The 57671-nt window shown below is 62.8% G+C and carries 52 protein-coding genes, 1 tRNA gene, 1 pseudogene and 1 riboswitch (1 of these 55 running past the window's edge); of the genes and pseudogenes, 29 read left to right on the top strand and 25 right to left on the bottom strand.

Annotated elements, in window-relative coordinates; genetic code table 11:
• Positions 1–80, top strand: the final stretch of a protein-coding gene (locus tag ASG57_RS20440; protein WP_024337250.1) for a PsiF family protein. It extends 202 nt beyond the left edge of the window; only the last 80 of its 282 coding nucleotides appear in the window; its start codon lies off the left edge, out of view; its stop codon occupies positions 78–80.
• A gap of 95 nt (positions 81–175) precedes the next feature.
• Positions 176–1261 (top strand): AbrB family transcriptional regulator, encoded by a 1086-nt coding sequence (locus ASG57_RS20435; RefSeq protein ID WP_024337249.1) that lies wholly within the window; start codon positions 176–178, stop codon positions 1259–1261.
• A gap of 3 nt (positions 1262–1264) precedes the next feature.
• On the opposite strand, the gene ASG57_RS20430 is transcribed toward ASG57_RS20435, so the two are convergent.
• Positions 1265–1804, bottom strand: coding sequence for a disulfide bond formation protein B (locus ASG57_RS20430; RefSeq protein ID WP_057197236.1), 540 nt, complete (start codon positions 1802–1804; stop codon positions 1265–1267).
• Between the two features lie 155 nt (positions 1805–1959).
• Here ASG57_RS20430 and ASG57_RS20425 point away from each other — a divergent pair.
• A tRNA-Leu gene (locus tag ASG57_RS20425) sits at positions 1960–2044 on the top strand.
• Between the two features lie 225 nt (positions 2045–2269).
• On the opposite strand, the gene ASG57_RS20420 is transcribed toward ASG57_RS20425, so the two are convergent.
• The gene (locus ASG57_RS20420; RefSeq protein ID WP_024337233.1) at positions 2270–2647 is read right to left on the bottom strand and encodes a VOC family protein; all 378 of its coding nucleotides are present in this window, start codon (positions 2645–2647) and stop codon (positions 2270–2272) included.
• A gap of 146 nt (positions 2648–2793) precedes the next feature.
• Between ASG57_RS20420 and ASG57_RS20415 the strand changes: the two genes are divergently transcribed.
• The 4 genes from ASG57_RS20415 (at position 2794) to ASG57_RS20400 (ending at position 6920) form a co-directional block, all read left to right on the top strand.
• Positions 2794–3666 carry an alpha/beta fold hydrolase gene (locus tag ASG57_RS20415; protein WP_057197234.1) on the top strand — a complete coding sequence of 291 codons (873 nt, stop codon included), beginning with the start codon at positions 2794–2796 and terminating at the stop codon, positions 3664–3666.
• Between the two features lie 234 nt (positions 3667–3900).
• Positions 3901–4134, top strand: a complete 234-nt coding sequence (locus tag ASG57_RS20410) for a hypothetical protein (protein WP_057197464.1) — start codon at positions 3901–3903, stop codon at positions 4132–4134.
• Positions 4135–4302: 168 nt separating this feature from the next.
• A complete protein-coding gene (locus tag ASG57_RS20405) occupies positions 4303–4986 on the top strand; it encodes a response regulator (protein WP_024337230.1) in 684 nt (227 codons plus the stop codon).
• Positions 4983–6920 (top strand): sensor histidine kinase, encoded by a 1938-nt coding sequence (locus ASG57_RS20400; RefSeq protein WP_024337229.1) that lies wholly within the window; start codon positions 4983–4985, stop codon positions 6918–6920. The genes ASG57_RS20405 and ASG57_RS20400 overlap by 4 nt, the downstream gene beginning before the upstream one ends.
• A gap of 136 nt (positions 6921–7056) precedes the next feature.
• Here the strand turns inward: ASG57_RS20400 and ASG57_RS20395 are convergent, their stop codons facing one another.
• Positions 7057–7347 (bottom strand): hypothetical protein, encoded by a 291-nt coding sequence (locus tag ASG57_RS20395; RefSeq protein ID WP_024337228.1) that lies wholly within the window; start codon positions 7345–7347, stop codon positions 7057–7059.
• Positions 7348–7581: 234 nt separating this feature from the next.
• On the opposite strand from ASG57_RS20395, the gene ASG57_RS20390 reads away from it, so the two are divergent.
• Positions 7582–7806, top strand: a complete 225-nt coding sequence (locus ASG57_RS20390; RefSeq protein WP_024337227.1) for a hypothetical protein — start codon at positions 7582–7584, stop codon at positions 7804–7806.
• A 151-nt stretch (positions 7807–7957) separates the two neighbouring features.
• Here ASG57_RS20390 and ASG57_RS20385 read toward each other — a convergent pair whose 3' ends face one another.
• Together ASG57_RS20385 and mddA are read right to left on the bottom strand one after the other, a co-directional pair.
• Complete coding sequence (locus tag ASG57_RS20385) at positions 7958–8380, bottom strand: GFA family protein (protein WP_024337226.1); 423 nt, start codon at positions 8378–8380, stop codon at positions 7958–7960.
• Positions 8381–8453: 73 nt separating this feature from the next.
• Positions 8454–9242: a methanethiol S-methyltransferase gene (gene mddA / locus ASG57_RS20380; RefSeq protein ID WP_024337225.1), complete on the bottom strand. Its 789-nt coding sequence runs from the start codon at positions 9240–9242 to the stop codon at positions 8454–8456.
• Positions 9243–9375: 133 nt separating this feature from the next.
• Between mddA and ASG57_RS20375 the strand changes: the two genes are divergently transcribed.
• A complete protein-coding gene (locus tag ASG57_RS20375; protein ID WP_057197233.1) occupies positions 9376–10923 on the top strand; it encodes a winged helix-turn-helix domain-containing tetratricopeptide repeat protein in 1548 nt (515 codons plus the stop codon).
• A gap of 37 nt (positions 10924–10960) precedes the next feature.
• Here the strand turns inward: ASG57_RS20375 and irr are convergent, their stop codons facing one another.
• Positions 10961–11446: a Fur family transcriptional regulator Irr gene (gene irr / locus ASG57_RS20370; protein WP_024337223.1), complete on the bottom strand. Its 486-nt coding sequence runs from the start codon at positions 11444–11446 to the stop codon at positions 10961–10963.
• Between the two features lie 179 nt (positions 11447–11625).
• Between irr and ASG57_RS20365 the strand changes: the two genes are divergently transcribed.
• The 5 genes from ASG57_RS20365 (at position 11626) to ASG57_RS20345 (ending at position 17419) form a co-directional block, all read left to right on the top strand.
• The gene (locus ASG57_RS20365) at positions 11626–11937 is read left to right on the top strand and encodes a hypothetical protein (RefSeq protein WP_024337222.1); all 312 of its coding nucleotides are present in this window, start codon (positions 11626–11628) and stop codon (positions 11935–11937) included.
• Positions 11938–12238: 301 nt separating this feature from the next.
• Complete coding sequence (locus ASG57_RS20360; RefSeq protein WP_024337221.1) at positions 12239–13789, top strand: ABC transporter substrate-binding protein; 1551 nt, start codon at positions 12239–12241, stop codon at positions 13787–13789.
• 203 nt (positions 13790–13992) lie between these two features.
• Complete coding sequence (locus ASG57_RS20355) at positions 13993–14964, top strand: ABC transporter permease (protein WP_024337220.1); 972 nt, start codon at positions 13993–13995, stop codon at positions 14962–14964.
• Positions 14961–15800: an ABC transporter permease gene (locus tag ASG57_RS20350; RefSeq protein WP_024337219.1), complete on the top strand. Its 840-nt coding sequence runs from the start codon at positions 14961–14963 to the stop codon at positions 15798–15800. Before ASG57_RS20355 ends, ASG57_RS20350 begins: the two co-directional genes overlap by 4 nt.
• On the top strand, positions 15800–17419 hold the full coding sequence (locus ASG57_RS20345) for an ABC transporter ATP-binding protein (RefSeq protein ID WP_024337218.1): 1620 nt from the start codon (positions 15800–15802) through the stop codon (positions 17417–17419). Before ASG57_RS20350 ends, ASG57_RS20345 begins: the two co-directional genes overlap by 1 nt.
• A gap of 165 nt (positions 17420–17584) precedes the next feature.
• Here the strand turns inward: ASG57_RS20345 and ASG57_RS20340 are convergent, their stop codons facing one another.
• A complete protein-coding gene (locus ASG57_RS20340) occupies positions 17585–17869 on the bottom strand; it encodes a hypothetical protein (RefSeq protein ID WP_024337217.1) in 285 nt (94 codons plus the stop codon).
• Between the two features lie 184 nt (positions 17870–18053).
• On the opposite strand from ASG57_RS20340, the gene ASG57_RS20335 reads away from it, so the two are divergent.
• The 5 genes from ASG57_RS20335 to ASG57_RS20315 all read left to right on the top strand — a co-directional run bounded on the left by ASG57_RS20335 (position 18054) and on the right by ASG57_RS20315 (position 24517).
• A complete protein-coding gene (locus ASG57_RS20335) occupies positions 18054–18374 on the top strand; it encodes a helix-turn-helix domain-containing protein (RefSeq protein WP_024337216.1) in 321 nt (106 codons plus the stop codon).
• 224 nt (positions 18375–18598) lie between these two features.
• Positions 18599–19324 (top strand): outer membrane protein, encoded by a 726-nt coding sequence (locus tag ASG57_RS20330; RefSeq protein ID WP_057197462.1) that lies wholly within the window; start codon positions 18599–18601, stop codon positions 19322–19324.
• A gap of 161 nt (positions 19325–19485) precedes the next feature.
• On the top strand, positions 19486–21642 hold the full coding sequence (locus ASG57_RS20325) for a methyl-accepting chemotaxis protein (protein WP_024337214.1): 2157 nt from the start codon (positions 19486–19488) through the stop codon (positions 21640–21642).
• A 235-nt stretch (positions 21643–21877) separates the two neighbouring features.
• Positions 21878–22939, top strand: coding sequence for an MBL fold metallo-hydrolase (locus ASG57_RS20320; protein ID WP_024337213.1), 1062 nt, complete (start codon positions 21878–21880; stop codon positions 22937–22939).
• A gap of 165 nt (positions 22940–23104) precedes the next feature.
• Positions 23105–24517, top strand: coding sequence for an FAD-binding oxidoreductase (locus ASG57_RS20315; RefSeq protein ID WP_024337212.1), 1413 nt, complete (start codon positions 23105–23107; stop codon positions 24515–24517).
• A 91-nt stretch (positions 24518–24608) separates the two neighbouring features.
• On the opposite strand, the gene ASG57_RS20310 is transcribed toward ASG57_RS20315, so the two are convergent.
• The gene (locus ASG57_RS20310; RefSeq protein ID WP_057197231.1) at positions 24609–24800 is read right to left on the bottom strand and encodes a hypothetical protein; all 192 of its coding nucleotides are present in this window, start codon (positions 24798–24800) and stop codon (positions 24609–24611) included.
• Positions 24801–24986: 186 nt separating this feature from the next.
• Here ASG57_RS20310 and ASG57_RS20305 point away from each other — a divergent pair, with 186 nt between their 5' ends.
• Positions 24987–27008 carry a YgiQ family radical SAM protein gene (locus ASG57_RS20305; protein ID WP_057197225.1) on the top strand — a complete coding sequence of 674 codons (2022 nt, stop codon included), beginning with the start codon at positions 24987–24989 and terminating at the stop codon, positions 27006–27008.
• 15 nt (positions 27009–27023) lie between these two features.
• Here ASG57_RS20305 and ASG57_RS20300 read toward each other — a convergent pair whose 3' ends face one another.
• Entirely contained in the window at positions 27024–27317 is a 294-nt protein-coding gene (locus ASG57_RS20300) for a hypothetical protein (protein ID WP_024337210.1), read from the bottom strand.
• 520 nt (positions 27318–27837) lie between these two features.
• Positions 27838–28251: a hypothetical protein gene (locus tag ASG57_RS20295; protein ID WP_024337209.1), complete on the bottom strand. Its 414-nt coding sequence runs from the start codon at positions 28249–28251 to the stop codon at positions 27838–27840.
• A gap of 107 nt (positions 28252–28358) precedes the next feature.
• Here ASG57_RS20295 and ASG57_RS20290 point away from each other — a divergent pair, with 107 nt between their 5' ends.
• The 3 genes from ASG57_RS20290 (at position 28359) to ASG57_RS20280 (ending at position 30674) form a co-directional block, all read left to right on the top strand.
• Entirely contained in the window at positions 28359–29294 is a 936-nt protein-coding gene (locus ASG57_RS20290) for a LysR family transcriptional regulator (protein ID WP_057197222.1), read from the top strand.
• Between the two features lie 213 nt (positions 29295–29507).
• Entirely contained in the window at positions 29508–29966 is a 459-nt protein-coding gene (locus ASG57_RS20285; protein WP_024337207.1) for an Rrf2 family transcriptional regulator, read from the top strand.
• A gap of 24 nt (positions 29967–29990) precedes the next feature.
• On the top strand, positions 29991–30674 hold the full coding sequence (locus ASG57_RS20280; RefSeq protein ID WP_028145792.1) for a class I SAM-dependent methyltransferase: 684 nt from the start codon (positions 29991–29993) through the stop codon (positions 30672–30674).
• A gap of 101 nt (positions 30675–30775) precedes the next feature.
• Here ASG57_RS20280 and ASG57_RS39260 read toward each other — a convergent pair whose 3' ends face one another.
• Positions 30776–31072 carry a GNAT family N-acetyltransferase gene (locus ASG57_RS39260; protein WP_244490939.1) on the bottom strand — a complete coding sequence of 99 codons (297 nt, stop codon included), beginning with the start codon at positions 31070–31072 and terminating at the stop codon, positions 30776–30778.
• A 747-nt stretch (positions 31073–31819) separates the two neighbouring features.
• On the opposite strand from ASG57_RS39260, the gene ASG57_RS20270 reads away from it, so the two are divergent.
• Positions 31820–32086, top strand: coding sequence for a PepSY domain-containing protein (locus ASG57_RS20270; protein WP_230646869.1), 267 nt, complete (start codon positions 31820–31822; stop codon positions 32084–32086).
• Positions 32087–32241: 155 nt separating this feature from the next.
• On the opposite strand, the gene ASG57_RS20265 is transcribed toward ASG57_RS20270, so the two are convergent.
• Entirely contained in the window at positions 32242–32817 is a 576-nt protein-coding gene (locus ASG57_RS20265; protein ID WP_057197460.1) for a peroxidase-related enzyme, read from the bottom strand.
• Positions 32818–33182: 365 nt separating this feature from the next.
• Here ASG57_RS20265 and tyrS point away from each other — a divergent pair, with 365 nt between their 5' ends.
• A complete protein-coding gene (tyrS, locus tag ASG57_RS20260) occupies positions 33183–34445 on the top strand; it encodes a tyrosine--tRNA ligase (RefSeq protein ID WP_057197218.1) in 1263 nt (420 codons plus the stop codon).
• A gap of 789 nt (positions 34446–35234) precedes the next feature.
• Here tyrS and tnpC read toward each other — a convergent pair.
• From tnpC to ASG57_RS20235, 5 genes are all read right to left on the bottom strand, one after another.
• Entirely contained in the window at positions 35235–36779 is a 1545-nt protein-coding gene (gene tnpC, locus ASG57_RS36930; protein WP_171010576.1) for an IS66 family transposase, read from the bottom strand.
• A 134-nt stretch (positions 36780–36913) separates the two neighbouring features.
• Positions 36914–37270 (bottom strand): IS66 family insertion sequence element accessory protein TnpB, encoded by a 357-nt coding sequence (gene tnpB / locus ASG57_RS20250; RefSeq protein ID WP_011090953.1) that lies wholly within the window; start codon positions 37268–37270, stop codon positions 36914–36916.
• Positions 37267–37665, bottom strand: a complete 399-nt coding sequence (locus ASG57_RS20245) for a transposase (protein ID WP_081988673.1) — start codon at positions 37663–37665, stop codon at positions 37267–37269. Before ASG57_RS20245 ends, tnpB begins: the two co-directional genes overlap by 4 nt.
• Positions 37666–37737: 72 nt before the next feature.
• On the bottom strand, positions 37738–39585 hold the full coding sequence (locus tag ASG57_RS20240) for a tetratricopeptide repeat protein (RefSeq protein ID WP_082529020.1): 1848 nt from the start codon (positions 39583–39585) through the stop codon (positions 37738–37740).
• A gap of 512 nt (positions 39586–40097) precedes the next feature.
• Positions 40098–40709 (bottom strand): hypothetical protein, encoded by a 612-nt coding sequence (locus ASG57_RS20235; RefSeq protein WP_156402757.1) that lies wholly within the window; start codon positions 40707–40709, stop codon positions 40098–40100.
• Between the two features lie 148 nt (positions 40710–40857).
• Here ASG57_RS20235 and ASG57_RS20230 point away from each other — a divergent pair, with 148 nt between their 5' ends.
• Positions 40858–41061 (top strand): hypothetical protein, encoded by a 204-nt coding sequence (locus ASG57_RS20230; RefSeq protein ID WP_057197212.1) that lies wholly within the window; start codon positions 40858–40860, stop codon positions 41059–41061.
• 1489 nt (positions 41062–42550) lie between these two features.
• Here ASG57_RS20230 and ASG57_RS20220 read toward each other — a convergent pair.
• On the bottom strand, positions 42551–43726 hold the full coding sequence (locus ASG57_RS20220; protein ID WP_057197208.1) for a PepSY-associated TM helix domain-containing protein: 1176 nt from the start codon (positions 43724–43726) through the stop codon (positions 42551–42553).
• A 75-nt stretch (positions 43727–43801) separates the two neighbouring features.
• Complete coding sequence (locus ASG57_RS20215) at positions 43802–46192, bottom strand: TonB-dependent siderophore receptor (RefSeq protein WP_057197206.1); 2391 nt, start codon at positions 46190–46192, stop codon at positions 43802–43804.
• A 174-nt stretch (positions 46193–46366) separates the two neighbouring features.
• Positions 46367–46564, top strand: a riboswitch (cobalamin riboswitch).
• A gap of 336 nt (positions 46565–46900) precedes the next feature.
• On the opposite strand from ASG57_RS20215, the gene ASG57_RS20210 reads away from it, so the two are divergent.
• Complete coding sequence (locus ASG57_RS20210) at positions 46901–48952, top strand: TonB-dependent receptor (protein WP_349510061.1); 2052 nt, start codon at positions 46901–46903, stop codon at positions 48950–48952.
• A 2-nt stretch (positions 48953–48954) separates the two neighbouring features.
• The gene (locus tag ASG57_RS20205; protein WP_057197202.1) at positions 48955–50400 is read left to right on the top strand and encodes a PepSY domain-containing protein; all 1446 of its coding nucleotides are present in this window, start codon (positions 48955–48957) and stop codon (positions 50398–50400) included.
• Between the two features lie 212 nt (positions 50401–50612).
• Here ASG57_RS20205 and ASG57_RS20200 read toward each other — a convergent pair.
• Both ASG57_RS20200 and ASG57_RS20195 read right to left on the bottom strand, forming a co-directional pair.
• Positions 50613–50900 (bottom strand): annotated as a pseudogene (locus tag ASG57_RS20200) (DUF736 domain-containing protein); the annotation flags it as partial.
• Between the two features lie 253 nt (positions 50901–51153).
• Positions 51154–51450 (bottom strand): DUF736 domain-containing protein, encoded by a 297-nt coding sequence (locus ASG57_RS20195; RefSeq protein ID WP_057197199.1) that lies wholly within the window; start codon positions 51448–51450, stop codon positions 51154–51156.
• Positions 51451–51462: 12 nt separating this feature from the next.
• Between ASG57_RS20195 and ASG57_RS20190 the strand changes: the two genes are divergently transcribed.
• Positions 51463–51690, top strand: coding sequence for a hypothetical protein (locus ASG57_RS20190; protein ID WP_057197197.1), 228 nt, complete (start codon positions 51463–51465; stop codon positions 51688–51690).
• A gap of 243 nt (positions 51691–51933) precedes the next feature.
• On the opposite strand, the gene ASG57_RS20185 is transcribed toward ASG57_RS20190, so the two are convergent.
• From ASG57_RS20185 to ASG57_RS20170, 4 genes are read right to left on the bottom strand one after another with little or no spacing between them, the layout of a single operon-like run.
• Positions 51934–52410, bottom strand: coding sequence for a hypothetical protein (locus ASG57_RS20185; RefSeq protein WP_156402756.1), 477 nt, complete (start codon positions 52408–52410; stop codon positions 51934–51936).
• Positions 52379–54271 carry a site-specific integrase gene (locus ASG57_RS20180; protein ID WP_200948573.1) on the bottom strand — a complete coding sequence of 631 codons (1893 nt, stop codon included), beginning with the start codon at positions 54269–54271 and terminating at the stop codon, positions 52379–52381. The genes ASG57_RS20185 and ASG57_RS20180 overlap by 32 nt, the downstream gene beginning before the upstream one ends.
• Positions 54268–56094, bottom strand: a complete 1827-nt coding sequence (locus tag ASG57_RS20175) for a site-specific integrase (protein WP_057197191.1) — start codon at positions 56092–56094, stop codon at positions 54268–54270. Before ASG57_RS20175 ends, ASG57_RS20180 begins: the two co-directional genes overlap by 4 nt.
• Positions 56081–57241 (bottom strand): tyrosine-type recombinase/integrase, encoded by a 1161-nt coding sequence (locus ASG57_RS20170; RefSeq protein WP_057197188.1) that lies wholly within the window; start codon positions 57239–57241, stop codon positions 56081–56083. Before ASG57_RS20170 ends, ASG57_RS20175 begins: the two co-directional genes overlap by 14 nt.
• Positions 57242–57671: the final 430 nt, after the last annotated feature.

Here is a 57671-nt window from a genome sequence, read left to right as displayed (position 1 = left end):
AGAAATTCCGCCGCGAGTGCAAGAAGGAGGCGAAGGCCCGCACTGTCGCTCCAGCCGCTCCTGCGGCAGACAAGAAGTAAGACCGGATCCTTCGCGAGCACCTGTGAGAGGCTCGCGCATTGCGGCATGACGAGCCTGCAATTGTGCGCCTCCCGCCGATAGGCGATAAGGTGGCGTGAAGCAAATCACCGCCTCGCTGACGTTCGGATGGCCGAGCCGTGCCGTGATCCTGAGCACGCTGGAGACGCTCGTCATCGGCACCGCCGGCGGCCTGGTGTTTCTCGCCGCCAACCTTCCGGGCGGCCTGATCTCGGGTTCGATGATCGCGGTCGGGATGGCTGCAATCGCCGGCCGCCAGCTGACGCTGCCGCCGATCCTGACCCAGACCGTGCTGGTGCTGCTCGGCATCTCGCTGGGCTCGGTCGTCTCGCGCCATCTGCTGCAGCAGGTCGGCGCCTATCCCCTCACCATCGGGCTGCTTGCGCTCGCCACTTTCTGCTCGACGTTCGGCTCGAGCTATTACCTCCAGCGCATCCATGGCTGGGACCGCACCTCGGCTTTCCTGGCCGGCAGCCCCGGCGCGCTGTCGCAGATCACCATCCTGGCGGTCGAGCGCGGCGCCGACCTGCCGGGCATCGCGGTGGTGCAGACCATGCGCGTCATCATCCTGACCGCCGCGCTGCCGATGGTGCTGGCGATTGCGGACGTCGCGCCCTCTGCCTCACCATTGCTGACGACGACCATCGCGTCGCCGCTCGACCTGCTCGAACTGGCCGCCGCGTCGCTGGCCGCAGCGCTCGTCTTGCGGCTGATCAAATTTCCGGCGAGCTGGATGTTCGGCGCGATGATCGCCTCCAGCGTGCTGCATGGTGCCGGATGGGTCGAGGGCGGCCTGCCGGACTGGGTGCGCGGCGTGGCGCTGATCGGGATCGGCGCCCTGATCGGCAGCCGTTTCGCGCGAATGCGGGTCAAGACGCTCGCCGGCCACCTCGGCGCGGCACTGGGCTCGTTCGCCGTGGCCATCGTCGTCTCCGCCATCTTCGTCGGCATCGTGGCGTTGACCACGCAGGTGAAGCTCTCCGACGTCGTCGTCGCCTTCGCGCCTGGCGCGATGGATGCGATGCTGGCTTTGGCGCTGACGCTGCACATCGACCCGATTTTCGTCGGCGCCCATCACCTGTCGCGCTTCGTGTTCGTGACGATCGCAACGCCGGGCATCGTGCATCTGTTCGGACGCACGCAGGACGACGTGGACGATTGAGTCCTACCGCTTCGCCGTGCGCACAAATCCCCAGGCGGCGATCGCAGCCATCAGCAGCGAGATCAGCACGTTGTAGCCGGCGAGCGAGAGACCCAGGAAGCGCCACTGCACCTCGTCGCAGCGCACCACCTTCACGGTGTCGAGCTTCGAGAGCAGATCAGCCGCGCTGCCGAGATTGACGACGGGACCGGAGCAGTCGGTCGGCCCCTTCCAGAACCCCCATTCGACGCCGGAATGATAGGCGCCCAGCCCTGCATTGGCGAGCGTCGCCAGGGCCAAAATCGCGAGCCCCCCCAGCAGCAGCGGTCGCGGCGCGCCGCTCCTCGCCGCCAGCACCGTGAGCGCACCGAGCGGAATCGCGAGGTAATAGGCATAGCGCTGCTCCAGGCAGAGTGGGCAGGGCAGTATCTCCAAGACGAGCTGGAAGAACCAGGCACCTGCGAGCGCGGCTGCGGCGATCAGCGTGACAAGCAGCGAGGCGGTCAGCGCGGGACCGGCGCTGGCCGGCTTGAATGCAGGTATTGCGGCACTCTGGGTCGTCACGGCAGCCTCTCTCGCATCTCTCGCGCTCCCAGCCTCTAGCCCCGGTCCCCGCGGCTGTCGAGAACGTCCGGCATCACTTTGGCGCGGGTTGACCCCGCTTGGTCCATGGCTATAGTCCGCCCGCTTCGCGACGCTCCCTCATGGGCCGACCGAGGGCCCCTGTGGCGGAACTGGTAGACGCGCTCGACTCAAAATCGAGTTCCGCAAGGAGTGCTGGTTCGATTCCGGCCAGGGGCACCACGCTTCGCCCTTCGGATTTCGCGTGGCGCGGCCATGCCAAACCGACCGGCAAAGCATGTCCCTCCGGCGAAGCCTCTTGGCGCAGCCGGACTGTCTGCGCAAAACTCAAATAGCGAGACACGCCGTTACAGTCTCACGACGCATGCCGCCCAAGGCTTTGCTTCTCCTGACCAGAAGTCGCCCGCATGCGCACGGGATGGTCGGCATGAATGCTTCCCCTCGCGACTATTTTGCCGAGTAGGTCACTGCCTCGATCTTGTGACCATCCGGATCTCGGACAAACGCCCCATAATAGTTCGGGTCGTAATTCGGCCGCAGCCCGGGAGCGCCATCGTCGCTGCCACCGTGCTTCAATGCTGTTGCGTAAAAGCGATCGACCATCGAGCGGTTCTCGACGGCAAAGGCGATATGAGTGCCGTTGCCCACGGTCGCGGGTCGTCCATCGATCGGAACCTGCACGCTGAAGTGAAACGTGCCGCTCCCATAGCCCAGCCCACCCTGATCCTCCGCCATCGGCATGATGCCAACGATGGGCAATACGGCATCGTAGAAGCGCTTGGCGCGCTGAACATCGTTCGTCCCTACTGAGACATGGTGGATCATAAGGACCTCCGTTCGATGCTGCTTCGTAACAGTAGGTCTCCAGTCGTTGTTCCGTCAGGGCCTCCCTTCGCCTTGCCGCTTCCGGGCGATGCAGATCGCCCGGAACCTCGCCGCGGAAGTCGCTTTATCTGCGAAGGAAGCAATGCATGGATACACGCGTCAGACATTGCAGGGTTCAGGTCGGACCAGTGGACACCTTCTACCGGGAAGCCGGACCGGAACGCTCGCCGGTCGTTCTGCTGCCGCACGGCTATCCCTGTTCATCCCATGAATTCCGCAATCTGATGCCGCGGCTGGCGGATAAATTGCGGCTGATTGCTCCCGACTATCCCGGGTTCGGTTATAGCGGGACACCTGATGACCTCGATTACAGCTTCGACGGCTATGCGGCGTGGCTGGACCAGTTCGTGACGCAGCTGAAGCTCGAGCGATTCGTGATCTACCTTCATGATTTCGGCTCACCGATCGGGGCCAGGCTGGCGATCATGCGGCCTGAGAGGGTGGTGGCCCAGATCATCCAGAACGGTGACATACCTTACGAAGATGCGCTTGGTCCGAAATACGCGGACATCGAGAAATCCTGGTCGCTGCCCGATCAAGAGTTGCGTGCGGCGATGAGGGAGGCTGTTACCGAAGGAAACTTTCGCGACGAATTCCTGAATGATGTGCGTGCAGAATTGGCGGGACTCATCCCGCCGGATCTTTGGCAATTGCACTGGTCGTTGGTGACCGAACGGAGGAAAGACGCGATCTCAGACCTTCTGTTTGACCTCAAGGCGAACCGTCAATGGTTTCCCGAGCATCGCCGTTATCTCCAACAGCACAAGCCGCCCACATTGATCCTGTGGGGGCCGCAAGATCATTACATGCCCGAAGAGTCCGGCCGCGCCTATTTGCGCGACCTGCCTGATGCCGAATTGCATCTCCTGGACGGGGGGCATTGGCTGCTGGAAACCAACCTCGATGAAGTTGTCTCGTTGATGAGGTCGTTCCTCGAGCGGATTCAACCTGACTGGTAGCGACAGCTATCTGCCTTTGTCCCCAAAGCTGCCTGTCCGCTTCCAACCCACATCGGAGTGAATTTCCTCGTCCTTCTCCAAAGCCGCATGGCGAAGAGCGGGCTCTAACAGTGACGGCGAGTGCGCCCGGCGCCGGCACCGAGGCGAGCTCCCCCAGTCACCCCGGGGCGTTCGACTTCGCCAAGATCTTCCCTATATCGTGGGCAATGATCGGTGATGCAGCGGACAGCTTCGATGGCCAGGAGACGCACGACAGATACGGACGCCGACGACCTGCCGCGCTATTTCGTCTGGGTCCGCGGCCTCGAGGGCCCTGAGCCGCAGAAATGGATGGCGATGGATTTTGGCGTCGGCGACTGGAAGCGGCCCCTCGTGCTCGCCTATCTGGAGCTGCCGGCGGACGAACGACAGCTGTCATTGTCGATGCTTGCCCGGCGATATCCGCCGCCACGTGTCGATCTTCCCTAGCAGAATCGGCGGCGGCTCGACCACCCGTCGAGTCTCCCCGCAACATCAGCCCGGGACATGGCAGTCCCATGTCATCCCCGCCCCCATGATTATGGGTGTCACCGCATCCACGCTGCGGATAGACTTGCCTCGCGCCGCGGGGGACACGCGGGTCGCGGGACGATGATCATGACCGAACAGGGCGAGACGGGTGAGGCCATCACCATCCTCCTCGTCGAGGACGATGCGCCGACCTGCTGGCGGCTCCAGGATGCGCTGGTCAAGGCCGGTTACGAGGTGCGGAGCGCCGGCACGCTCGCGGAGGCGCGGCAGGCCTTGGGCGGCGGCGCACCGCGCGTGCTGCTGACCGACCTGCGGCTGCCCGACGGCCACGGCATCGAACTGATCCGCGAGATGAGGCAGCGCTTTCCCGACAGCGAGATCATGGTGATCTCCGCGCTGGGCGACGAGGAGAGCGTGATTTCCGCGATCACGGTCGGCGCCACCGGCTATCTGCTCAAGGATGCCTTTCCTACCGACATCGCCACTACCGTGCGCGACCTGGTCGCGGGACATTCGCCGATCTCGGCTTCGATCGCCCGGTTCATCGTGCGGAGAACACAGGGCGCCGCACAGAACTCGGCAGAGCAACCGCCCGGACCTGCGCTCAACACGGCGAGGCTGACCCCGCGCGAGATCGACATCCTGTGGGGCATCGCGAAGGGCTTCAGCTATGCCGAGATCGCGAGCCATCTCGGCCTGTCCAAGCAGACCGTGCCCGGCCACATCAAGAACATCTATCGCAAGCTCGAGGTGCACACGCGCAGCGAAGCGGTGTTCGAGGCGGTGCAGCAGGGCCTGATCAAGCTGTGAGCGAGCTCGCCGCCAAGGCACCCATGAAGGCACCGGCCAAGTCCGCACGGCGCCGGCTTTTGGCCTCGCGACTCGTGCCCTATCTGCTGTTCCAGGCGCTGATCGTGGTCGCCACCGTTATGGGCTTGCGCCTGCTGCAGCCGAGCGACCCCGAGGATTCTGCGCTCAGCGGATTCTCGCTGAGGGAGGACGGCTTGATCCGCCCCGTGACGCTGCCGCATTTCACATCCTCGCGCTATTCCGTGGCGGACCCGCCATTCTACGCCAGCACCTTTACCTACCGAAGCGCCGATGCGGCTGCGGGCTGGTCGGTGTACCTGCCGCGCTTCAGCAACGCGGTGGAGGTCGCCGTCAACGGCGTCGTCGTGCTCGACTCCCGGCGCGACGCCAACGCCAACCGGCCCGACCGCAACACGCCGCAGATCGCAGCGATCCCGGCTTCGCTGCTGCACGAAGGCGCAAACGAGATCACGGTGCGGCTGTTCGTGTGGGGACCGCTGAAGGGCTTTCTCGACACTGTCTATGTCGGCCCGGACGCCGCTTTGCGCCCGGCCTTCGAGACCCGCACGCTGCTGTTCGTCACGCTCCCGGTGGTATTCTCCGCCTGGCAGGCGATCCTGGCCGTCATCCTCGCGATCATGTGGCTGATGCGGCGCCACGAGCCGGTCTATGGCGTGCTGGCTGCAGCGATGGTGCTTGGCGTGGTGCAGGCGTTCGCGCCGCCGCCGGTGCCGCCCGTCACCGTCTCCCGGCTGGCCGCGGTGCTGCTGGCGTCGGCACCGATCGAGAGTGCGCTGATCGTCATGTTCGCCGTGCTGTTCTTCGGCTGGCGCTGGCCGCGCTACGGCACGCTGCTGTTCGTGCCCGGCATCCTGGTGTTCGCGGTCGGGCTGCTGGGGGGCCCGCCGCTGCCGCGCATTCTCTTCCTGGTGCTCGGGATTCCCACGGTCGGGCTCTGCCTGTTCCTGATGGCCTGCATCACGGCAACCGCGGTGGTGCGGCGGCAGGATGCTGCGAGCTTCACGATCGGCTGCGCCGTGACCATCGTGCTGGTCTGCTGGATCCAGGACATACTCACGGTGCTTGAGATCGCGACCAACGATCGCATCTTCGTCTCGCGTTTGTCCTATTCGGCGATGCTGGTCGCGATCGGCGCGGGGCTGACCTGGCGCTTTGCCCGCGCGTTGAACCAGGTCGACAGCTTTGCCGGCCAGCTCGTGACACGCGTGCGCGAAGCCGAGGAGCGGCTGAAGGCGAGCTTTGCCCGCGAGGAGGAGCGCGCCCGCGCTGCGGCGCTCGCCAACGAGCGCACCCGTCTGATGCGAGACCTGCACGACGGCCTCGGCGGCCAGCTGGTGAGCATCGTCGCGCTGTCCGAGCGCGGCAATGAGGGCGCGACCATCGCGGACGCCGCCCGCGCGGCACTGAAGGACCTGCGCCTCGTCATCGATTCCATGGACGACATTGGCGGCGACCTGATGCTCGCGCTCGGCTCCTGGCGCGAGCGCGCGACAGCCCAGTTGCGACCGCACGACATCGCGCTAGACTGGCGCGTGGCGACGCCGCAGGGCCTGCCGCTGCATCCCGAACTCAGGCCGTGGCATGTCATCCAGATCATCCGTATCCTCGACGAGGCTGTGACCAACGCGGTCAAGCACGCGCAGGCCCGCCACGTCGCGGTCACCATCGAGACACGTGACGGCAGCGACAGACCTTATGGCGTGATCAGCGTGGCGGACGACGGCCGCGGCTTCGCGCTGGCCGGCAATAGCACGGCCGCGGGCACCGGCCAGACCGCGCGCGGCCTGCGCAACATGAGAAGCCGCGCGGCGCGCTGCGGCGCAATGCTCGATCTGAGCTCGGATGCCTCAGGCACGCGCGTGCAACTGCAATTGCCGCAGCGCTTTCCCGACAGCGACATGGCTGCGGGCTGAAAAGCCCCCTCCCCGAACGTGTGGGGCGCACGGAGAGAGGGGACGGGCCGGGTGATTTGCCTGCGGAGGACAGGGGTGTTCGGCCGCAGGTCCCGTTGGCCCGAAACAATGCAATCAAATCGATCGAATGAAGATATCAGCGCCGGCCGACGCGATTGACCGGGCCGCCGCGATTCATCGGCGTACCTGCGCGCACGCCGACGCCGGGCGCACCGACGCCGGGGGTCGCGACCGCAGCCCGCGCAACCGGAGCTCCCGGCGCGACCACCACCGCCGCAGTCGGCCGCACCACGCAGCCCTTGGGCACCCCAACGGTCTTGCAATAAACCACCGCCTGCGCCGGGCTCGTGCCCAGCGAGACCATCGCCGCGCCCGCCAGGGCCATGATCGTCAGCCCGGCGCTCAGCGCTCCAGCTCTCTTCGACATTCAGCTCTCCTGCTCCCGTTCGGCGTCCCGGTGCAATCACCGGGTCTCGCAGCCGAGGTATAGCCTGAATGGCAAAAGACGGCGCGAGGATACATGCCATGAAGATGGGGGTGCCGCGGCCGGGAGGCCGAGCCGACGCCATGAACATGGCATGGACCCGCGCCGGAGCTTCGCGAGATGGTCCGGCCCGATTGATCCCGGTCGGGACCAACGACGATTCCAAAGAGGTGCTTCATGAAGATTTCGGTTCTTGCCGCGCTGCTGCTCACTGCCACCGCCCTGCCCGCTGCTGCGCAATCCGGTCCATCGGCCCAGGAGCAAATGGCCTGCCGCGGTGACGCCAGCAAATTCTGCGCCGAGCACATCGGCAAGCCGCCGCAGATGAACGCCTGCCTCCGCGAGAACAAGTCGAAGCTCTCGGATTCCTGCCGCAAGGTCGTTGAAGCGCGCGGAGGCTAGTCCTTCATCACACCGTTGGAGAAGGCGGCGAGGGCGGCGCCCCGCCGCCCTCGCGAGAGCAAGCCCAGGCCCGAGCTTCGGCCTGGGCTACGGGATGGGCCCCGCAGACTGCTTGTTGGATCGGCGGTGAGGGCCACCTCATGCTCCGCCGCTATTCCTGCACCATCTCGCCGCTGCCGCCGAATTCGGCTGGGAAATCCTTCAGCTTCGGCAGGCCGTCGTGCATCGGCAGCACGGTCTCGGAATAGTTGACGTGGACGCCGGGCGTGAATGCGAGCGTCGGGATGGTTGCGGCGAAGACGTCGACCAGACCGAGCGGCGGATGGTTGGTCATGAGATGGCCGCCGCACTTCCTGCAATATTTGCGTTGGCTGAGCGGCGTCTTGACGAAGGTCTCGACATTCTGAGCACCCTCGGTGATGCGCACCGCCTCCGGCTTCCAGAGGCTGAAGGCGTTGACCGGGCCGCCCGACCAGGAGCGGCAGGAACGGCAGTGGCAATAGCCCATCGCCTCCGGCGCGCCCGCGACTTCGACCGTGACCGCGCCGCAGAAGCAGTTTCCGACATGTTTCATCGGGCCGTCTCCGTCTCTCGAACGAAAGTTGTCGCGCGTCCTCCTTTCGGCGGACGCGCAGAACGAGGCGAGGCTATACTGACCGGCGCCACGGAATAAGCATGGAGACCCGCTGCCTGTACTGCCGGTACTCGTCACCGAAGAGAGCGACGAGATCATTCTCCTCCAGCGCGATGCCGACGAAAATGTAGAGCGTGGTCACGGCCGCGAACAGCAGATGCCCCGCGGTCATGGTCGGCGCCGCCCAGAACGCAACGATAAAGCCGAGATAGATCGGATGGCGGACGAACTTGTAGAGCAGCGGCGTCTTGAAACGCGGCGGTGCCGTCTCCTTGCCGACGAGTTGGTTGGTCACCTGATGCAAGCCGAACAGTTCAAAGTGGTTGATCATGAAGGTCGAGGTGAACACCAGCACCCAGCCGCCGAGGGACAGCGTGACCAGTGTCACGGCAAGATCCGGATCTTCGACGTTCCATACGACGGACGGCAGCGGGCGCCACTGCCAGAACAGGAGGAGCAGTGACAGGCTCGCGAACAGCACGTACGTGCTTCGCTCGACCGGCTTGGGGACGAACTGCGTCCACCAAGCCTTGAACTGCTGGCGCGCCATCAGGCTATGTTGAACCGCGAACAGCGACATCAGCAGCAGGTTGACGATGACCGCGCGAACGACAGGCGCTTCGGCTCCGCTGTCGATCGTCTTGGGCACCATCACCCCCATGACGAAGCCGATGGCGTAGAGAATGGTGACGAAAAACACGAGATAGGCCGCAATTCCGTACAGAAAGGCGAGGAACTTGAAAATGCGAGAGCCCGCAACATCCGGGCCGATGGAATGAACCTGGTGATCAATTTGGGTCATGAAACGCTCCGTTGTGCCGAGACATCGACACGATTTGGTCTTCGCACCATGCCCGATCGTCCGTCCCCAGACTTTCGCAGACGGTTTATTTTCGCCTGAGGCGACTTTGATTTTTGCTTGAGACGACTGAAACGTGCGATTTCACTTTGAAAACAACGTTCTTGACGGCGATCTGCGGGAGCTCACCCGCGATGGAGCAGCCGTGCCGCTGCAGCCGCAGGTGTTCGATCTGTTGCTCTACCTCGTCACGGAGCGCGACCGCGTCGTCAGCAAGGATGACCTAATCGGTCGGATCTGGAGCGACCGCATCGTCTCGGATTCAGCGCTGAACAGCCGGATCAACGCAGCGCGAAAGGCGCTGGGCGACGACGGCTCGACCCAGCGGCTGATCAAGACCATTGCGCGCAAGGGATTCCGGTTCGTCGGCGAGGTCCGGGAAGAAGCGGCGGCATCCTGTGCGCAGGCGGAAGCCGAGGGAACGCCCCCGCGCGTGGTCGACCGCCCGGCCGTCGCGGTACTCGCCTTCGAGAACCTGAGCGGCGATCCCGCGCAGGACTATTTCGGTGACGGGATCAGCGAGGACATCCTCACCGCGCTGTCGAAACAGCGCTGGTTCATGGTGATCGCCCGGAACTCGTCCTTCACCTACAAGGGGCGCGCGGTCGACATCAGGCAGATCGCCGAGGAACTCGGCGTCCGCTACGTCGTCGAAGGCAGCGTACGCAAGGCGGACAATCGGGTGCGCATCACAGCGCAACTCAACGACGCCGTATCGGGACGCCATCTCTGGGCCGAGCGCTACGACCGCGAGCTCGTCGATGTATTCGCCGTGCAGGACGAGATCACCAATGCGATCGCCGCGGCCATCGAGCCGCAGATCCACGCGGCGGAGAATGTTCGGAGCCGTCGCAAGCCGCCTTTGAGTTTGGACGCCTGGGACCTCTTGATGCGCGCGTTGTCGCATTACTGGCGCGTGACCCGGCAAGATCACGACGCCGCACGGGCACTGCTCGAGCGCGCGCTGACGATCGATCCGAACTATGGCCAGGCGCTGTCGCTGCTCGCCGTTAACGACATGTTCGGCGTGCATCTCGGCTGGGTTGAGCTGGCCGTGGTCGCCCCGGCCGCGGAAGCTGCCGCGCTCGCGGCGCTGCGCTGCGATCATGAGGATTCCTGGGCGCATGCCGCGCTCGGCAGCGTCTGCTTCTCGACCCGCAGGCTTGCGGATGCGCTGTCGGAGTTCGAGCAGGCGCTGGCGCTCAATCCGAACTTCTCGCTGGCGGAGGGCTACTACGCGCTGGCGCTGTGCTATGCTGGACGACCGAAGGATTCGTTCGAGGCCGCGCAACGGGCGATCCGGCTGTCGCCGCGCGATCCGTCCTTGGCGGTCTATCACGGCATCGCCGCCTATGCGCGTTTCACCGAACGTCGCTATGAGGAGGCCATCGCGCTGGCCCGCGAGGCGATCCGCCACCGCGGCGATCTCACCGGCGCCTACCGCGTGCTCGCTGTCTGCGCGGGAATGACGAGTGACGGAGCGCTTGCGGAGATGGCACTGGGCGAGCTCCGCCGTACTCAGCCCGGTATCTCGCTGCACTGGATCTCTACACAGCTGCCGTGGGCCAACGACGCGGATCGCGAGCACTATCTGGAGGGATTTCGCCGGGCCGGATTGCGGTGAGCGCCGCAGTGCTCTTACCTCCCCCGGAGGACCGGCGCTATGTACGCTTCCGGCGCAAATGGACAATAACGTCGAGCCGCGCGATCTCGTGGCCGGGAAGCGCCTCGGGCAGCTTGGTGAAGGCGAGGCCGTCGGCAACGTCGACCAGCACATCCTCGCCTTCGAGATAGAAGTGCGGATGGACGGACGTGTCGGTGTCGAAGAACGACTTGAGACCGTCGGCCGCGATGCGGCGGAGCAGGCCGGCTTCGGTAAACTGGTTCAGCGTGTTATAGACAGTGGCGAGCGACAGGTACGTATTCGCCGCCATCGCCTCCTCGTAGAGACTCTCGGCCGTGACGTGGCGATGGCCGCCCAGGAACAGCAACTGGCCGAGCGCCAGGCGCTGGCGCGTCGGGCGCAGACCGGCATTGCCCAGCAATTGCAGGCAGTGTTGCAGGCCCGCCTTTGCCGTCACATCGAGGCCAGCGATATCAGGTCCGTGATCGTCATCGGCTGGGATAGTCGTGGCCTGAATGTCCATCGATCGTCTCGCGGCTCAAGGAAGGGCGCGCGCAGCAGCGCGCACCAGTTGCCACTCGATCGCAAAAGCAGTGGCTGGGCTTTGATCCGGATCAAATCGGGAGGGGAGCCGTCTCTGACCTAGCGCAAGGCGATCCGTCCCATTCCCGGCCAGAAGGGTCCGATATCAATGAGGCTCACATGTCCAAGCCGATTCCCGACAAGGCAGAGATCGCGCTCGAATACCCTGACAAGTTCTATGTCGGCACCTTCGAGCATTCGTCCCGCTTCGAGGCACGGCTCGACGGCAGCGGCGTCACAGTGGTGCTTCAGCATCCGGGCGCGACGGACGAACGCAAATCGGTGCATCTCCACATCAATTTCGGCCTGCTCGCCGGCATCCTGCGTGACCTCGCAGGCAGCGTCGCTGGCATACCCAAGGACGACATCGCGCACCGCGAGCAGCTGGCCGAGGCGCTCGATGAGCTGCGGCGGGCGCTCGGCACCAATTAGCGACCTGATGCTTTTGGTCGCAGGCGCAGGCTTGTGCACCGCCTCGCCTTGCTCTCAACGCGACTGAACCTGTCCGATCGCTCGAAATGGGCCGATCCGACGTGGCCGAGTGCGCACGGGTAAACAGGACGCGCTGTACATTTTTTGTGCTGATGCTGTCGAGACTTTCATCTTGCGGCGCCGAACGAGACTGTGGGAGCCTCAATCCCGGATGGGGACTGGGATGGGCCGGCCGTAGCTTTCGCGCGCGAGAACGCCTGCGGGAGCGTTCGAGGTTGGCCTCGCTTGAGAAAGATACGACATGCCGAAAAGAGTGTTGCTTGGTCTTCTCCTGGCTTGCGGCCTCACGGCCCCGACACTGGCGCAGGAGCCCAAAGCGGGGGGCGTCATCAATGCCGTGATCCAGCCCGAACCGCCTGGCCTGATGCTTGCGATGATCCAGAACGGTCCGACCCAGATGGTGTCGGGCAACATTTTCGAGGGGCTGCTGCGCTACAGTCCCAAGCTCGAGCCGCAGCCGGAGCTCGCGGAAAGCTGGAGCGTCAGCGAGGACGCCAAGACCTACACCTTCAAGCTCAAGAAGGGCGTGACCTGGCATGACGGCAAGCCCTTCACCGCCGCCGACGTATTGTTTTCGATGGAGATGCTGAAGCAGACGCATGCGCGGGCCCGCACCAACCTCGCGCAGGTCGACAGGGTCGAGGCGCCTGATGACTACACCGTCGTGTTCACGCTGAAGCAGCCGTTCGGCCCCTTCCTCGGCATCTTCGAGGTCGGCTCGATGCCGATCGTGCCCAAGCATCTCTATGAGGGCACCGACTTCAAGACCAACGCATACAACAATGCGCCCGTCGGCACCGGTCCGTTCATGTTCAAGGAGTGGCAGAAGGGCTCGTTCATACGCCTCGTCAAGAACCCGAACTACCACGAGAAGGGCAAACCCTATCTCGACGAGATCTATTGGCAGATCATTCCCGACGCCGCGGCGCGCTCGGTGGCGTTCGAAACGGGCAAGGTGGACGTGCTGCCCGGCGGGTCGGTCGAGAATTTCGACGTGCCGCGGCTGTCCAAGCTGAAGGACACCTGCGTCACCGGGGCCGGCTGGGAATTCTTCTCGCCGTTGGCCTGGCTGTGGCTGAACAACCGCCAGGGTCCGCTCGCGGACAAGCGGGTCCGCCAGGCGATCATGTACGCGATCGACCGCGACTTCGCCAAGGACGTGATCTGGAACGGGCTCGGCAAGGTCGCGACCGGCCCGTCCGCCTCGACCATCAAGTACTACACCGACGACGTGAAGAAGTATCCCTACGATCCAGCCAAGGCCAAGGCGCTGCTGAAGGAAGCCGGCTACAAGGGCGAGAAGATCCGCCTCATGCCGCTCGCCTATGGCGAAACCTGGCAGCGCTGGGGTGAAGCGGTGAAGCAGAACCTCCAGGACGTCGGCATGAACATCGAGACGATCGCCACCGACGTTGCGGGCGGCAACCAGAAGATCGGCGACTGGGATTACGACATCGCCTTCACCTATCTCTACCAGTACGGCGATCCCGCGCTCGGCGTTGGCCGCAACTACATTTCCAGCAACATCGCCAAGGGCCAGGTCTTCAATAATGTCGAGGGCTACTCCAACCCGGAGATCGACAAGCTGTTCGCCGAGGGCGCCGTCGCCACCCCGGATTCGAAGCGCAAGGAGATCTACGAGAAGGCGCAGAAGATCCTGGTCGAGGACGTGCCGGTGGCCTGGATGCTCGAGCTGCAATTCCCCACGATTACGCGGTGCAAGGTCAAGAACCTGATCACCACGGGAATTGGAGTCAATGACGGCTTCAAGGACGCATGGCTCGACAAGTGAGGGCGGTGCCCACCTCTCCCGCAAGGAGAGGCGTCGGCCGCTATCGGCGGCCGTTCTCATCGCCAGATGCGATACGGGCGAGAGTTTACGCTCTCTCGTGGAACCTGATCCCCCTCAACCGCGCCTTCGGCGCGACCTCTCCCCGTTGGGGAGAGGTATGGCGTGCGGCACGGCCGCCTCAACCGACTAGCTTGCGAACCTAAATGCTTACCTTCGTTGCTCAGCGTGTCGTCAAGGGCGTGATCGTCCTGCTCGCGATCGTCGTTCTCAATTTTTTCCTGATCCGGCTGGCGCCCGGCGATCCCGCGGTCGTGATGGCGGGCGAGGCCGGCGCCAGCGATCAGGTCTTCGTCAAACAGCTCAGGGAGAAGTTCGGCCTCGACAAGCCGCTGCCCGAGCAGCTCTTCATCTACGTCAAGGGCGTCGTGTCCCTGGACCTCGGCTTCTCCTTCCGCCAGCAGGCACCGGTTGCAAAGCTGATCGGCGAACGGCTGCCCGCGACGCTGCTGCTGACGCTGACCGCATTCGCGATTTCGCTCATGCTCGGCATCCTGTTCGGCACTTTCGCCGCACGCTTTGCCGGGACCTTCCTCGACACGGCCATCACCGTGTTCGCCCTGATCTTCTACGCCATGCCGATCTTCTGGGTGGCGCTGATGGGCATCCTGTTGTTCTCGGTCACGTTCGATTGGCTGCCGAGCTTCGGCTACGACACGGTCGGCGGGAATTATACGGGTCTTGCCCATGTGGTCGACGTCGCAAGACACCTGGTCATGCCGGGCATGACGCTGGGCCTGTTCTTCATGGCGACCTACACCCGCATGACGCGCGCCTCGATGCTGGAGGTGAAACGCCTCGACTTCGTCAAGACGGCGCGTGCCAAGGGTCTCGCCGACTCCGTGATCCAGCGCCGCCACGTGCTGCGGAACGCGCTGCTTCCCGTCGTGACGCTCGCCGGCGTGCATTCCGGCACGCTGATCGGAGGCGCGGTTATCACCGAGACCGTATTCGCCTGGCCGGGCATCGGGCGGCTGATGTACGACGCCCTGCTGCAGCGCGACTACAACCTGCTGCTCGGAGTCTTCGTGATCTGCTCCGCCATGGTCCTGATCTTCAACCTCATCACCGACCTGGTCTATCGACTGGTCGATCCACGCATCGAATTCGCCTCATGAAACAGTTCTGGAAATCGATACTGAAGAGTCCGAGTGGCGTCATCGGGCTCGTCATCCTGCTGTTGGCGATCTCGGTCGCGGTGTTCGGGCCGATGTTGTTCCCGAACTCGCCCTGGCGCATGGTGCAGCGGCCCTTCCTGCCGCCGTTCACGCTCTCGACGGTGCCGCTCGGCACCGACGCGCTCGGCCGTGACGTGTTCGCGGGCATGATCTTCGGCGCACGGGTATCGCTGCTGGTCGGGCTCGTCTCGACGCTGGTCGCACTGGTCGTCGGCGTGCCGATCGGCGCCATGGCCGGCTATTTCGGCGGCAAGGTCGATGACGCCTTGATGCGCTTCACCGAATTCTTCCAGACCATTCCGAGCTTCGCGCTCGCGATCGTGCTCGTCGCGATCCTGCAGCCCTCGATCTACTCGATCGTTGCCTCGATCGCCCTGGTGAGCTGGCCGCCGGTCGCCCGGCTCGTCAGGGGCGAGGTGCTGTCGCTGCGCACCCGCGAATATGTCCAGGCCGCTGTGGTGACCGGCCAGAGCAACAGCTGGATCATCCTCCGCGAAATCCTGCCGAACGCGTTGTCGCCCGTGATCGTGCTGGCTTCGCTGATGGTGGCGACCGCGATCCTCCTGGAATCCTCCCTGTCGTTCCTCGGCCTCGGCGATCCCAACTTGATTTCCTGGGGTTACATGGTCGGCGCCGGCCGCACCGTGATCCGTCAGGCCTGGTGGATCACGGTGTTTCCCGGCGTCGCCATCCTGATCTCGGTGCTCGGGCTCAATCTGATCGGTGAAGGCCTCAACGATGCGCTGAATCCCCGCCTGTCCCGGGAGGGCCGCTGATGACGACCGCCCCACCCGCCGTCTCCATCAAGAACCTGCGGATCGCGCTGCCCAAAGGCGCCGAGCGCCCCTTCGCCGTCGACGGTGTCTCGCTGGATCTCCGGCCAGGCAAGATCGTCTGTGTGGTCGGCGAGTCCGGATCCGGCAAGTCGATGTGCGCGCATGCGCTGATGGGCCTGTTGCCGGACACGGTGTCGGTCACCTCCGGCGAGATCCATTTTGAAGGCCGCGACCTGCTCAAGCTCGACGATGACGGCTGGCGCGACCTGCGCGGCCGCCGCCTGGCGATGATTTTCCAGGAGCCGATGACTGCGCTCAATCCGTTGATGCGCATCGGCGACCAGATGGCGGAGATGTTCGAGGCGCATGGCCTGCTGACACCCAGGGAAAGGCGAGCCAAGGCCCTGTCGCTGGCGCGCGAGGTCGGCCTGCCCGATCCTGAGAGAATCGTGCGCGCCTATCCGCACCAGCTCTCGGGCGGCCAGCGCCAGCGCGCCATGATCGCGATGGCGCTCGCGCTGGAGCCCGCGGTGCTGGTCGCGGACGAGCCGACCACCGCGCTCGACGTCACCACACAGGCTCAGATTCTCAAGCTGATTCGAAATCTCCAGCGCAATCGCAACATGGCGGTGATGTTCATCACACACGATTTCGGCGTGGTCGCCGACATCGCCGACCAGGTCGTGGTGCTCCGCCACGGCAAGGTCGTCGAGGAAGGTCCCGCCTCTGCCGTCTTCGAGGAGCCGCAGCATGACTACACCAAGGCGCTGCTCGCCGCCGTCCCGTCGATAGATCCGCCCGTTCGCAGCCCCCTGGACGAAATGGCCAAGGCCGTTGAAGTGATCGGGCTAGACAAGACCTATGTCACCTCGGGCGGCTGGTTTCGGGAAGACCGCCGCGTCGATGCCGCGCGCGCTGTCAATTTCAACATTCTCAAGGGCGAGACGCTCGGCCTGGTCGGCGAATCCGGCTCCGGCAAGTCGTCGGTGGCGCGCCTCGTGATGCGGCTTATCGAGGCCGACCGCGGCACGGTGCGGATCGGCGACACCGATCTCACCTCTCTCTCCGGCAAGGCGCTCCGGGCCGAGCGCCATCGCATCCAGATGATCTTCCAGGACCCGTTCGCCTCGCTCAATCCGCGCCGCAAGATAGGCCACATCATCGCCGCCGGCCCGATCGCGGCCGGAACGGATCCGAAGGTCGCGTTCGAGCGCGCCCGCGATCTCCTCAGGATGGTCGGCTTGGACGCCGGTGCGCTCGAGCGCTACCCGCATGAATTCTCCGGCGGCCAGCGCCAGCGAATCGGCATTGCGCGCGCACTCGCACTCGAACCCGAGGTCATCGTGGCCGACGAAGCCGTCTCCGCGCTCGACGTGTCAGTGCAGGCGCAGGTATTGAAGCTGCTCGAAGATCTCAAGGCGCGCCTCGGCCTCTCGATGCTGTTCATCACCCACGATCTGCGCGTCGCAGCCCAGATCTGCGACCGCATCGCGGTGATGCAACGCGGCGCCATCGTCGAGCTGAAGCCGACCGCGCAGTTGTTCGCCGCGCCCGAGCACGCCTACACGCGCGAGCTGCTTGCGGCGGTACCGGGTCGGAAGCAAGCGTCCGCCGCCTGAGCCCGGCTCGCCATCTAAGGAGCAAACACATCCGCGTTACGCCTGCTACGGACATGAGGTGGTGAGCAGCTTTGCAGCCCAGCGCGCGAGGCCGAACGACCGGCCGGATGGCGCTGCATGATCGGTCAATAGACCGTCCGAGGCGTCTGAACGGAGGACACCGGACTATCGCGTGGTGTTGCTCCATGTGGGGACCGAGTTGGTCACGCCGACCGATGGCCAATTGTATGATCCGATCGAGGGCGCCGTGACTGTGCCGACCGTCTGTCCGGACGACCCGTAGGACGACCTCGGCTGCGCGACCGGCGCTCCGGCACCGCTATAGGTCGGCGCCCCCACGCCAGTGGTGTAAGTCCGGCTCGGCCGGGCCTTCTTCGCTTCAGCCGCGAACGGCGCGACAAGCAGCCCGGACGTAACGAGCGCCGCAATGGCGAGGTTGATGGCTTTCATTGTTGATCCTTTCGCCCGGCTGGCATCCGTCAATCACAACTGTTTAGGTACGGGGAAATTTCCATAGGCCTCCATTCATAACTCCGTGTCCGGACGAAGGTGCCCATGGATAGCCGGCCGCCTTCGGATGGACCCGAATCAGCGCTAGTGGATTGCGTTCAGTGACCTCCTGGACGTAAGCAACATGACCGGCGCCGAACTGAAGCAGCTTCGCAACGATCTCTCCGACGCCCTGGAGCGAAAGCTCACTGCGGCCGACATGGCCAAGCTTTGCGGATTGCCTGAGAGAGGCGGCGCCGACACGATCCGACGCTGGGAGGTCAGCGGCCCAACACCCGAGGCGACAAAGATATTGCGCGTCCTCGCGATGGCGAGCGAGCGCTATCCGATCCTGGAGAAGTTCGACGTCTTCGATCGTCATGACGTGCGCGAGGAAGACCGGCCGGCGAAGCGCGCCGCGTTCCGCGAGCAGATGCGCGATGAGGCGCGGCGGCGGCTTGGTTAACAAGAGTCGCGCACAAGTTACCTGAGGTGCGCGAGGTTAAGCCTTCCTTCACCGCTTCTTAGGGTGACGTTAAGCACGAAACTCATTTACAGCCCAATAAGTTAGGTTGGGTGCCGCTGTGCCACGCATGTGACAGCATTTTCGTCAAAAGCGAGCTATCTGCAAAACCAGTGACGGCGCGGAAAGCGCGCCTGCCGGGACCTGACGTGTTGGAGTTCAAGACCATGAAGAAGATTCTGTTTGCGACCGTAGCGCTGCTCGCGGTGGGCGCGGCTGCGCCTGCCGTCGGCGCCGATCTCGGCAACCGCAACTACTACAAGACGCCCGCGCCGGCCTACGCTGCGCCGATCTACAATTGGACGGGTTTCTACATCGGTGCGCATCTCGGCGGCGCGTTCTCCAGCGACAACAATTTCAACGGCCTCTCCACTGGAAACAACGGCAACGGCCGCTTCCTCGGCGGCGTGCAGGTGGGCGCGGACTGGCAGCTCAACCCGTACTTCGTGGTCGGCCTCGAAGGCCAGTATTCCTGGCTGTCCGGCAGCGTCGGCGCAGTGTTCCCCGGCGGCGTCGCCTATACCAACGACCAGCGCGGCCTCGGCTCGATCACCGGCCGCGTCGGCTACACATGGGGTCCGGGCCTGCTCTACGTGAAGGGCGGCTACGCCTATTCGGACAACAACGAGAAGGTGACCGTCGGCGGCGTGCCCACCGCCTTCGTCATCACGGGCGATCACCGCAACGGCTATACCGTCGGCGCCGGCCTCGAATACATGTTCGCCCAGAACTGGTCGGCCAAGGCCGAGTACCAGTACTACAATTTCGGCGACGCGAGCTTCACCGGCGGTCCGCTCGCGGGCACCGGCAGCTTCACCACCGACGACCATACCTTCAAGGCGGGCGTCAACTACCGCTTCAATTGGGCAAGCCCGGCGGTCGCGCGCTACTGATCGGTTACCAAGATCTTACCGCGATGAAGGGCCGGCGCCGTTGCCGGCCCTTCTTTTTTCGCCATGCGGAACACAAGGCAGCCAGTTGCGCCAATTCCGATTCTTTAACCGGTCGTACTGATACTGCCGCCACAACCAGAAGAACATTGGGGGAATTTTCGATGGCGATCCGTCTGGGCCTTGGCCGCTTCCTTGGCCGTTTCCGTACTCGTTTCAAAATGCCGAGATGGGGCGTGCGTGGCAGCCTGTTCGCGGCGTTCGCGGTAATCGCGGGCATGGGTCTCGTGATCGCAGCCGGCGCCGGCCTGGCGCTGCAGAATCTCGGCGGACGCATGACGGAACTTAGCGGGCGGGACATTCCGCGTCTTGCCGCCAGCCTGCAATTGTCGGCACTGAGCGCGAGCCTTGCGGCGCAGGGACCGGCGCTGCTTGCTGCGCAGAACGACGAGGCCCTGAATGAACGCACCAAGAAACTCAGGGAATTGCAGGAGCAGACGCAACAGAAGCTCAACGAGATCATCGAGCTCGGCGGAGACAAGAGCGTTGTTTCCGGGCTCAGCGAAACGATGAAGAGCATCAACGATGCTGCCCAGAGCCTGGCGAAGGCCGCTCGCGAGCGCCTCGACATCGCCGCCCTCCATGAGAAGCAATATGACGCGCTTCGCTCCGCGCAGGGCGCTTTCGTCGGCGCGGCAAACCCGGCGATGCTGGACGCGCAGACTCGGGTCAACGCCATTCTCGGCTCTGCGGACCTGTCCGCCGCCGACGCAACCGATGCCGCGCAGACGGTCGGTCAGCTCGGCAACGTCGTCGCCAGCGGCAACCTTGCCGCCGCGAACATGAGCGCGGCGCTGTCGGCGAGCACGAGCGACAAGCTCGACGACATCCAGAAGGAATTCAAGACGGCACAGGGACGCCTGCGCTCCAACCTCGATCTGCTGCCCGACAATCAGGGCAACAAGATGCTGCGCGAGACGGCGGAAAAGCTGCTCGCGCTCGGCACCGGCAAGACCGGCGTGTTCAATCTGCGCGAGAAGGAACTCGACTCCATCGACTATGGCCAGACCATCCTGGACGAGACGCGCAAGCTCAATGTCGGCCTCGGCATCAGCGTGCAGCAGCTCGTCGACGGCGTGCAGAAGGAGACCAACACCTCGACCTCACAGGCGCGGCAGGAGATCTCGCTCGCGACGTCAGTCATGCTGGCGCTGGGCGCGCTGATGCTGGTCGGCTCGGCGCTGTTCGTCTGGCTCTATGTCGGCCGCAACATCCTGCGCCGGATCGGCGCATTGCAGCACTCGATGCAGCTGCTCGCGAACGGCGATCTCGAAACCGAGATCTACAGCTCGAAGAACCACAATGACGAAATCTCGGCGATGGCGAACACGCTGCAAGTGTTCCGGGAGAGCATGATCGAGGCTCGTGCACTGACGAGCGAGCAAGACAAGGACCGGATCGCCAAGGCCGAGCGGGCCGCGCGCATGGAAGCGAAGATCGCGGAATTCGAAAGCACGGTGCGCTCCGCCCTCGACAATCTGGCGCAGTCGGCCAATTCGATGCAATCGACCGCACAGAGCATGTCGAGCACCGCCGACCAGTCCAACGCGCTGGTGAACGCGGTCGCCTCCGCTGCGGAGGAAACGTCGGTCAACGTGCAGACCGTGTCGGCCGGCACCGAGCAGCTGTCCTCCTCGATCCAGGAGATCAGCCGCCAGGTCGTGACCTCCGCCGAGATCGCCAAGAAGGCCGTCGATGAAGCGGGAGCGACCGACGCCACGGTGCAGAGCCTCGCGGACAGCGCGAGCCGCATCAGCGTCGTCGTCGACCTGATCCAGACCATCGCCTCACAGACGAACCTGCTGGCGCTCAACGCTACGATCGAGGCTGCGCGCGCAGGCGAGGCCGGCCGCGGCTTCGCCGTGGTCGCCTCCGAAGTGAAGAGCCTGGCGAGCCAGACTGCGAAGGCGACGGACGAGATCCGCACGCAGATCGCCAGCATGCAGGAGGTCACCACCTCCGCGGTCGGCGCCATCCAGGGTATCGGCCGGATCATCGGCGAGATCAACGACGTCACCACGACGATCGCGGCCGCTGTCGAGGAGCAGGGCGCCGCCACGCGCGAGATCGCCCGCAACATCCAGCATGCGGCCGGCGGCACCAGCGAGGTCTCCAGCAACATCGTCGGCGTATCCACCGCCTCCGCCGAGGCGGGCGCCGCGGCTGGCGAAGTGCTGAGCGCCTCGGACGCGCTCCGGCGCGAGGCCGATATGCTGCGCGGGGAGATCGACGCGTTCCTCAACGACATCCGGGCGGCCTGATCGTCATTCGGGGGCACCTCGAAGAGGCGAACCCGGAGTCTCGGACCACAATCCCGGGATTCTCGGGTGCGCAACCGCCCACCATGGTTCGCGCTTTGGAGCGTCCCGGAATGACTGCCTTTTTGGCGCTTCAACCGAGACGCGGAAAAACACTGCCGGTATGACGGCCATGCGGCGCCCGCCAGCCATCCTTTTTCGGCTGGCGCCCCGCTCGCGCTGGGTTTAAGCGAATAGGATGAGTTCAAAAACCGACACCGCACAATCCTCGGCCGAGGCCCTGCGCTACCCCTGGGAACAGCACCCCGGCCCCGAACAGATCGTGGAGATCAGGCCCGGCGTGTTGTGGGCGCGGCTGAAGCTGCCGTTCCGCCTCAACCACGTGAACATATACCTGCTCGCCGACGGCGACGGCTATGCGATGATCGACGCCGGCTTCGGCAACGAGGAAACGATCGAAGCCTGGACGAAGCTGTTTGATGGTCCGTTGAAGGGCGTCGACATCACGCGGTTGATTGTCACCCACTCCCACCCCGACCACGTCGGCCTCGCGGGATGGATCGTCGAGCGTTTCAACTGCCCGCTGGTGATGTCGCAGGTCGAATATCTGCAGTCGGTCTATCACCAGAACCGCGGCACCGACGAGCGGCGCGAGGCCCAGCGGCTGTTCTTCCGCCGCCATGGCATGGACGAGTCGCTCACCGAAAAGCTGCTCGGTCGCGGCCAGGACTATCTCAAGCGGGTCTCCGTGCTGCCGCCATCCTACCGACGCATCTCCCACGGCGAGGATGTCGTGATCGGCACGCGCCGCTTCAGGGTAATCACCGGCGGCGGCCACGCGCTCGACCAGGTGATGCTGTATTGCGCCGACGACAAGCTGTTCCTCTCTGCCGACCAGGTGCTGAGCAAGATCTCGCCGAATGTCAGCGTCTGGGCGGTGGAGCCCGAGCAGAACTCGCTCGGCGAGTATCTGGCCTCGCTCGCCAGCCTCACGACGACGCTTCCCTACGACGTGCTGGTGCTGCCCGGCCACGGCGTGCCGTTCTACGGCTTGAAGACCCGCATCAAGCAGCTCGCCGACCATCACGAGGAGCGCTGCCGGCTGATCGCCGAAGCCTGCCGCGAGATGCCGCAGACCTCGCGCGCGCTGGTGCCTGTGGTGTTCAACAAGCACGTGCTGGACGAGCACCAGATGGGCTTTGCCGCCGGCGAGCTCGTCGCCCACGTCAACTACATGATCGTCGAGGGCCGGCTGACGGCCGAGATGCAAGACGGCGTGCTGCGATTTCGGACGACGTAAGCTTGCTTTCGCCGTTCAACCCGAGGGCCGGCCTGGGCTGAGCCGCTAAGGGTCTTCCGCCTTGAGCGAGACCCTCCGTCTGCTTTACTCTCTCTTGTACCTTACATACAGCCCGGTACAAATCCTCGCGCGACGAGCGCAGCCGGATCTTGACGGAGGTCTCGCATGGACATGGTGACGCCGGCCGGGCAGGCCGACCAATTGCTCGGCGCCCTGCGCGACAGACTTGGTGCGGCCGCGGTACTGATGGGCAGTGAAGTGCCCGCCCGCAATTGCAACGATTGGAGCGCGAGCCTGCCGCAGACGCCGCTGGCGGTGATCCGCCCGCTCGATGCGCAAGGTGTGGCGGATGCGATCGCGGCCTGCCGGCAGGCGCGCCTTCCCTTCGTGCCCCAGGGCGGACTGACCGGGCTGTGCCGCGGCGCTTCCCCCGAGGCGGGCTGGGTTGCGATCTCGCTGGAGCGCATGACCGGCATCGAGGAGATCGATCGCGCGTCGATGACGATGACGGTGAAGGCAGGCACGCCGCTGGAGACGATCCAGAAGGCTGCCGACGAGGCCGGCTTCTTCTTTCCGCTCGACCTGGGCTCGCGCGGCTCCTGCGCGATCGGCGGCAATCTCTCCACCAATGCCGGCGGCAACCGCGTGATCCGCTACGGCATGACGCGCGAGCTGGTGCTCGGTCTCGAAGTGGTGCTGCCGGACGGCACCATCATCACTGGCCTCAACAAGCTGATGAAGAACAATGCCGGCTATGACCTGAAACATCTGTTCATCGGCTCGGAAGGCACGCTCGGCATCATCACCCGCGTGGTGCTCAGGCTGTTTCCGAAGCCACGCTCGACCATGGCCGCGCTCTGTGCACTGACGGACTATGCGGCGGTGATCGCGCTGCTCGACGCCGCGCGCAGCGGGCTCGGCCCGCTGCTCTCGGCTTTCGAGGTGATGTGGCCGGACTATTGGGACGTGATCACGAATCGCGCGGGGGTGAAGCCGCCGGTCGCGGCGGGCCACGGCCTCTACGTGCTGGTCGAGGCGCAAGGCACCGATGAGAGCGTCGATGCGCCGCGCTTCCAGGCCTGGCTCGAAGAGCTGATGGAGCGCGGGCTGCTGGCGGATGCCGCCGTCGCGCAATCGCTGGCGCAAACGCAGGCCTTCTGGCGCGTGCGCGACATCTGCGCCGAATTTGGCCAGGTGCTGGGGCCGCACATCGCCTACGACATCGGCCTTGCAGTGGCGCGCATGGACGAGTTCGTCACGCGCTGCAAGGCGGCGCTTGCCTCCGGCATCAAGGGTTGCGAGAGCGTCTATTACGGTCACATCGGCGACGGCAATCTGCATCTCGTCTCCTGGGTCGGCGGCCTCTCGGTCGCGCAGCAGCCGAAGGAGGAGATGGACGCGATCATCTACGGTCTCGTCCGCGACATGGGCGGCAGCGTCTCCGCCGAGCACGGCATCGGCACCTTGAAGAAGCAGTGGCTGGGCCACGCCAGGAGCGAGGCCGAGATCGCGCTGATGCGGACGCTGAAGGCGGCGCTCGATCCCGACCACCTGCTCAATCCAGGCAAGGTGATCTAGGAAAGCACATGCCCTCGCTCAGGCTCGATCCGCCGAAGTCGCTGGTTCAGGCGTGGTCTATGCGAGAGCGCTGAAGATGGATTGAGCGCCGTCACCGCTCATCCTTCGCTCCCGGTCCGTCCAGAAAGTCCAGCGCGGTGTTGATCTGCTCGAGCTGGCGCTCGATCTTGTCGCGATCCTCAACCGATGGCGCCTTTTCGAGCTGTTCCACGAGCTTCTGCTTCCGTAACAGCAAGTTCTCTATGACCGTGCTCACAGCTCCCCCCATCGCCAGAGGCGACATCACGGACGCCGAAACGGAGGCGCGCGCAACCCGGGCCCGCCTCGAACCCTCGACCAGAATGTTCGCGGACGCGGTTGGTTCCTGTGGCCGATATCGATCTGCGCCGGTGCGCGGACGGAACCCTGAAATCGACGCCGGCACACCGATCGGTTGAATTCGGCCGCCCGGAGTCCTATGCGTAGCATCATGGACACCCAGATGATCACCGCCGCAAAGCCGCTGATGGCTCACGCGCGCCCGCCCAAGCCGGCACCGTTCCTCCCCATGAGCCGCGCCGAGATGGATGCGCTCGGCTGGGACGCTTGCGACATCGTGCTGGTGACCGGGGATGCCTATGTCGATCATCCAAGCTTCGGCATGGCGATCATCGGCCGGCTGCTGGAAGCGCAGGGGTTCCGGGTCGGCATCATCGCGCAGCCGGACTGGCACTCGGCCGAGCCGTTCAGGGCGCTCGGCAAGCCAAGAGTGTTCTTCGGCGTCACCGGCGGCAACATGGACTCGATGGTGAACCGCTACACCGCGGACCGCCGCATCCGCAGCGACGATGCCTACACGGCCGGCGGCGAAGGCGGCAAGCGGCCGGACCGCTGCACCATCGTCTACGCGCAGCGCTGCCGCGAGGCGTTCAAGGACGTGCCGATCGTGCTGGGCGGCATCGAGGCCTCGCTGCGCCGGATCGCGCATTACGATTACTGGTCCGACAAGGTGCGCCGCTCGGTGCTGGCCGACGCCAAGGCGGACCTCCTGCTCTACGGCAATGCCGAGCGCGCCGTCGTCGAAGTGGCGCAGCGGCTCGCTGCCGGCGAGGCACCGCGCGAACTCGACGACATCAGGGGTGTCGCGCTGTTCCGCAAGGTCCCGCCCGATTACACCGAGCTGCACGCCGACGATCTCGATTCCGCCGACGAAGGCGCGTCGCGCCAACGCGGGCCGACCGTGATCCGCCTGCCGTCACTGGAGCAGGTCGAGCAGGACCGCGAGGCCTATGCGCGCGCGTCACGCGTGCTGCACCGGGAGAGCAATCCCGGCAATGCGCGGCCGCTGGTGCAGCGCCATGGCGACCGCGATCTCTGGCTCAACCCGCCGCCGATCCCCCTCACCACCGAGGAGATGGATGCGGTCTACGATCTGCCGTACGCGCGCGGGCCGCATCCGTCCTACGGCGATGCACGCATCCCCGCCTGGGAGATGATCCGCTTCTCGGTGACGATCATGCGCGGCTGCTTCGGCGGCTGCACCTTCTGCTCGATCACCGAGCACGAGGGCCGCATCATCCAGAACCGCTCGGAGGGCTCGATCCTGCGCGAGATCGAGAAGATCCGCGACAAGACGCCGGGCTTCACCGGCGTCATCTCCGACATCGGCGGCCCCACCGCCAACATGTACCGGATGGCCTGCAAGGACCCGAAGGTCGAGGCCGCGTGCCGGCGGCCGTCCTGCGTCTTCCCCGAGATCTGCCCGAATCTCAACACCTCGCATGACGATTTGATCCGGCTCTATCGCAAGGTGCGCGAGACCAAGGGCATCAAGAAGGTGATGGTCGCCTCGGGCGTGCGCTACGACCTCGCGGTGGAGAGTCCCGAATACATCAAGGAGCTCGTCACCCATCACGTCGGCGGCTATCTCAAGATCGCGCCCGAGCATACCGAGCGCGGGCCGCTCGACAAGATGATGAAGCCGGGCATCGGCGCCTACGACAAGTTCAAGCGGATGTTCGACGAGGCGGCTGAGCGCGCCGGCAAGAAATATTACCTCATCCCCTATTTCATCGCGGCGCATCCGGGCACGACCGACGAGGACATGATGAACCTCGCGCTCTGGCTGAAGAAGAACCGCTATCGCGCCGACCAGGTGCAGACCTTCCTGCCCTCGCCGATGGCGACCGCGACCGCGATGTACCACACCGGAGTCAATCCGCTGCGCGGCGTGCGCCACGGCGGCAGCGACAAGGTCGAAGCGATCAAGGGCCTGCGCCAGCGCCGCCTCCACAAGGCGTTCCTGCGCTATCACGACCCCGACAATTGGCCGGTGCTGCGCGAGGCCCTGATCGAGATGGGCCGCCGCGACCTGATCGGCTCGCAGCCGCACCAGTTGGTCCCCGCGCACCAGCCGCCCGGCACCGGCAAGGCCGCGGGCACCAAGCGTCCGCTACGATCAGGCGGCAGGACGCAGCGGTTCACGACCAAGGGCCTGCGGGTGATGAAGTAGCGGGCGCTGCGCCTGCTACAGCGCGAGCACGACCTCGCCTGACACCGCATCAGTCACGCCGCGTCCGTTGCCCTGGTCCTCGAGCACCGACCTGAAACTGTCCAGGGTCCTGATCATCGCCGATCGGGCGGCGACCAGCGCATCCTGACTGGCCCAGGTGCCGACGAGACAGAAGGTTCGATCGCCGGTCCTGATGATGACGCCGTGCTCCAGGCCCGGCCATTTCGCCTTCCCGTCTCGGTGCGCATCGAGGAAAGTGGCTTCTGCGCCGGACTTCACCTTGAACTTGACCACATTGTAAACCTGCATGGTGGCCTCCGAAAAATGGACGAATGAAACGGGCGTGGCGCGAGGTCAGGGGCAAGAAGTCCACGCCGATCGCCCCGGCGGATTGTCGTCCCCGCGCGCGGCGACGTCACCGTGACAAATCGGCTTGGCGAGGCAGGTCTTTCGGGCCGGCAAGAGCCAGGAGTTCGAAAACAACCCCATGCACAGTAGCCGGCTCTAGCGGAATCAACGGCTTATCGCCATCGCTCACACGTTCGGCCCGTCGGGCAGAAATGGCGTTGCTCCGTCGGGCAAAACAGGCGCATGATGCCATCGTTGCAGGACGCGTGAAGAGGGCATGCCTCTTCTTCCGTAAGCCCTCGCGCTCCACACCGCGTCCGGTGCAAGTTGTTTGCTCGCCAGTTCGGGGGCTGCAGGAGATGGCGAGCCAGATCGCCCGTTCGTCCGCCAGACCAGCGCGGTGGGATTCGCCACGGCCTGTTTGCTTTGCCGGTCCCGCGCCCAGATCAGGCGAATGCAGAGGCCCGTCGCTGCAATGCGCTCACATCGCCTTAGCGAGCGCGAACAGCCGGAAATCCTCCAGCGCCGCATGCCGATGAGGGGCGGCTTCGCGCCGGTAAGTCTCGGTGTCGACGATCGAGCGGAAGGTGGTGAAATCGCCGTATTCATTGATCGCCGCTTCGTCCCAGCGTTCGCTCGGCGAGCCGACGAGGCTCGTGAGGACCGGCCCGGAAAACATCCGCACGAGCGGCTTGCCGGCCGCGAGACGCCGGAATGCCGGCCTATAGCGTTCATGATAGGCTTCGCGGCCCGAGCAGGGCGCGGCGTCGAATCCCTCCTCGTATCGAGCATACGCGCGGTAGCGCAGCAGATTGAGCATATAGACAGGCTGGCCCGGGGAGATCGCGCGCTCGGCAGCGTCAAGGGCTTGCAGGGTGATTTCGACGAGGTTCATGGGACTTCCCGCGTTTCCAGCGCCGCAGTATGCGCGCTGACGATCCCGGTTTAGCCGTTCGGGACCGGCTCTTGTAGTGACTGTGCAGCCATGATTATGTGGACCGCATGTCCACAACGACCTTACCTCCCGACGTCTCGCGTCTCCTCGCCTTCGTCCGCGTCGTCGAGGCAGGCTCGTTCGCCGAGGCCGCGCGGCGGGCGGGGACGACCACCTCGGCAATGTCCAAGGCGGTCGCCCGCTTCGAGAAGTCTCGCGGGTTGCGGCTCTTGCATCGCTCCACCCACTCGTTGGCGCTGACCGAAGAGGGCGACAGGCTGATGGCGGCGGGACGTGCGTTGGTCGAAAGTCTCGCCCGTGTCCAATCCGTGCTCGGCGAAGTCGCGCGCGACGATGGCGGGCGGGTGCGTGTGACTGCTCCGGCCTCGTTCGCGCGGGCCTGCATCCTGCCGCGACTGCCCGCGTTCCTGCGGGAACGGCCGGAAATCGAGATCGAGGTCAAATTCCGCAACGAGATTCTCGATCTCGCGGCGGAAGGCGTCGACGTCGCGATCCGCTCGGGGCCCCTCGACCGTGCGCCCGGCCATCAGGCGCGGCGGCTTTGCACGTTCTCCTGGATCGCTTGCGCCTCGCCTGCCTATCTGAACGCGCGCGGCGCGCCGGCGACTCCATACGAGCTTTCCGCTCACGACCATGTCGGCTTCCGGAATCCCGCGAGCGGTCAGATCCTCACCTGGCGCTTCGCCGACCCGCGCGGCAAAGGCCCCATTCGAGTCACGCCCAAGCCCAAGCACATTTGCGACGATGCGCACGCTTCGCTCGCTTTGATCGCGAATGGGTTTGGGATCGGATGGGGGCCAGCGTGGCTCGTCAACGAAGACCTTCGCGCCGGCCGGCTGGTCGAAGTGCTCGCGCCCTGGCGCGCGTCTGCCGAACCCCTATGGATGCTGCGCACCTCCGACCGCCGCCCGCCCCCGCGCACGCAGCGCGTCATGTCGTTCCTCGCCACGCTTCCCGCCGCGTTCACCGAAAAGGCGGTGTGAAGCATCGGTCGTCACCAGAATTCAGGCGGCAAGAAGCTTGGCGCCAGGTTCTGGGATTGGCAGGCGAAGACCCCTCCTGGCCCGAATGCGAGGTCCGAGCGGCGCCCGCCGATCGGGCAGAGTTTCACCGCGCCATTTGACCACCGCACCATCCTGGCGAGCGACAGCTCAGGCCCGGTTGACTTTGCCCCATCATGTAACATACAAAGTTACATGAAACGAGATTCCCGCCTCTCCGGCGTGCTGCACGTGCTGCTGCACATGGCGCAGCAGCCGGGGCCATTCACGTCCGAGACCCTGGCCAAGGCGATGGACACCAACCCCGTGGTGATCCGGCGCATCATGGCCGGTCTGCGCGAGCTGGGTTACGTGCGCTCCGAGAAGGGGCATGGCGGCGGCTGGCGGCTTGCGTGCGACCTCTCGAAGGTGACGCTGCGCGACGTCTATGCCGCGCTTGGCAGTCCCTCGCTGCTGGCGATGGGCAACCGGACGGAGTCGCCCGGCTGCCTCGTCGAGCAGGCCGTCAATGCCGCGCTCGACCAGGCCTTTCACGATGCGGAGGCGCTGCTGCTGTCGCGCCTCGGCGAAGTGACGCTGGCGATGCTCGGCGAGGACCTGCGCAAGCGGCTCGGGTCTCGAAAGATCCACGACATCAGCGCGCACCGCGCGTGAACGGCTCCATCACGGGACAACATCATGACCGACATTCAAGCCGCATTCTCGGATCCGCAATTCGTGGCTCGCTACACCGAAGGGCCGCGGCGCTTCGTGCCCGGCTATGAAGCGATGCAGTCCATGGCGGCGATTCTGCTGGCCGAAAGCGTCCCCAGCGGTGGGCGGGTGCTCGTCCTCGGCGCCGGCGGGGGCCTGGAGCTCAAGGCCTTTGCGCAGGCGCATCCCGGTTGGAGCTTCGACGGCGTCGACCCGTCCGCGGCGATGCTGGCGCTCGCAGAGCAGACCCTGGGAGGACTTGCATCACGCGCTCGCTTTCATCAAGGCTATATCGACGATGCCCCGCCGGGACCGTTCGACGGGGCCACCTGCCTGTTGACCCTGCACTTCGTCGATGTCGCCGAACGACGTCGCATCGCCTCGGAAGTCCGCCGCCGGCTCAAGCCGCGCGCACCGTTCGTGATCGCCCATCTGAGCGCGCCCGACGGAGAGAAGGAACGTCCGCTGTGGCTGGCGCGGTACTCCGCATTCCTGGCCTCATCCGGCGTCGAGCCGGACCAGGCCGCGGCCGCGAAGGATGCCGTCAGCAACCATCTGCAGATCCTGGCGCCCGCGCAGGACGAGGCGATCCTGCGCGAGGCCGGTTTCTCCGACCCGACGCTGTTCTATACGGGTTTCGCCTTCCGCGGCTGGGTGGCTTACGCCTGAGGCGGCAGGGCTTGACCGAAAGGCCGGCCATTCGTGCAAAGCCGGACGGGCCGGATCATGCAGGCGTTTAGCGCACGTCACCAGGCGCACCGGTTCTGACCTCACAACCGGACATCGTCGGCTCGCTGCTGCATGCCGGCAAAGGGCCACAAGCGGAAGTCAACAGTCATTGGCGGCTGCGAGCCCTTCTCTTCGACAGATTTGATTCCGTTCAAGAAGCTATAAAGGGAGATGTTTCGCGGATTCGAACTTTCGAGGTAGGCGGCGATGCCCTCCTCGTCGCATCGTCGAAGAGCGTGCTTCATCAACAATGTGCCGAGACCTTGGCCGATCCAGTTCGGATCGGAGGCAATGAGGGGCAGATACCAATGGGGCTCGYGGGGATGATGTTCGGCCATTCCCTGGAGCATGTGTCCRATATCATCGGCGATCTCCGGACGCAGGGATTGCGCCATGAGTGCGTCCATGGCCATTTCRTCGGGCTCGACGCCGGGCGGCAGCCACAGGGCGGCCGCGCGAGCCCCTTCTGTGATGTAAGCTGTGCCATGCTCGAATGCCCGTCCGCCAAATGCCTTGACGAATTGAGGCATAATCCTGAGATATTCGGATGAATCGGGCCAAACCCAACGCGCCATCGGATCGGCTGCAAAGCCAAGTACAATGGTGCTGATAGTGCTTGCCTGAATGTTGGCGCCCGCAGATTTGATTTCCGAGTNGCCAAACCCAACGCGCCATCGGATCGGCTGCAAAGCCAAGTACAATGGTGCTGATAGTGCTTGCCTGAATGTTGGCGCCCGCAGATTTGATTTCCGAGTCTGCGCTCATGATATCGTCTCCAAGTCGTTGATGGCATCGGCCACATTCATTCTAAGATGGAGCACGGATAGTGGCCGGGCGCCCACTGCTCTCCAAGCTCTCTACTCTCACGCCAGATCCGTTTGCTGACAAGTCGCCACCGCTCAGGAAAGAGAACCTAATCCCGGCCCAGATCGGCTGGCAGCAGGCCATCGATCGGGCGTCCGCGCATGCTCGTGCGCAGGGATTGACCGAGCAGCCTGCGTCGATTTTCTACGGTCGTCTTTATGGGTCTACTCCTCAGGTTCCCGCCGCCCGACGCAGACCACAGCCCATGGGATATCCCTCGCATGCTGTTTATCAGCGGCATCGACGGGAAGATCGTTGGCGGACGCGTGCCGTGGCAAGGCACCAGCGCTTATATCTTCATGCAACTGCAGTTTCCATTGCATTCAGGCCGCATTGCCGGGTTGGCAGGCCGCATTGTCATTTCAGCTGTTGGGCTTGTTGTTGCGGCGCTATCGATCACCGGCATCGTAGTCTGGGCCAGAAAGAAGGCGGCGCGGCGCGCGGTCCATCGTGGTTCGGCGCGGAGGCCAGCGCTGGCGGCTGGTTGAATGGTTGCTTAAGTCTGCTTCGGTCAAAATGCGAAGAACTCAGGTTGAGTAAACCTCGTCCGCTCTGCCGCAACGAACGGACCTCCGTGAGATCCAGCCCAACTTCGCAGGTGGGCCAGAAGCGGACATGAATTGAAAGAGCTCGCCGAGCAACCTCATCCACGACCTAACGAGAAGAACTCAGCGTTCGGACGCAGGCTGGTGAAATTCGCCAGCCGGTTCGACATGCCAAAGAATGCGGAGATAGCCGCGATGTCCCAGATGTCATCATCGGTGAAGCCGTGTTCACGCAATACTACACTGTCGCTCTCACCCACCTCTTGAGCGCGCTGCGAGACCTTCAAAGCAAAATCGAGCATTGCCCGCTGGCGATCCGTAATGTCGGCCTTGCGATAGTTTCCTGCAACTTGGTCCGCGATGAGCGGATCCTTCGCGCGGATACGGAGAATCGCGCCGTGCGCTACGATGCAATACTGGCATTGGTTCACGGCAGACGTTGCCACTACGATCATCTCTCGGTCAGCTTGTGTAAGGCCGCTAGGCTTATCCATAAGCGCATCGTGGTACGCCATGAAGGCCCGGAACTCATCAGGCCGGTAGGCAAGCATCAAAAACACATTCGGAATGAACCCGGATTTTTCCTGCACCTTCACGATGCGTGACTTTATATCTTCCGGCATGCTTTCTAACGACGGTACCGGATAGCGGCTGATGGCGGGGGTCTTTGACATGCTGCGCTCCATGAGAGGCGCTTAACTTACGCAGTCCGCTAAATTAAGACAGTCTAATATTGGCCTAGCGAGTCAGCGGATGTCGCATATGGGCCACAGCAGATGAAGTCACAAACACCGATTTGTCGCGTCCGCGACCGACGGACTGAGTTCCGTGAGGAGCCCGCCGCGCCGGACAAAACGGTTGCGTTTGCAACGATCCTGCTTTAAAGAGCCTCCATGATCGAGCTCATGCACATCGCAGCCGAGTATTGCGCGACGTTTCCATAAGGGAGCGGTGCGTTTCGATCATGTCTTGAAACAAGCCGCCGTCGGGCGGCTTTGTTATTTCGGAGACCTCCTGACGGCAATTCCAGGAGATTCCGATGAAAGATTTTGAGTTCTCAGTTGACCAGTTCCAGCCCCGTTCTCAAGCTCTGCGAACGCTGATCGAACGCGGCTACTTAAATCAAGCTACCAACTTAGTTGGCATCGACGCCGCGTTTCAAGCGGGCATCGTCACCGCTTATGTCGGCTTCGACGCCACGGCAGACAGCCTCCACGTGGGTCACCTTTTGCCGATCATGATGTTGCGCCGTCTTCAGCAGGCGGGCCATAGACCTATTGTTTTAATTGGCGGGGGTACCACGAGAATTGGTGATCCAAGCTTCCGTTCCGATGCTCGCCCCATGCTGTCTGATGCACAGATTGCCGCGAATATCGACGGCATCAAAACCGTGTTCGAACGCCTTTTGACTTTTGGCGACGGCCCAACCGACGCTGTGATCGTCAACAATGCCGATTGGTTGGACGGTGTCCGCTGGATCGACATGCTTCGCGAGGTCGGGCGGCACTTCTCGATTAATCGGATGCTCTCGTTCGACAGCGTGAAATCGAGACTTGGGAAACAGGAGAATCTGACCTTCCTAGAGTTCAATTACATGATTCTTCAGGCGTTCGATTTTCTTGAACTTTCCCGTCGGTTCAGCTGCGGCTTGCAAATGGGGGGAGCTGATCAATGGGGAAACATCGTGAGCGGGATCGACCTGATACGGCGATTGGACCGGAAGGAAGTGTTTGGGCTGACTGCTCCGCTGCTAACGACCGCTTCGGGAGCGAAGATGGGCAAAACCGCAGCAGGAGCCGTGTGGTTGAACGCGGACCGCTTGTCACCCTACGAATATTGGCAGTTTTGGCGAAACACAGAAGATGCTGACGTTGGTCGGTTTCTCAGACTGTTTACGGACCTTTCTACAGTCGAGATAGGAAAGCTCACCGAGAACGATGGACCCGGAATAAACTCCCTCAAGGAGCGGCTTGCAACCGAAGCCACGGCTCTCATCCATGGTATCGACGCCGCGAAGCTTGCAGCCGCTACCGCACGGCAGGCGTTCGAGGGTCGCGGTGTGCCGGTCGGTGTTCCGACGTTGGAGCTGAACAGTGCAGAGCGCGGCCACGGAGTACTCCTGCTGGAATTGCTGGTTCGTACAGGTTTGACCAGTTCCAAAGGCGAAGGGAGGAGGATGATCTTGGGACGAGGTATCAAACTGAATCACACCGTCGTCGAGGACGTTGATCTGATAGTGCAACCGACGTCATTGCCGGTCACACTTTCGGTGGGCCGCAGGCGGCACGCGGTTGTGAGGTGAAGCCTGGTGGAGGTGGCGATGACTGAGCTTGATCGTCATGTCCCCTTTGGGTCATTCACGACGTTTCGTCCGTCAGCCGGATAAGTGCGGTCCACCCCCGGTAGTGGACATCCCAGCCGGGCCTCGGAATGGCACCGATGGGCCAAAAGGAGAAGTAAGCGCGCTGTGCAAGAGGTGCGAGATGGAGCTAATTCGAGCTATTCGAGCAAGAGTGCTTACAAGGTTCTGTGCGAATTGGCTGGGATGGTCTGGCTTGTCGCTATTGCGTTCTTCGGCTTTTGTTGTGGCGCGTAACCCGCGCTTGCGAACTTAGCGCTGAATTGGCAGCAGCGGGGATTTTGCGCTCGCCCTTGTACTGGTTGTCGAACGCGCTGGTCGGCCTGCTACTGGCGCTGGTGCTGTACATCGCCCACGTTCATAATCACTCGCCAGTTCCAGCTTTCCTTTGGCTTGCCGCCATTGCAGTCATGGTATGTTTGGTCGCGCTCCGCCGCGCATTGAGATGGCGTTATCCCATATAGCTTAGATGCAACTTCCGCCGGACCCGGCGCAACGTCGCAGATGGGCCAAAAGCGGCCGCCACCGCGCGGTGCTTTGTAGGTCAGCTACGGGCCGGAAGCCGGCGTTGCTGGCCTGCTGCATACTAAATTCTTTATCGATCAAACTTTTGCAATTCTGTAAGCGACGTTCGCGTCCCATTCGCAAAGGTTTGGCGTGGGGATTGCAGCCTGTTGATCAGCGTGTTTGCAAATCGTTGGCGGCGGGTATGGAGGCGGCAACGACGGAGAATCACGAGGTGCGGCCGAACGACCAGGGCAGGAGTTCGTCGATCCGGGACTGCGGGTGACCAGTTGCGATCGCTTTGAGGGTCGCTTTCATCCAGGCGTAGGGCTCCACGCCGTTGATCTTGCAGGTGGCGATGAGCGAAGCTATGCGCGCCCATGAACGACCTCCTTCGTCGTGACCAGCAAATAAACTATTTTTACGCGTCAGAGTCAGCGGCCTGATTTGATTTTCGACGGGATTGGTGTCCATCTCAACGCAACCATCGTCGAGAAACAAGGTGAGGCCATCCCAATGGTTCAGGAGATAGGCGATCGCCTTGCCCATCTCGCTGCCCGGCGACAGGCGGGCGGCTTGCTCGCGCAGGAACCTCTCGAGTTCAGCGACCAGCGGCCGTGATCGCTCGTTACGGGTCTTTTGCCGAGCCGGGGCGTCGGCGCCACGGATCTCCTTCTCGATTGCATAGAGTGCGGCGATGCGCGCGAGAACGGCTTCGGCGATCGGTGAGCCGGCTTTCGGAGTTGCTGCGATGATCTCACGCCTTGAGTGGGACCAACATGCGGCCAGCCGCAGTGGCACGCCGCCTTTGCGCTCGGGCCGTGCGAGCCGATGATAGCCCTGGTATCCGTCGACCTGAAGGATGCCGTCGAAGCCCTCGAGGATGCGCTCAGCATGTCCGCCACCGCGTCCTGGTGCGTAGTGGTAGACCACGATTGGTGGATCAGCGCCGCCGTGGCCGCGATCGTCGCGCAGGACAGCCCACAGATAACCGGTCTTCGTTCGGCCCCGGCCCGGATCGAGCACGGGCGCCCTGGTCTCGTCCATGAACAAGCGGCCCGATTGCTTCATCACGACGCTCATGCGCTCGACCAGCGGCGCGAGGTGGAAGGCGACCGTTCCCATCCAGTCTGCCAGAACGGCGCGATCGATGAAGATGCCATGCCGGGCCAGAACCTGCGACTGACGATAGAGTGGCATGTGCTCGCTGAACTTGGCGACCGCCACCTGCGCCAGCAGCGCCTCGGTGGGGATGCCACCCTCCACGAGATGGGCGGGCGCCGGCGCCTGAGCAACACCGGCGCAGCCGTTTGCGCAGGCGTAGCGCGGTCGCACCGTCTCGATCACCCGATACTGGGCCGCCATGACATCGAGACGACGGGAGCGATCCTCGCCGATCTGGACCATCCGACCGCAGCCGCAGGGACACTCGAGGTTCTCGGGTTCGATCACCTGCTCGATGCGCGGCAGGTGCGCGGGAAAGGCACGGGCAGCGCGGCCGGTCCGGCGGCTGGACGGCGCCGTGCCGGCGCGGCGCGCACGATCGTCCTGGCGCTCCTGGACTTCGGCGATGGCAATCTCGATGTCTTCGAGAACCAGTTGCATCTGATCGGGATTGAACTTCTCCGAGCGTTTGCCGAAACGTGCGCGCTCGTACTCCTTCACGAGCAGTTCGAGGCGTTCGACGGTCTCTTTGGACGCAGCCAGTTCGCTCTCGACATGAAGGCGCGCCGAGCATTCATCGTCAGCGCGACGACGCTCGGCTTCAATCATCGCTTCCTGCGCGCGGAAGAGCGCTCGCAAATCGGCGGGCAGCGCTGCAAGACGGGCGGGATCAATCGGGGATGGCGACACATCCGCAAGCTATCATCCCAAAGCCCCGCGCGAAACAGGTTGTCGGGTCTGAGTCAGTTCGCCGCAGCTGGCGTCGCGACAATCCGTTCGCCCACTCGCTTCCAGTTCAGTCCTTCAAACAGCGCTTCGAACTGCACGCGCGTCAGATGCATGACGCCGTCGCTGATCTGCGGCCACTCGAAACGACCATCGCGGCCAAGGCGCTTGTAGACCAAAACGAGGCCGGTGCCGTCCCATAGCAAAATCTTCAGCCGGTCGGCGCGCTTCGAACGAAAAACCACGATCAGGCCCGAATGCGGATCAAGCCCAAGCGTGTTTTGCACCAGGCCGGCCAGCGCGTCGTGCCCACACCGGAAGTCAACAGGACGCACAGCAAGCACAATCCGCAGTCCCTGCGCCGGAATGATCATGCGCCACGCTCGATCGCAGTCACGATCTCCGCGATCCGCACCGCCGACACGTCCGCATCCAGGCGGACCGAAACCTTGCCAATCGTAATCTCGACGGGCCCCTCGCTCTTGCCTGACGCCGCTGGATCGTTCAGCTCGATCGACACGAAATCCGCCGCGTCGTCCGTGACCAATGCGAGCCGGCCAGCACGCGCCAATCTGCGCCACGTCGTCAACTGCTGGGCCTTCACACCATAACGCCGTGCGACATCACATACGCGGGCGTCGGGCTTCATGCTCTCGAAAACAGCGCGCCCCTTGATCTCCGCAGACCATAACCGGCCTCCAGAACGCGTCCGGCGCGTAAGCTTCCCTACAAAGCCATCAGCTTCGGCTTCCTCCCCCGATTGTTCCATCGCCTTCAGTCTCCTCTTGGCTCTCTGACCAGCCAAGAATCGCAGAGCGAAAGCCGAAGGGAAACCAATCAATCAAATGGGAGAAAAGCTCCGCTTACGCAATTCTCGACTAACGCGCTCGATGACGCTGCCGTATTCCCGAGTTTCGGTTTGCCTGAAGAGGCGGACGGTCGGGTACCAGGGGCTGTCTTCGCGGTGGAGGAGCCAGCGGTAGTCCGGCATAAACGGCAGCAAAATCCAGGTTGGTTTCCCAAGCGCGGCCGCAAGATGAGCAACGCTGGTATCCACGGTGATGACGAGATCGAGGCAAGAGATCAGAGCCGCAGTCTCTGCAAAATCGGTAAGATACTGCGCGGCGTCGTAGACATCAGTGCGAGCAAGCAGGTCAACTTGGTCGTTGGACCTCACGTCTTTCTGAAGGCTGACAAAACTAACCCTATCACAATCATCCAAAAGACCTGTCAGCATACGAAATGGAATCGACCGATTGTGGTCGTTCAGATGCTTAGGATTACCTGACCAGACGAGCCCTACTCGCGATTGGATGCGCGGACCAAGCCGGCTCTCCCAAACTTCAACACGCTCTTCGGAAGGCTGCGGCAGGTAGGACGCGGCCGCTGGAATAGTCTCCAACCGAGTTCCAAAGATGAGCGGCAGATTGCTAAGAGGGCAATGAAGATCGAAAGGCGGCAAACGCGCTCCTGACGATCCACGCAGGCATTGCGCCACGCCCTCCATCTTTGAACATAACGGCCACAATGCGTCCGGTACCACTAAAGCGACACGCGCGCCGCGATCGGCAAGCAGCGGAACGTAGCGCACAAGCTGGATCGCGTCCCCGAGCCCCTCATCAGCGCAGACCAGTAAGGTCTTGTCGGCGATGTCTCCATCACCAATCCACTTGGGCCCGGGAAGCGGCGGATATCCGTTCGGTAAGCCCGGAACGTCCCAACGCGCCTGCATCCCCTTCAAACCGCGGTTGAAATCGCCAGTGAGCATCTGAAGCAATGCAAGATTCCAGATTGATCTCGCATGCTCCGAGAGGATGGCTGCCGATCGTTTGTAAGCAGACATTGCCTCTTCGACACGACCCAGTTCCGCAAGGACGCTTGCCCGACCGACAATGGCCTTTCCCGCATTAGGCTTGATCTTCAACGACCGATCGAAGAAGGACAAAGCCTCCTCGAAATGGCCCTGCGCTCCCAGGAGCGCACCAAGGTTGCCCAGGGTATCAGCGTTTTTCGGGTCCAGCTGGATTGCTAACCGGCAATCCGCCGCCGCCTCTCCAATCCTTCCCAAGCTGTTTAGAGCGAGTGCACGCGTGTGCAGGGCCAGCGCGTTATCGGGCCGCAAACTGAGACTATGATTCAAATAAGTGAGCGCTTCCGCAACTTCCCCGGCCACATGCAGGAGGTGACCTGCCTTATACGCAGCGTCAGCATGCGCCGAGTCGAGTTCAACCGCGCGGCGAAAGCAAAGTAGAGCTTCGCCGTTTCTTCGAGCCTGGATCAGTACATCTCCCATCTGCTGCCAAAGCACGGCTTCGCTCGGCTTGAGCTGTACAGCCTTGTCAAAGACTCTCAAAGCCTCGTCGAGACGGCCAGCGCTTGCCAGCGCATTGCCTAGCGTAGCCAGGTAGACTGGCTGGGCGTCTTTCCGAAGCGCACGGGAGGCCCACTCTATCGCTCTGTCGGCGCGACCAGCCGCGGCCTCCACAGCAGCCATTAGGTGCATGCTTTCAGCGCTCTCCGCATCCAGCTTGAGAGCTTCTTTGACACGAGATTGCGCCTTCAGTAGTTCGCCGATGCGCAAGTGCTCGACCGCAGCAGCATGTAGCTCCTTGAGGCGCTTCGCTGCACGATGATCTTTATCGATCGGCCTGATTTCCTGCTGGACGATTTGACGCTCAGAATGTGCCATTGCAACTCTACGGATCGGATGCACAATCTTTAGGTGATTCGCTGTAAGCGAGTAACGGAGCAATAGATCACCCAAAGCATGCGCTGAACGAGAGGCAGCCATCGCAAAGTTGCATGCCGGATGTCCCCGCCATCACGCTGCTGCAACCGTACCTTGATTGAGCAGGTTGCTTGGCGAAGCGCAGACCTTTAATGCTCCCTTGCAACAAAGGCTACCTTGGCCTGCATGATCCTGTTCGGGTTATCTTGCACTCGCATGGGAGCAAGCGCAGAGATTGCGAGCTCAGTAATAGCGTGCTGAATTTTCAGTTTGAGCGCTTATGGACCAGCTTTCGAGGTCCAAGGCCAGCTTTGGGTCTTGGTTGTGCGCAAACGCTTTTCACACAGCCAGGGTCAAAGGCTGCCCTCAGGAGCCGCCATGCCCCTGGTCGGGTCATCTCTCGGAAGCCGACATCGCTTCGCTCTGGGTTGAAGTCAGTCACGGGCCATAAGCGGACCCATCCGGTGGATTGCTTAGTTCGGTGTCGTTGGGAAAGACCAGCGCGGCGCCTCCCAGATCGTCATCCACTCGTCCTTGCCATCGATGCGCGGGTTGAATTGAACGCGCACGATGACAAAGCTACCGCTTCCACTCTCCATGCGGTAAACGTGGCGTAGCTTCGCAAGCGAAATGTCAGAGCCACTTTCGGCTAAGAAGACTTTAGCTTCTCTATCCCATGTGATCCAACCCGGCCTAGGTGTCGAGCGAAAACCATCCGGGTGTGCGATAATCGGGAGCTCTATCAAGGTTGGCTTCATCACGTTAGAAACATCGAATATTTGATGCGACCCCGTGATTGCTGAGCAGAACACTATAGCAATGCGCCGGCCCTCTGGGCGCATGAAGCGAGCAGGCGCATCTTTCATGTCGTCCTTGTAACGGCAGCCCGCTTCTTCCGCCGCAAGTGACAGAGTGCTCGGCAACAAGGCGGGATCCGAAACCTCGTATTCGGTACGACCATTGGCCAGGTTGCCCCACTCGCGCCGGGTTGCTTCCCGGTCTTGCCCCCCGGCGGCTGCAATCAAGCTAACAATGAGCGCCCCGCCGAAGATAAGTCGGCAGATGATGGAGACAGTGCAACGCATGCTCGTTCCCATTTGAGCAGTCACAATCCCAAATGATCTAGTCGCTGTTGTAGTTTCCGCTATGGGTCAATCGTAACGATATGGCCCGGTTTGAGTTAGGCCCGGTCTACCGCTGACCGCCGACATGTCACAGGGCCCTTATGCTATCATGTCCAGCATGTTGGAGGGTTTGAAGCAGACGCTGCTGGTGATGGGATCGATCTTGGCCCTGATCGTTGTCGGCTGGGAAATTTATCTTCTTGTTGCTTACCCCGGGCCGTATACGTTCATCCTTTTCGGGGCGACCGCGCCAGTGTTCGTCATCGTTGGTTTGGGATTTTTCAAGCTTGCTCGCAGTCGCGTTGCCAAATAGGCGTCTCATGGCTGCTTTGGGTCATCAGCGTCGGTTGCGCCGCCCTACCGGCATTGCCGTTCTGCCCCCTGAAGCCGACATTCGGATGATCGCCGGAGTTCGTCGGTGTGGGGACAAATTGGCGGAACGGGCAGAAGGGTCGGCTATGGGCAGAATGGGCGTCGCTCAATCACGCATTTGCGCGCGCTGAAGTGCAAAAACCATCCCCATCACGCAGTTCGTAACAAGCACACCAAAGTAAACGACAGCTGCGTATTCAGCGGGAAGCTGAAGAATTAGCATTACAAAGAGGAGGATGCATGCCCATGCAACATTGATCATGAACCGCTTGAACAGCACTCCAAGGGTTGGGACACCTGCGAACCAGTCGCTCAAAAAGTACCACAGACTCATATGGCCTCAGACTCGCAGGCAGCAACGAACATACTACCATAACTCGACCAAGTCTAAGCGTGTATTAGCCGCCACGCACAACCCTTCTCTACAGTATGTCGCACCTTGCCGCTGGCGCGTGTGACGACGAGTTGTGCGATTTAGCTCTCGCCAGAACGGCTGGTTTGGGTCAAAGTCGGCGGTCCAGGCCGCCGCAATCAGTTTCCGCTCCACACCCGACAGCCGACACTCCGACGACCTTTCTGCTGCGCACCGATGGTCCACAAGCAGACCCCGAGGAGAGGCTTAATGATCAACGAGGGCGCTCAGCGCGATCGCTGGCACGGAGGAGAAACGGCCGCACCGCTCCTGGACGAAGCCGTAAGTTGTCCAATTCATCGGAATGCAGTTTCCGAATGATCGTTCTGGCATCATCCTCTTTGAGGCCTGGGAATCGGACAACGGCTTTCAGGGCAGCTTCTTCGTTTGGCGCAACCACGACGAATCTCCTTGTCTCTGTAGACTCGCTCTGTAGAACGATATCGACTTCAACAAGCCAAGCCTCGCAGGACCGGACGAGTCTCTTCGTCATGCCTGACGCCGGATGTTGTCGGTGGTATCTGAATCGAAGGCACGTTTGGCCAGCAGTGATAGCAGGGCAAAAGCTCGTTGTACTTCTTTCCTGGTGCGCAGCGAGACGCCTCCTCGTCCATGCCTGAGGACGACAAGTCGCCCGAAGTGAGCTGGATTGTCAGCCAATCTTTCCAGCATTGCACACTGACCGTTTGCCAGCTGGTATCTCTTCATTCGGCGCACGGCGGTTCCTGGCCGCTGATAGCAGAGGGCAACTGCACTTCCAAACCAATTCCAAGCGTCGCTCGGTCCCGATCGCTTCGCTGATGGTTCTTCCATGGGCGGCTACCACTTATCGATTGAGGTCAGCGCGACTTGCGTCGCCAAAAAAAACCGACGTAGAGAACAATGGGGAAGCCAAGGGTGAGCCACGAGACCGCGTCCCACGGCCCGTCGCCCACCAACGCACTGACGAGACCTGCACTCGTGACAAGCGCCACCAGAAGAGGAGCCAGGAATATTCTGCTTAGCGACCGGTTGTGTGTCATCGGGTCGATAATGCCGACGTGGGGGAGCTTTCGATGCCCGAAGCGCCGGCGATCGCCCGCTCAATGCTGACGCCTGCTTTGCGCCGTCGTAGCCACAGATACAAGCCCGTCCACAGGATGATGATGGTAAGAACATCGAGCATTGCCCAGATGATCTTTAGCGGCATGCCGCCATAATCGCCGAAATGTAGCGGCTGGGAGATGAAGAGGGTTGAGACATACCAAGGCATGTCACGGGTATCGGTAAGCTTGCCGGTTTCAGCGTCGATTAGCGCAGGCTTGAGCAGGCGCGATGTCAGCGGCGTCTCACCCTTTAGGAACACGGCATAGTGACTTTTGCTGGTGAAGACCGTGCCTGGGAACGCAACGAAGCTCGCCGTCATGCCGGGGACGGCCTTTGCTGCAACTTCCACTGCGGCATTGAGCGAGGTGAGCTTCTCAGGCACCTGCCTGTCGCGGTACTGAGACGTCATGTCGGCGAGCTGTCCGAATTGCCACATCTTGAGGACAAGATCGGCCCATGTGTTGATGACGCCGGTGAAGCCGACGACCAGCGTCCATGCCACCAACAGGATGCCGGCGAGATTGTGAATGTCGAGCCAGCGCACGACGCGGGTTCGCCGCGCGCGATATGTGCCGAAACTCAGCTTTCGCATCGACGGTGCGTAGACAACGATCCCGGAGATGATTGCGACGCAGAACAAGATACCCATCAAGCCGAGAAAAAGTTTGCCGGGTAGCCCGGCGAACATGTCCGTGTGCAGCTTCAGCATGATGTAGGTGAAGCGCGCCGTGAGATCGGGCGCATCGAGGAACGAGCCGGTGTGCACGTCCACCCGGATCAGGGTATTCTTCGACGGATCCGACGTGATCGTGGGACCGACGCTGACGAACATCGCATTGGGATCATCGCGATCCCAGATCAGGAAATGCGGAACCTTGCCCGGGGCATTTGCCATCGCATTGGCGAGCAGGCGGTCGAGATCGGCCGGTGGCGTACCCGGCGGCACCTCCGCAGCCTTGACACTGCTGTGCAGGACGTCGTCGATCTCCTCATGGAAGATCAGCGGCAGGCCCGTAATGCACAGCATCAGCATGAACACGGTGCAGATGAGGCTCGTCCATTTATGGACGATGCCCCACCGCCGGAGAGATCGCGTCGCTGCCGTCAATGAATTCTTCCTCCGTCTCGACACGGTGCCGCCAGGGTGCCGTTCGCCATCAAGATAGCTCTATGCGTCAATCCTCTACTTCGTGACGAGCAATGGCGGCTTAGGGCTTTCGCCCCAGCGATAGCTCAGTGTCGCGAGGACGGTACGGGGCTGGCCCAGCGCACAGAATGCAAGACCGGTGAAGCAGTTCGTCACGTGATAGGTGTCGAAGATGTTGTTGACGTTGATGCGCAGATTGAGGCCGCGCCAATCCTGCCTCAGATAGCTAAAGTCGTAGGTCAGCAGAGCATCAGCCAGGGTATAACCGGGGACCCTGATCAGGTTGGCGTCGTCGCCCCATACGCCGCCGGTGTAGCGGACACCGCCGCCGAGACCGAGACCTGCGACGAGCCCACCCGTGAACTTGTAGTAGCCCCACAGGAATGCGCTATCGCGGTTCACGCTCGCGACATCCTTGCCCACGATGGCGGGATTGACGTGCTCCTCGACGACCGGGACGATATGGGAGGCGCCGGCAATGACCTCCAAATTGTCGGTAATATTGGCGCGAAAGTCGGTCTCAATGCCTTTGACCCGAATCGCGCCAACCTGGAAGGGCACGAACGTGGGCGTGTTCACCACAACGTTTCGCTGAGTCATGTCGAACGCGGCGGCGGTGAACAGCATCCTCATGCCGGGCGGGGCGTATTTGACCCCCGCCTCGATCCCCTCTCCGGTCGTGGGCTTGAATGGCTGTCCCGTGGCCGATGCCAATGACAGTCCGGCGACCGGCTCGAACGAAGTGGAATAGCTGATGTAGGGAGCCAGGCCGAAATCGAACACGTAATTGAGGCCAACCCTCCCGGTGAACGCGGAGTCGTCCTGGGGGACACTCACGTTCGTCAGCCTGTTGGCGGTGTCTGCCGTTGCACGGTCATGACGTCCCGTGAGGACGAGATTCCAACGATCCAGCTTGATCTGGTCCTGAAGGTAGACGCCTAGCTGGTCCTTGTTTGTCGACGTGTTGATGAATGGTATCATCGTGGCCTTGGTCGGCAGCGGGGTCGCACCATAGACCGGATTGTAGACGTCGATCGGGAAGCCGGGGAAGGTGCCACGATAATCGGTATCAACCGTCGTTTTCTGGTAGTCGAGTCCAGCCAAGACCTTGTGGCGGAACCACCCTGTGTTGAAGTCCGCTTGCACTTGGTTGTCGATCGCGAAGTTCTTCGTGCTGCCGCCGATGAAATTCGCATCCCGCAGCGTGACGCGCTGCGCAGGATCGACGGGAGGTACGACGCCGGGGAGATAGCAGGCGACGTGGCCGCCCGCGATCGGGCATAGCGTCCCGGCATTGCGCATCGAATACATGTCGATGTCGACCTGCGCCACGCGCAAGTTCTGGCGGAATTCGAGCGCTTCATTGAAGCGATGCTTGAACTCATAGCCGATCACGGCCTGGTCAAATCCGATTTTGTCGAACCCGGGTTCGCCAGTGTAGGTGCTGACCGGAATGCGGCCGTTCGGATTCGGTAAAAGCGTGCCGTAGGCCGGCAGATACTGGTGGACTTGGCCGTCGAGGCGGTCCCGCTGTGCGCTGGCCAGCACCGTCAAGCTGGTATCGGTGGTCGGCTGCCAGGTGAAGCTCGGCGCGAGGAAATAGCGCTGCTCCTTGTTCATGTCGACAAACGTATCGCTGTCGCGCGCCAGGCCCACGATGCGATAGAGAAACTCGCGATTCTGGTCGATCGGACCGGAGAAATCGAAGGCTCCCTGAATTCGATTGAAGCTGCCGGTTTGTACCTCAACCTCGTTACGCTGTTCGATGGTGGGACGCTTGCTCACCATATTGAGAATGCCCCCGGGGGAAGCTTGGCCGTAGATTCCGGAAGACGGTCCCTTGAGAATTTCGATTCGCTCGAGTCCCCATGGCTCTGTGCGAGGTTGAGCGAACTGAATGGTCGAGTCGTAGGGCAGACGCAGGCCGTCGAGATAGCGCGGTGCGATGAAGCCCCGAACCCTGACCTCCGTGTCGAATACCGACGCTGCGCCGTACAACTGGCCTTGCGTGCCCGACACATACCGAATTGCCTCGCCCACATTCTGCGCCCCTTGGAGCTCGATCTGCTGCCGTGGCACGACATTGATCGATTGAGGCGTTTCAAGAATAGGCGTGTCCGTCTTAGTTCCGGTTGCACTCTGCCGTGCAACAATTCCGTTAACGGGGCCATTGGCTCGCTCGGAGCCCACGCCCCTTGACCCGGCTTCTGGAGGAGCGGCCGACCGTTGTGCAGCGATGGCGGGGCGACGGGTCGCTCCGACACGCGCGGCTCTGCGGGCTGGCTGCGCCGGCCTTACCGCCGGCTTTGGCGCATCCACGGTTACTGGCGGCAATGTTTGCTGTTGCGCCAATGCTATTGACGGCCATTCAAGAAGAAGGATTGCAGTACTCGCCGCGCTCAACAAAGCCGCACGAGATGCCGTCACTCCAAATGATCTCACCCTCGCCCCCGAAAATGTACTGTTAGTCGTTACTGCTAGATGAGTGACCGAAGGCATGTCGCGATGTCATCTAGAATAGATTTAAGGAGAGGCTTTCGCAGCTGGCTGTGTTATTTGAAGCACGGCGCAGCCTTCCAGTTGACAGTGTCTTGCATATAAAACTAATGTGATCGCGACGGTTCTCCTTCGGGAGACAATAGGGAATACGGTGCGGGGGATGACCCCCCAGGCCGTGGCTGCCCCCGCAACTGTAAGCGGTGAGCCTTCGCCAAATTGCCACTGAGCCTGCGGGCTTGGGAAGGCGGCGACAGGCAACGACCCGCGAGCCAGGAGACCTGCCGTCAGTCGTGGTCACACGCGAGCACATTGGGCGGGGTGTCCTGGTGAGTGTTGAGCTGCCGACCTCTTGAGGCAGCGGCCAAGCTGCGTTCGCGGTGACGTGCCACGTTATCGCGAGTCTTATTGATGACCTCCCGTACAAGCGTCTTCCTACGGCGTCGCCGCGCATTGCTCCGTTCAGCTGCAATCTCCTGCCTTGTGGTATCGACCGATGGCTGGGCACAGGGCTCCGCAGAGCGGGTCCAGACGCTCGACCCCGTGGTGGTGCAGCCGCCAGCAACGCCGCCGAATGCCCGCAGCACCCGACGCAGTTCTGCTGCTGCTCGTGCCGCGCATTCACGCCAGCAGCGTGACATGGCCGCCAGAACTGGCACTCAGGTTGCCGCACCGACCGGTCCCGTGTTCGCCGCACCGACGCTCAACCTCACCGGCGCAAGCACGGCCGGCAGCCGCCTCGGCCTGACGCGGCTGCAGACCCCGGCCAGTGTGGAGGTGATCTCCGCTGAAACCATTTCCGAGCGCGGCCAGCAGAACATCCTCGACGCGGTGACGCAGAACGCCACCGGTTTCACGGCGAGCCCGGCGCCGGGCAATGGCGGCGTCTCGTTCAATACCCGCGGCTTCACGGGCCTGGGCTCCGTCATGACGCTCTATGACGGCACTCAGCTCTATATCGGCGCCGGCACGGTGACCTTTCCGTTCGACACATGGTCGACCGAGCGTATCGAGGTGCTGCGCGGCCCTGCGTCGGTGATGTATGGCGCGGGTGCGGTCGGCGGCGCCATCAACATCGTGTCGAAACTGCCGTCGTGGATCCCTCGCAACCAGGCCGAGATCTCGCTGGACAGCAACATGACACGGCGAATTGCCGTCGACAGCGGCGGTCCGATCAACAAGGACGTCGCCTATCGCATCACCGCCACCGGCAACATGTCGGACGGCTGGATCGATCGCGACGACACCTCGAACGTCGCGCTTCATGCCGTGGTTCAGGTCAAGCAGAACGAGGACGTCACCTGGACGCTGTCCACGGATTACGGCGACCGCCACCCGTCACGTTATTTCGGTACGCCGCTGATCAACGGCAGGCTCGAAGATTCGCTACGCTTCAAGAACTACAACGTCAGCGACAGCCACATCCGCTACCAGGACAGCTGGAATCAGGTGAAGACCGACTGGCAGGTCGCCGATGGAGTTTCGGTCCACAACACGCTCTACTATTTGAATTCCAAGCGTCACTGGAAGAATGTCGAGAGCTACGTCTATAACCCCGCCACCGGCCTCATCGACCGCAGCGACTACATCGAGATTTTTCACGACCAGCAGCAGGTCGGCAATCGCATGGATGCGAAGTTCCGCGGACATGTCCTCGGGATGGCCAACGAGTTCCTGGCAGGCTTTGACGTCAACAGCATCAATTTCACCCATACCAACAATTCGCCCTATGGCGGCTCGTCAGCCGTCAACCCGTACGACGTCGTTCCAGGCGTGTTCAACAGCCCGAACCCTACGACTCCCGGCTTCGGCAGCGTGACCAACCAGTACGCGCTGTTTGCCGAGAACAGGCTGTCGGTCACCGAGCAGCTCTCCCTGATTGCCGGCATCCGTCAGGATGAGCCGACGGTCACGCGCACCGACTATCGGGTACCCGCCAACAGTTTCGAAAAATCGTTCTCATCGACCACCTGGCGCGCGGGTGCGGTCTATACGCCCGTCAAGGATCTTGCCTTCTATGGCCAGTATTCCACCGCGGTCGATCCGGTCGGGGGGATCATCTCGCTCTCGTCCGCCAACAGGAATTTCGACCTCGCCACCGGAAAACAGATCGAGATCGGCGTGAAGCAATCGTTCTGGGGCGGCCGCGGCGAATGGACCTTGGCCGGCTACGAGATCGTGAAGAACAACCTGCTGGCGCGCGATCCCAATATTCCTACCCTGACGGTCCAGGTCGGCCAGCAATCATCGCGCGGCGTCGAAGCAACGGTCGGATTCCTGCTCGATTACGGCTGGCGGATCGATGCCAACGCCGCGTTCCTGCGCGCGAGGTATGACGATTTCGTGCAGTCGGTTGGCGGCGTAGCCGTGAACTATGCCGGCAACGTGCCGGTCAACGTCCCGCAGACCGTCTCCAACATCTGGGCGACCTGGGCTTTCGCACCGAACTGGTCGGCGAACGCGGGCGTGCAGATCGTCGGCAAGACCTATGCGGACAATGCCAACACGATGACGCGCCCGGCCTACAACATCGTCAATGCTGGCGTGCAGTGGAAGCCCGATCTGAACACCACCGTGTCGTTCCGCGTCTACAATCTGTTCGATGAGGTCTACACCACGTCGGGCGGCACCAACCAATGGCTGCTCGGCATGCCGCGCACGGCGCAGCTCGCCGTCAATGTGAAGTTCTGAGCGTGGCGCGCTCCCTGAGACGCACGCTCCGGCGGTGGCTGTATATCGGCCACCGCTGGGTCGGCATCGTCACCTGCCTGTTTTTCGCGATGTGGTTCATCTCCGGCGTGGTGATCATGTACGTCGCCTTTCCAGGCCTTTCCGAGAAGGAGAGGCTGGCAGCGCTCCCTGACATGCAATGGGCGAAAGTGGCGCTGTCGCCGGATGACGCGATGAAGGCGGCAGGCGCCACGCACTATCCGCGCGATCTCCGGCTGTCCATGCTGGCGGACGAGCCGGTGTATCGCATCACCGGCTGGGACGGCAAGCGGCAGGCGATCTCTGCAGCCGACGGCCGCGTCATCACGAGTATATCCGAACAGCAGGCGCTCGCCGTCGCGCAGCATCATCCCGCGAGCAGATCGCCGCGTCTCGAAGACATCGTCGACCGCGATCAATGCAGCGTGACGGCGCGTTACGATCCGCTGCGACCGCTCTACCTCATCGGGCTCGGCGACGATGCCGGTACCAGGCTCTATGTCTCCTCGCGCTCCGGCGAGATCGCGCTCGACACCGACCACACCGAGCGTGTCTGGAACTGGCTCGGCTCGATCCTGCACTGGATCTATCCGACCGTGCTGCGCAAGGATGGCCCGCTGTGGCGGCTGGTGGTGCTTTGGATCTCCGGCATCTGCCTCATCGTCGGCGTGACGGGCATCTGGATCGGCATCCTGCGCGTGCGACTGAAGCGGCGCTATGCGAGCGGCAGGATCACGCCCTATCGCGGCTGGATGGCGTGGCACCACGTCACGGGCCTGATCGCAGGCATCTTCGTGCTGACGTGGATGTTCTCCGGCTGGCTTTCGCTCAACCCCGGCGAATATTTCACGGGCCGCAACACGGGCCGCGAGGTGCTGCAGCGCTATGCCGGCCACGATGCGCCGACATTTGCGACGAAGCTGCCAATGCCGCAATCCGCTGCGGTTGAAGCACGCTTTGTGTGGCTTGATGGCAGCCCGATAATGATTGCCGCATCGCGTGATGGCGCGCCGATCCCGCTGGATCTGACGTCGGGCGAGATGACGACACTCCCGCAGGAGCGACTTTGGGCTGCCGCAACGAAACTGCTGCCGCAAGCTCGCCTCGTTGAGCGGCTCATCCTCGAGGAATACGATTCCTATTGGTATGCACATCATCACGACCGCGAACTGCCGGTCTTGCGCGCGGTGTTTGACGACGACGAGAGAACATGGTTTCACATCAGCCCTGTCACGGGCGACATGATAGGCCGTGTGGACAGCAGCCGTCGCACATATCGCTGGCTCTTCAACGCGCTGCATAGTTTCGATTTTCAACTGCTGCTGATGTATCGCCCGGCCTGGGACATCGTGGTGTGGCTGCTGTCGATCCTTGGGACTATCGTTTCGGTGAGCGGTGTCGTTGTCGGCTGGCGTTATCTGCGCCGTTGAAGCGAACTAAAGCCTTGATAGAGTCTGCTTCGGGTCAAAATGAAAAACTCAGATTGTGCAAATCTGGTCCGCTCTGTCGCGATGAGCGGACCTCCGAGAGCCAGAGCGCAGTTTCGCGGATGAGTCAGGCGGCTTCGAAGTGGCGTCACGCTATGGGTAGCCTTTTAAAAAACCCCGCCCGATTTGGTCGGACGGGGCTTGGTGGGGCGCTCTTACTCGCCGGTCTTGCGCGGCCGCGACCACAGAAGGGTGTAGCCCTCACCGCCTTCGTCATCGAACAGGTTCGCGTAGATCGGCGCGTTAAACGAGGGGTCGTCGAGCTTGAGCGAGAGGTAGTCGCGGCCCTCTTCGGAGCGCTTCGACCAGGCCGCGCCGATCTCCGCGCGACCCACGTAGATGCGGTAGCTGGGAGCGTTGTCGTTGGATCGGTTGGTCTCGGCGACGATGCGGACGCCTTTTGCCTTCAGGCTCAGGGTCACGATCTCGCCCTGGAAATCGTTTTAGGTCAGCCGTCAACTGTCCTTTTGAAACGAAGCCTCAGGCTTTGCTTCGCTATCTGATGGAGGACACTCCCGAGCGTCCTTTAGCTGGATCGCGGCGCCCCGGGGGGGCCGTTTTAGGTCAGCCGTCAACTGTCCTTTTGAAACGAAGCCTCAGGCTTTGCTTCGCTATCTGATGGAGGACACTCCCGAGCGTCCTTTAGCTGGATCGCGGCGCCCCGGGGTGGAGCGCCGCGTTCGCTGACTGGTGGCCTCAGCGCGACCAGATGAGGACGTATCCGCCCTCGTTCTCGACCAGGCTCGCGTAGATCGGAGCGGGGAAGCTCGGGTCGTCGAGCTTGACGGAGTGGTATTCCCGGCCAGTCTCCTTGGCGGTCTTCTTCCACCCGGCGCCGATCTCAATAGTGCCTGCGAGAGCGCGAAGATCGGGCGACTTGTCGCTTTCCTTCTCGGCGACAACCAGACGGGTCTTGATGTTGAGGTTGAGGGTCTTGATCGCTCCGACGAAAGAGCCGTCTTCGTTGCGGGTGAACGTGCCGATCTGAGCCATGGGTCTTCTCCTTTGCTGTATCAGGTCGCGACCATCGCGGCCTTGATGGCGATCGGAAAACACCGGGCGACCGGCCCGCACCCGAAGGGCTGGAACGAAGTGGAAGGCGGCGCAGGGACGAGCTTCTTGCCTCGCGAGGAAGCCGCGCGGAGGCGTCAGCCGAGCACGGCGGGGAAGAAGGTCGGCATCGCGCTGTTGCGGGATCAAGGGCGGGCTGCGCAGCAGCCGAACGCGGTGTGAGATACGCCAGCAAGAAAGGCCGCAATGGACGCACTTCTGGACAGCCCTGCGAAGGAGAGACCTTGGCTCACGGCGTAAAAGCACCAGCGACGACAGCGTGACGGATTATCGAGACACTTCCCGCGCATTGGCCACACCTCGTCGTCCGAGAGATCGCGATAGCCACGACGTTATCCTGCATCGTCCGGCAACGAGCTATCGGTGCATGGCGCGGCAAGGAGGCTGGCCCGGACAACGACATCATCAGCTATCGTCTCCGTGCTCACCTACCGAAGATCGTAGCAACCTGGGGCGACGATGGTGATCAAGCTCCTTCGTCAACTGCGCGACGCGGTGTTCGGCCCTGTCGGCACGGCGCTCCGCTTCGATCGCGCGACGCAGGAGTCCGGCATTCTCGGTCGCGAGCTGACGAAGCTGACCCTGCATGGTGTCGACGGCGATGCGCTGTTCGGCGACCTTCTCCGTGATGGCGGCGACCCGACTGGGAGCCCGCCGCTGCTGACGGACGCGGGTCAGCTCGGCGAGGATATCGCGGTGATTGGCGTAGATCGCGTTACGACCGACACGTGCTTCCCGCGCGAGGGCTGCGACGGTCAATTGCCGTTCGATCATCGGAGACTCATCGGAGCCGCCGGCCAGGCGGTCAAGGGCGGCGCGCAGCTTCCCGGCTGTGGCTTGCACGCGTCGATCAAGTGGGTTTGCGGCCGTCATCTTCGGCACGGGCTTCTCCTGTGGCGGAAAGATCGGAAAGGACACGCTCGCACTCGGCGATGCGCGTCTTGGCGAGAGCGATGCTCGATCCATCGAGTCGATCGTCGGCGAGCAAAGCGAGATTGCGGTCAAGGCGCGCTTGCCAGACCGGGCGATGCCGCTCGGTGACCGCGAAGTTGGCGCAGCTCATGCAAGTGCTCTCGGTGCGCCACTGTGGGTTCGGACCACGGTCGTCCCCCATGCAGGCGGCGGACTCGGCGCGATAGACACAATACCCCCAGTCGCAGACGCCGAGCCGCATGCCGCTCTCCTCGATGAGGAAATCGACATAAGCTGTGAGTTCGCCGTCGTGGGTACGGCCGCGAAAGCGCGACCGCGACGACAACATGCGTGCCGCCTTGCCGCCGAGACGCGACGCGGTGAGCAACTCCTCGAGCGCGGATCGCGTCTCCTCGAGCGTTTGTGCATCGACGAGTTCGCCGAGATCGAAATCCGTTCCGACATAGGCGCCGTCGGTCATGATGCGTGTCACGTGCCCGAAATGGTGCTGCAAGGCGTGAAGGCCGGTGCGGTCGCGCTTGCCGACGAAACGGGCGAAGGTTTTGCGGCCTTGATGTGTGGTCAGACGCCAGGGCGTTCCATCGTCATTGCGCGGCATGTCGATGAAAGCCGCGAATCTCTCGTTTAGGCGAATAACGAGAGAACTGCCGGTTGCGACCTCCGGCACGCGGCGATCGATGATGCCGTTCCCGGCGATGGAGAGCCACAGGTCCGACCGGCCAGTCCGAGCACGCAGGGGCTCTGACAGGCGCCGCAAGACGTCGATGGCGCGCAGAACGGGCGGCGGCGCTGGCCAGAGATGTGGCGTGCCGGCTTCATTTGCGGCGGTCTTGAATATCCGCCCACGGAGATAAGCAAAGGCTTCCGTCTTATCTGCGGACAGATGCTCCTCGACGCAGTCAGCATCAAGCGTCAGAATCTCCGAGACTCTTGCGCCGACCAGATAGGCAACGGTGACGAAGCAAGCCTCTTGGATCCTGTTGATCAACGCCCGCAGGTGCCTCGTTCGCGTCAGCGGCGGATGCCAAGGCGTATTCTCGCCCTCGATCGTGTAAAAGCGAAATGAAGAAACGAGCGTTCGGACGGCCTGCCGATGAACGAAAAAGGAGCGACCCCGATCATCCATGCGAAACGGCACGGCCTGGTCGCGCAGCGCAATGACGTCGTCGGCTGGCTGCCCGATTAACCGGATTGCTGCCGAGATGAGCGGAACGGCAATAGCGTCGGGCGTGAATGGCAAGCGCTGTACGGTGTGGCGACTGAACCCGGAATAGGCGCTCGCGCGGCCTTCGTCGAACGGGCGCTCTGATGGTGGGTATGCGAGCTTGCGCCTCTGCTGGTAGAGGGCGAGCAAAAGATTAGCGTAGGCGTGACGGGTTCCAGGTCTGATCAGCGCGCCATTGTGTCTTCGTCGCTCGGCAATGTCGTGCATGAATCGGGCGGCGGCATCGCGATCGAGTTCGCCAAAGCTTTGCATCGCCTCGCCGGCCATCCATCGGATCAGGATGCGGAGCTTGACGGCCGCTGCAACGAGCGTTCTCGCGCGAGCGTGCCGCCGGCCTGGCGGCGGATCGATGCGAAGCGACCACAGAAAGATGCGCGCATCTTCCAGCCAGCCGGCCCAGCAAGGGTCTGTGAAGCGGCTGCCGTCCGGGAGTTTGAAATCCCAATCGATCTGGAACTGCGATCTCCGCAGGTCAGACCTCCGACCATCGAGGTGCCATTGCGGGTCTGACCACAGCGATCGTACCGAAATCTTCTGTCGTAGATCGATATCGCGGGTGGAATCAGCGTGTGGCCGCATGGTCATTCCAACTCCGGCAAGGCGGGCATGCCGTTGGCGAGCGCACGCGCAGCCTCGTGCATCGCCGCCGGGAAGTCCGGAAGGATGTCCTGCGTGAGAATCCGCCACGACGGCGCATAGAGGAGGTTCCAGCGTCGGGGATCGAGCCGGCTGCGGGCTTGCTCGAACCGATCGATGGCGGCGAGGACGCGCGCCAGACGTTCCCTGTCGATTGGGATTACGAGGCCGGGACACGCAAGGCATCCGCCGAAATGCGGGCACAGACGCTCGGCGCCATCTCGGTCGGCAGCGACCGGCGCGAGACAATCATGGCCGAAGGAAACGGTACCGCGAAGCTGGTCAGGCTCTGGCGACGGGACGATAGGCTTGAACCCGCGAACCCATGCGACCATCAGGTCTTGCAAGCGAGCGATCGTCTGGCGCTGAAAGCGCGTCGTCTCCTCGCTCTTGAGGTACGTCTCGGTCGTGGCGGCGTTGGCATGATTGAGGATCGATTGGGCCACGAGAATATCGCCGCCGGAGGCGCGATAGTGCTCGGTTGCGACCGTGCCACGAAACAGAGCGGGCGCAAAGCTGGCGATCCGCAAACGCGGGCTGTCGGAATGTGCTGCATTCCACTCATCGATGCGATGGTTGGCGCGCTTCGTGAATCTGAGGATCGCCCGTCTGAGGACAGAGTGCTCGATCACCTCCGTGCGATTGCGGAGCGAACGACGGGTGGGGCCGGAATAGATGCTACGCGTCAGGAACACCCGATCCTGCTGGCTGGGCGGTGCGTCCACGAGGAGCGGTTCGGTCAAGGCCAGCATCATCTCGATCAGGTTCGGCGCCGCGTATCGTCGGCGCCGATCGAACGACCGGCGCTGCGCCTTCTGAAGCCGGGCGCCGGTCTTGGCCTTGTTCCAGTCAATGATAACGCGATGTTCGTCGAGCGGATGCGGAACGAGGCAGTCTCGCCGAATGTGGCGCAACGGCTCGGGATTGGCGGCCGTCTGGATAGCGATCGCCAGAAAAAACGGAACGAGCGTATCGGTTGTGATGTGAAGATACTGCGCGATGGTGCGATAGCCGCCCCAAGACTTCACGAGCATGGCGGACTTTATCCCGTGTTCTTCGAGAACAGCCCTGTCGGGCATGCGACCGCCCTCGATGCGGCTGATCCGCCATATCCATCGATCGAGTCCCTGACCTCGCAGTATCTTGGGCGGAAGCTCGGTGCGCCGGATGACATCCTGCCCGTGTTGAAACCGGGCCCAAACCTCATCGATCTCCTCGTAGCAGGCGCTGAGGATCGCCTTGATCTGATCGGGCGGCAGCCGCCGGCGCGGTTGCTGATGCATTCGTCTGCCGGGAAACGGATTCCAGGGAATCTCAAGATCACGCGCGAGCGCTCCTGGTCGATTGCGCTGGCACCACAATAGCAACGGCCGAAGCACATCAAAGGCCGTGGCGTGCGCACCGCGCGGCGCGCGGGAGGCCGCCTGTGTTCTGAGCCAGAGCACGTAGCGGCCGAGCGCGGCGGTATTGACATCACCCGCTGTCTTGATCGTCCCATCGTCGACGACGTAGCGGGCAAAACGGTGGATCGCTGCCCAGGTCGTTCGGCGCGTCGCAGGCATCTGGCCGACGCCATGCTCCCGGAAAGCCTGGACCATGAGCCCGCGCAGATCGGCAGGCAGGCCGGAAAGCTGCTCAGGATCGAACCGTTGGATTGGCCGGCCTCCGGCATCGGAGAATATGACCGTATCGGCGACAAGATCAGTTGCCGCATTCTTTGGCGTCGCAACTGTGATGCGCCGATTGATCGGCTTCCTTTTACGCACGGCCATGAGGCACCAACTCGCCGTAGAGATAGGCCAGGCTCTCGGCGAGCGTGTCCGCATGAAGCTCGACGCAACGCAGATAGATTGCCGTCGATTGAATCGAGGCGTGTCCGAGCAGGACTTGTACGATCTTCAGCGGGTTGAGGTCGGGCGTCGTTGCCGCCTGCTTCTGCAGGCGCACGAGCATGGTCATTGCGAATGTATGGCGCAACCAATGGCCAGATCCTGTCAGCCCTGCCGCTTGAAAGGCCGCACCGAACGCAGCGGAAAACCTCGCTCTCGAGACGGGATCGCCGTTGCTGTTGAGGAACAGCGCCGATGACGGACGGTAACCGGGGCGCGTTCTGCGTCGGAGCTTCACCAGCGCCGCACGCTGCTCTCCAGCATACCAGTGGGTCCTGTCGATCAGCCGCAGCGGCGGATAAACGGTGCGCGGCCGGTCGCCCTTGGTAACGGTCAGCGGCACTCCCACAAGTGGGTCCACGTCGATATCCAGGTGAGCGACGTCCGGCACCTGATGTAGCTGCAAGCCGCACAGCTCCTTGCGGCGCATGCCGGTGGCCAAAGCCCACTCGGCTATCAGGTCATAGGGCGACGAAAGATGCCGAAACAGGGATTGGAGCTGATCGACGCGTAGCGGTCGCGGCAGACGTTCAACCTCCGAAACCGTCAGAATGTTCGCCATCACCGTCGCAGGCCGATGATCCAGATGCGCCAGCATGCCTTGTCGATGCACTGAGCGAAGGGATATGTCGACGTAGTCGAAGGGCAATGCCTCGATCAGACCGCGCCGATGGGCCCAAGAATAAAAGCGGCAGATCGTCCGGACACGATCGTTCACAGTGGACCGGGCATAGGGCCGCCCCGTATGAGGGCTCGGCGTTGCCAGCATCCGGTTCCGGTAGGTGGCGATCGTTTCCTCATCGGCGAGGCGCCAATCCAGCTCGCTCTGCTCCAGGCTATCGAACCAGTCGTGCAGGTGCTCGCTATACGTCCTCAACGTCTCCATCGCATGCGAGCGGCCGGGAATGGTGGCGAGTTCGATCAGATAGCCGAAGGCAGGCTCGACAATCGACATCTGCGCGTCGAGCAGAATGGGAAAGCCTGCCGGAATCCCTTCAACACCGGGCACGGCCCGCACAATCGAAACCATCCTGCTCTCCGGTGGCAAGGCACCCGGAGGTGCAAGAAGACATCGACATCGTCCAAGTGCTTACCGTGTCGATGAAACTGACAGATGACAGCACACGAATAAAAGATAAACGGAGCGCCTTCGGCGCGAGTCTTATTTTGAATGCGAGGGGTTCCCCTCGCGCTCTCCCGTTCGCCACGTGGCAGGGGTGCAGGACTTCGCCTGCACCCCTTCAAAAAGCTTGTGGTGTCGCCGCCGCGTCAAGCGTTGTCCTCGCTACGCTGCGGGAACGCTTGACTCGGACGTCTGCGTGCCAAGCCCTCAGACAATGGCGCTAAAGGACACTTCTCAGCGCATGACCTAAMTCGTTRCCGACCTTCTTGAACGGCATGCCCATGCGCTCGAACTGCCAGCGCATGGCGCGATACCAGAGATAGCCGACCATCGTGCC

It is taken from the genome of Bradyrhizobium sp. Leaf396, from assembly GCF_001424605.1.
Taxonomy (GTDB): Bacteria; Pseudomonadota; Alphaproteobacteria; order Rhizobiales; family Xanthobacteraceae; genus Bradyrhizobium; species Bradyrhizobium japonicum_C.
This window is presented reverse-complemented; position numbering and strand designations above follow the sequence as displayed.

Coding starts and splice junctions, on each gene's coding strand:
- ASG57_RS20420 (WP_024337233.1), bottom strand. CDS start 2,647: ATGATCCACCATGTCTCAGTAGGGACGAACGATGTTCAGCGCGCCAAG.
- ASG57_RS20415 (WP_057197234.1), top strand. CDS start 2,794: ATGGATACACGCGTCAGACATTGCAGGGTTCAGGTCGGACCAGTGGAC.
- ASG57_RS20410 (WP_057197464.1), top strand. CDS start 3,901: ATGGCCAGGAGACGCACGACAGATACGGACGCCGACGACCTGCCGCGC.
- ASG57_RS20405 (WP_024337230.1), top strand. CDS start 4,303: ATGACCGAACAGGGCGAGACGGGTGAGGCCATCACCATCCTCCTCGTC.
- ASG57_RS20395 (WP_024337228.1), bottom strand. CDS start 7,347: ATGTCGAAGAGAGCTGGAGCGCTGAGCGCCGGGCTGACGATCATGGCC.
- ASG57_RS20390 (WP_024337227.1), top strand. CDS start 7,582: ATGAAGATTTCGGTTCTTGCCGCGCTGCTGCTCACTGCCACCGCCCTG.
- ASG57_RS20385 (WP_024337226.1), bottom strand. CDS start 8,380: ATGAAACATGTCGGAAACTGCTTCTGCGGCGCGGTCACGGTCGAAGTC.
- mddA (WP_024337225.1), bottom strand. CDS start 9,242: ATGACCCAAATTGATCACCAGGTTCATTCCATCGGCCCGGATGTTGCG.
- irr (WP_024337223.1), bottom strand. CDS start 11,446: ATGGACATTCAGGCCACGACTATCCCAGCCGATGACGATCACGGACCT.
- ASG57_RS20365 (WP_024337222.1), top strand. CDS start 11,626: ATGTCCAAGCCGATTCCCGACAAGGCAGAGATCGCGCTCGAATACCCT.
- ASG57_RS20360 (WP_024337221.1), top strand. CDS start 12,239: ATGCCGAAAAGAGTGTTGCTTGGTCTTCTCCTGGCTTGCGGCCTCACG.
- ASG57_RS20355 (WP_024337220.1), top strand. CDS start 13,993: ATGCTTACCTTCGTTGCTCAGCGTGTCGTCAAGGGCGTGATCGTCCTG.
- ASG57_RS20350 (WP_024337219.1), top strand. CDS start 14,961: ATGAAACAGTTCTGGAAATCGATACTGAAGAGTCCGAGTGGCGTCATC.
- ASG57_RS20345 (WP_024337218.1), top strand. CDS start 15,800: ATGACGACCGCCCCACCCGCCGTCTCCATCAAGAACCTGCGGATCGCG.
- ASG57_RS20340 (WP_024337217.1), bottom strand. CDS start 17,869: ATGAAAGCCATCAACCTCGCCATTGCGGCGCTCGTTACGTCCGGGCTG.
- ASG57_RS20335 (WP_024337216.1), top strand. CDS start 18,054: ATGACCGGCGCCGAACTGAAGCAGCTTCGCAACGATCTCTCCGACGCC.
- ASG57_RS20330 (WP_057197462.1), top strand. CDS start 18,599: ATGAAGAAGATTCTGTTTGCGACCGTAGCGCTGCTCGCGGTGGGCGCG.
- ASG57_RS20325 (WP_024337214.1), top strand. CDS start 19,486: ATGGCGATCCGTCTGGGCCTTGGCCGCTTCCTTGGCCGTTTCCGTACT.
- ASG57_RS20320 (WP_024337213.1), top strand. CDS start 21,878: ATGAGTTCAAAAACCGACACCGCACAATCCTCGGCCGAGGCCCTGCGC.
- ASG57_RS20315 (WP_024337212.1), top strand. CDS start 23,105: ATGGACATGGTGACGCCGGCCGGGCAGGCCGACCAATTGCTCGGCGCC.
- ASG57_RS20310 (WP_057197231.1), bottom strand. CDS start 24,800: ATGTCGCCTCTGGCGATGGGGGGAGCTGTGAGCACGGTCATAGAGAAC.
- ASG57_RS20305 (WP_057197225.1), top strand. CDS start 24,987: ATGGACACCCAGATGATCACCGCCGCAAAGCCGCTGATGGCTCACGCG.
- ASG57_RS20300 (WP_024337210.1), bottom strand. CDS start 27,317: ATGCAGGTTTACAATGTGGTCAAGTTCAAGGTGAAGTCCGGCGCAGAA.
- ASG57_RS20295 (WP_024337209.1), bottom strand. CDS start 28,251: ATGAACCTCGTCGAAATCACCCTGCAAGCCCTTGACGCTGCCGAGCGC.
- ASG57_RS20290 (WP_057197222.1), top strand. CDS start 28,359: ATGTCCACAACGACCTTACCTCCCGACGTCTCGCGTCTCCTCGCCTTC.
- ASG57_RS20285 (WP_024337207.1), top strand. CDS start 29,508: ATGAAACGAGATTCCCGCCTCTCCGGCGTGCTGCACGTGCTGCTGCAC.
- ASG57_RS20280 (WP_028145792.1), top strand. CDS start 29,991: ATGACCGACATTCAAGCCGCATTCTCGGATCCGCAATTCGTGGCTCGC.
- ASG57_RS20270 (WP_230646869.1), top strand. CDS start 31,820: ATGCTGTTTATCAGCGGCATCGACGGGAAGATCGTTGGCGGACGCGTG.
- ASG57_RS20265 (WP_057197460.1), bottom strand. CDS start 32,817: ATGTCAAAGACCCCCGCCATCAGCCGCTATCCGGTACCGTCGTTAGAA.
- tyrS (WP_057197218.1), top strand. CDS start 33,183: ATGAAAGATTTTGAGTTCTCAGTTGACCAGTTCCAGCCCCGTTCTCAA.
- tnpC (WP_171010576.1), bottom strand. CDS start 36,779: ATGATTGAAGCCGAGCGTCGTCGCGCTGACGATGAATGCTCGGCGCGC.
- tnpB (WP_011090953.1), bottom strand. CDS start 37,270: ATGATCATTCCGGCGCAGGGACTGCGGATTGTGCTTGCTGTGCGTCCT.
- ASG57_RS20245 (WP_081988673.1), bottom strand. CDS start 37,665: ATGGAACAATCGGGGGAGGAAGCCGAAGCTGATGGCTTTGTAGGGAAG.
- ASG57_RS20240 (WP_082529020.1), bottom strand. CDS start 39,585: ATGGCACATTCTGAGCGTCAAATCGTCCAGCAGGAAATCAGGCCGATC.
- ASG57_RS20235 (WP_156402757.1), bottom strand. CDS start 40,709: ATGCGTTGCACTGTCTCCATCATCTGCCGACTTATCTTCGGCGGGGCG.
- ASG57_RS20230 (WP_057197212.1), top strand. CDS start 40,858: ATGTCCAGCATGTTGGAGGGTTTGAAGCAGACGCTGCTGGTGATGGGA.
- ASG57_RS20210 (WP_349510061.1), top strand. CDS start 46,901: ATGGCCGCCAGAACTGGCACTCAGGTTGCCGCACCGACCGGTCCCGTG.
- ASG57_RS20195 (WP_057197199.1), bottom strand. CDS start 51,450: ATGGCTCAGATCGGCACGTTCACCCGCAACGAAGACGGCTCTTTCGTC.
- ASG57_RS20180 (WP_200948573.1), bottom strand. CDS start 54,271: ATGACCATGCGGCCACACGCTGATTCCACCCGCGATATCGATCTACGA.
- ASG57_RS20175 (WP_057197191.1), bottom strand. CDS start 56,094: ATGGCCGTGCGTAAAAGGAAGCCGATCAATCGGCGCATCACAGTTGCG.
- ASG57_RS20170 (WP_057197188.1), bottom strand. CDS start 57,241: ATGGTTTCGATTGTGCGGGCCGTGCCCGGTGTTGAAGGGATTCCGGCA.